The organism is Loktanella gaetbuli (genome assembly GCF_020531945.1).
Lineage (GTDB): Bacteria > Pseudomonadota > Alphaproteobacteria > Rhodobacterales > Rhodobacteraceae > Loktanella > Loktanella gaetbuli.
This window is the reverse complement of the sequence record NZ_JAJATZ010000011.1, coordinates 1-54,957: the sequence shown is the minus strand read 5'-3', so window position 1 is coordinate 54,957 and position 54,957 is coordinate 1. Positions and strand designations below refer to the sequence as shown.

61 protein-coding genes and 1 pseudogene (1 of these 62 only partly in view) are annotated in these 54,957 nt (G+C 63.8%); 34 read left to right on the top strand and 28 right to left on the bottom strand.

Features of this window, described 5'->3' with window-relative positions; genetic code table 11:
* Together treY and glgX are read left to right on the top strand one after the other, a co-directional pair.
* Positions 1-812, top strand: partial view of a malto-oligosyltrehalose synthase gene (treY, locus tag LGQ03_RS16075; protein ID WP_226749225.1) — the end only. It extends 1,417 nt beyond the left edge of the window; 812 of the gene's 2,229 nt are visible here — the last part of the coding sequence; its start codon lies beyond the left edge, outside the window; the stop codon is at positions 810-812.
* A 110-nt stretch (positions 813-922) separates the two neighbouring features.
* Complete coding sequence (gene glgX / locus LGQ03_RS16070) at positions 923-2,983, top strand: glycogen debranching protein GlgX (protein WP_226749224.1); 2,061 nt, start codon at positions 923-925, stop codon at positions 2,981-2,983.
* On the opposite strand, the gene LGQ03_RS16065 is transcribed toward glgX, so the two are convergent.
* Positions 2,980-3,291: a polyhydroxyalkanoic acid system family protein gene (locus tag LGQ03_RS16065; RefSeq protein ID WP_056037791.1), complete on the bottom strand. Its 312-nt coding sequence runs from the start codon at positions 3,289-3,291 to the stop codon at positions 2,980-2,982. The genes glgX and LGQ03_RS16065 overlap by 4 nt on opposite strands.
* Positions 3,292-3,403: 112 nt before the next feature.
* Between LGQ03_RS16065 and LGQ03_RS16060 the strand changes: the two genes are divergently transcribed.
* Positions 3,404-4,141 carry an SDR family oxidoreductase gene (locus tag LGQ03_RS16060; protein ID WP_264195067.1) on the top strand — a complete coding sequence of 246 codons (738 nt, stop codon included), beginning with the start codon at positions 3,404-3,406 and terminating at the stop codon, positions 4,139-4,141.
* Positions 4,142-4,159: 18 nt separating this feature from the next.
* Positions 4,160-5,005: a fumarylacetoacetate hydrolase family protein gene (locus LGQ03_RS16055; RefSeq protein ID WP_226749223.1), complete on the top strand. Its 846-nt coding sequence runs from the start codon at positions 4,160-4,162 to the stop codon at positions 5,003-5,005.
* Positions 5,006-5,052: 47 nt separating this feature from the next.
* On the opposite strand, the gene LGQ03_RS16050 is transcribed toward LGQ03_RS16055, so the two are convergent.
* On the bottom strand, positions 5,053-6,849 hold the full coding sequence (locus tag LGQ03_RS16050; RefSeq protein WP_226749222.1) for an IlvD/Edd family dehydratase: 1,797 nt from the start codon (positions 6,847-6,849) through the stop codon (positions 5,053-5,055).
* 142 nt (positions 6,850-6,991) lie between these two features.
* On the opposite strand from LGQ03_RS16050, the pseudogene LGQ03_RS16045 reads away from it, so the two are divergent.
* Positions 6,992-7,114 (top strand): annotated as a pseudogene (locus LGQ03_RS16045) (IS481 family transposase); the annotation flags it as partial.
* On the opposite strand, the gene LGQ03_RS16040 reads toward LGQ03_RS16045, so the two are convergent.
* Both LGQ03_RS16040 and LGQ03_RS16035 read right to left on the bottom strand, forming a co-directional pair.
* A complete protein-coding gene (locus LGQ03_RS16040) occupies positions 7,073-7,927 on the bottom strand; it encodes a class II fructose-bisphosphate aldolase (protein ID WP_226749221.1) in 855 nt (284 codons plus the stop codon). The pseudogene LGQ03_RS16045 and the gene LGQ03_RS16040 overlap by 42 nt on opposite strands.
* Positions 7,924-8,766: a 5-deoxy-glucuronate isomerase gene (locus LGQ03_RS16035; protein WP_226749220.1), complete on the bottom strand. Its 843-nt coding sequence runs from the start codon at positions 8,764-8,766 to the stop codon at positions 7,924-7,926. Before LGQ03_RS16035 ends, LGQ03_RS16040 begins: the two co-directional genes overlap by 4 nt.
* Before the next feature lie 109 nt (positions 8,767-8,875).
* Between LGQ03_RS16035 and LGQ03_RS16030 the strand changes: the two genes are divergently transcribed.
* From LGQ03_RS16030 to LGQ03_RS16010, 5 genes are read left to right on the top strand one after another with little or no spacing between them, the layout of a single operon-like run.
* Positions 8,876-9,979 (top strand): Gfo/Idh/MocA family protein, encoded by a 1,104-nt coding sequence (locus LGQ03_RS16030; protein WP_226749219.1) that lies wholly within the window; start codon positions 8,876-8,878, stop codon positions 9,977-9,979.
* A gap of 9 nt (positions 9,980-9,988) precedes the next feature.
* Positions 9,989-10,897, top strand: a complete 909-nt coding sequence (locus LGQ03_RS16025; protein ID WP_226749218.1) for a TIM barrel protein — start codon at positions 9,989-9,991, stop codon at positions 10,895-10,897.
* Positions 10,894-12,054: a Gfo/Idh/MocA family protein gene (locus LGQ03_RS16020; protein ID WP_226749217.1), complete on the top strand. Its 1,161-nt coding sequence runs from the start codon at positions 10,894-10,896 to the stop codon at positions 12,052-12,054. The genes LGQ03_RS16025 and LGQ03_RS16020 overlap by 4 nt, the downstream gene beginning before the upstream one ends.
* Before the next feature lie 5 nt (positions 12,055-12,059).
* Positions 12,060-13,223, top strand: coding sequence for a phytanoyl-CoA dioxygenase family protein (locus tag LGQ03_RS16015; RefSeq protein ID WP_226749216.1), 1,164 nt, complete (start codon positions 12,060-12,062; stop codon positions 13,221-13,223).
* A complete protein-coding gene (locus LGQ03_RS16010) occupies positions 13,214-13,435 on the top strand; it encodes a hypothetical protein (protein WP_226749215.1) in 222 nt (73 codons plus the stop codon). The genes LGQ03_RS16015 and LGQ03_RS16010 overlap by 10 nt, the downstream gene beginning before the upstream one ends.
* On the opposite strand, the gene LGQ03_RS16005 is transcribed toward LGQ03_RS16010, so the two are convergent.
* Positions 13,428-14,216, bottom strand: coding sequence for a glutaredoxin family protein (locus LGQ03_RS16005; protein WP_226749214.1), 789 nt, complete (start codon positions 14,214-14,216; stop codon positions 13,428-13,430). The two genes, LGQ03_RS16010 and LGQ03_RS16005, sit on opposite strands and share 8 nt — an antisense overlap.
* 124 nt (positions 14,217-14,340) lie before the next feature.
* Here LGQ03_RS16005 and LGQ03_RS16000 point away from each other — a divergent pair, with 124 nt between their 5' ends.
* The 3 genes from LGQ03_RS16000 (at position 14,341) to LGQ03_RS15990 (ending at position 15,849) form a co-directional block, all read left to right on the top strand.
* Positions 14,341-14,613: a metal-sensitive transcriptional regulator gene (locus LGQ03_RS16000; RefSeq protein ID WP_226749213.1), complete on the top strand. Its 273-nt coding sequence runs from the start codon at positions 14,341-14,343 to the stop codon at positions 14,611-14,613.
* A 373-nt stretch (positions 14,614-14,986) separates the two neighbouring features.
* Positions 14,987-15,337 (top strand): MbcA/ParS/Xre antitoxin family protein, encoded by a 351-nt coding sequence (locus LGQ03_RS15995; protein WP_090161171.1) that lies wholly within the window; start codon positions 14,987-14,989, stop codon positions 15,335-15,337.
* Positions 15,337-15,849 (top strand): RES family NAD+ phosphorylase, encoded by a 513-nt coding sequence (locus tag LGQ03_RS15990; RefSeq protein ID WP_226749212.1) that lies wholly within the window; start codon positions 15,337-15,339, stop codon positions 15,847-15,849. The genes LGQ03_RS15995 and LGQ03_RS15990 overlap by 1 nt, the downstream gene beginning before the upstream one ends.
* A gap of 19 nt (positions 15,850-15,868) precedes the next feature.
* Here the strand turns inward: LGQ03_RS15990 and arsJ are convergent, their stop codons facing one another.
* The 3 genes from arsJ to LGQ03_RS15975 are packed head-to-tail and all read right to left on the bottom strand — an operon-like array spanning position 15,869 to position 18,953.
* On the bottom strand, positions 15,869-17,125 hold the full coding sequence (gene arsJ, locus LGQ03_RS15985; protein WP_226749211.1) for an organoarsenical effux MFS transporter ArsJ: 1,257 nt from the start codon (positions 17,123-17,125) through the stop codon (positions 15,869-15,871).
* Entirely contained in the window at positions 17,122-18,120 is a 999-nt protein-coding gene (locus tag LGQ03_RS15980) for an ArsJ-associated glyceraldehyde-3-phosphate dehydrogenase (RefSeq protein ID WP_226749210.1), read from the bottom strand. Before LGQ03_RS15980 ends, arsJ begins: the two co-directional genes overlap by 4 nt.
* A complete protein-coding gene (locus tag LGQ03_RS15975) occupies positions 18,117-18,953 on the bottom strand; it encodes an arsenate reductase/protein-tyrosine-phosphatase family protein (protein ID WP_226749209.1) in 837 nt (278 codons plus the stop codon). The genes LGQ03_RS15980 and LGQ03_RS15975 overlap by 4 nt, the downstream gene beginning before the upstream one ends.
* Before the next feature lie 177 nt (positions 18,954-19,130).
* Here LGQ03_RS15975 and phnC point away from each other — a divergent pair, with 177 nt between their 5' ends.
* From phnC to LGQ03_RS15940, 7 genes are all read left to right on the top strand, one after another.
* Positions 19,131-19,946: a phosphonate ABC transporter ATP-binding protein gene (phnC, locus tag LGQ03_RS15970; protein ID WP_226749208.1), complete on the top strand. Its 816-nt coding sequence runs from the start codon at positions 19,131-19,133 to the stop codon at positions 19,944-19,946.
* 58 nt (positions 19,947-20,004) lie between these two features.
* Positions 20,005-20,916 carry a phosphonate ABC transporter substrate-binding protein gene (phnD, locus tag LGQ03_RS15965; protein ID WP_226749207.1) on the top strand — a complete coding sequence of 304 codons (912 nt, stop codon included), beginning with the start codon at positions 20,005-20,007 and terminating at the stop codon, positions 20,914-20,916.
* A gap of 65 nt (positions 20,917-20,981) precedes the next feature.
* Entirely contained in the window at positions 20,982-21,857 is an 876-nt protein-coding gene (phnE, locus tag LGQ03_RS15960; protein WP_226749206.1) for a phosphonate ABC transporter, permease protein PhnE, read from the top strand.
* Positions 21,854-23,182, top strand: coding sequence for a phosphonate ABC transporter, permease protein PhnE (gene phnE, locus LGQ03_RS15955; RefSeq protein ID WP_226749205.1), 1,329 nt, complete (start codon positions 21,854-21,856; stop codon positions 23,180-23,182). Before phnE (LGQ03_RS15960) ends, phnE (LGQ03_RS15955) begins: the two co-directional genes overlap by 4 nt.
* Positions 23,182-23,421: a hypothetical protein gene (locus tag LGQ03_RS15950; protein ID WP_226749204.1), complete on the top strand. Its 240-nt coding sequence runs from the start codon at positions 23,182-23,184 to the stop codon at positions 23,419-23,421. The genes phnE (LGQ03_RS15955) and LGQ03_RS15950 overlap by 1 nt, the downstream gene beginning before the upstream one ends.
* 2 nt (positions 23,422-23,423) lie before the next feature.
* Positions 23,424-24,047, top strand: a complete 624-nt coding sequence (locus LGQ03_RS15945; protein WP_226749203.1) for a DapH/DapD/GlmU-related protein — start codon at positions 23,424-23,426, stop codon at positions 24,045-24,047.
* Between the two features lie 68 nt (positions 24,048-24,115).
* Positions 24,116-24,988, top strand: a complete 873-nt coding sequence (locus LGQ03_RS15940) for a lysophospholipid acyltransferase family protein (protein ID WP_226749202.1) — start codon at positions 24,116-24,118, stop codon at positions 24,986-24,988.
* A 5-nt stretch (positions 24,989-24,993) separates the two neighbouring features.
* Here the strand turns inward: LGQ03_RS15940 and phnF are convergent, their stop codons facing one another.
* Complete coding sequence (phnF, locus tag LGQ03_RS15935; protein ID WP_226749201.1) at positions 24,994-25,713, bottom strand: phosphonate metabolism transcriptional regulator PhnF; 720 nt, start codon at positions 25,711-25,713, stop codon at positions 24,994-24,996.
* Between the two features lie 81 nt (positions 25,714-25,794).
* On the opposite strand from phnF, the gene phnG reads away from it, so the two are divergent.
* The 7 genes from phnG (at position 25,795) to phnN (ending at position 30,927) form a co-directional block, all read left to right on the top strand.
* A complete protein-coding gene (gene phnG / locus LGQ03_RS15930) occupies positions 25,795-26,250 on the top strand; it encodes a phosphonate C-P lyase system protein PhnG (protein ID WP_226749200.1) in 456 nt (151 codons plus the stop codon).
* Positions 26,250-26,831: a phosphonate C-P lyase system protein PhnH gene (phnH, locus tag LGQ03_RS15925; RefSeq protein WP_226749199.1), complete on the top strand. Its 582-nt coding sequence runs from the start codon at positions 26,250-26,252 to the stop codon at positions 26,829-26,831. Before phnG ends, phnH begins: the two co-directional genes overlap by 1 nt.
* A complete protein-coding gene (locus LGQ03_RS15920; RefSeq protein WP_226749198.1) occupies positions 26,831-27,919 on the top strand; it encodes a carbon-phosphorus lyase complex subunit PhnI in 1,089 nt (362 codons plus the stop codon). The genes phnH and LGQ03_RS15920 overlap by 1 nt, the downstream gene beginning before the upstream one ends.
* Positions 27,920-28,025: 106 nt before the next feature.
* On the top strand, positions 28,026-28,883 hold the full coding sequence (locus LGQ03_RS15915; protein ID WP_226749197.1) for an alpha-D-ribose 1-methylphosphonate 5-phosphate C-P-lyase PhnJ: 858 nt from the start codon (positions 28,026-28,028) through the stop codon (positions 28,881-28,883).
* Entirely contained in the window at positions 28,880-29,683 is an 804-nt protein-coding gene (phnK, locus tag LGQ03_RS15910; RefSeq protein ID WP_226749196.1) for a phosphonate C-P lyase system protein PhnK, read from the top strand. The genes LGQ03_RS15915 and phnK overlap by 4 nt, the downstream gene beginning before the upstream one ends.
* Positions 29,684-29,686: 3 nt before the next feature.
* On the top strand, positions 29,687-30,370 hold the full coding sequence (gene phnL, locus LGQ03_RS15905; protein WP_226749195.1) for a phosphonate C-P lyase system protein PhnL: 684 nt from the start codon (positions 29,687-29,689) through the stop codon (positions 30,368-30,370).
* A complete protein-coding gene (gene phnN, locus LGQ03_RS15900; protein ID WP_226749194.1) occupies positions 30,367-30,927 on the top strand; it encodes a phosphonate metabolism protein/1,5-bisphosphokinase (PRPP-forming) PhnN in 561 nt (186 codons plus the stop codon). Before phnL ends, phnN begins: the two co-directional genes overlap by 4 nt.
* Here phnN and LGQ03_RS15895 read toward each other — a convergent pair.
* Positions 30,879-31,580, bottom strand: coding sequence for a DUF1045 domain-containing protein (locus tag LGQ03_RS15895; protein WP_226749193.1), 702 nt, complete (start codon positions 31,578-31,580; stop codon positions 30,879-30,881). The two genes, phnN and LGQ03_RS15895, sit on opposite strands and share 49 nt — an antisense overlap.
* A 49-nt stretch (positions 31,581-31,629) precedes the next feature.
* Here LGQ03_RS15895 and LGQ03_RS15890 point away from each other — a divergent pair, with 49 nt between their 5' ends.
* Positions 31,630-32,772: an alpha-D-ribose 1-methylphosphonate 5-triphosphate diphosphatase gene (locus LGQ03_RS15890; protein WP_226749192.1), complete on the top strand. Its 1,143-nt coding sequence runs from the start codon at positions 31,630-31,632 to the stop codon at positions 32,770-32,772.
* Here the strand turns inward: LGQ03_RS15890 and LGQ03_RS15885 are convergent.
* Complete coding sequence (locus LGQ03_RS15885) at positions 32,765-32,962, bottom strand: hypothetical protein (protein ID WP_226749191.1); 198 nt, start codon at positions 32,960-32,962, stop codon at positions 32,765-32,767. The genes LGQ03_RS15890 and LGQ03_RS15885 overlap by 8 nt on opposite strands.
* A gap of 204 nt (positions 32,963-33,166) precedes the next feature.
* Between LGQ03_RS15885 and LGQ03_RS15880 the strand changes: the two genes are divergently transcribed.
* Positions 33,167-33,754 (top strand): YceI family protein, encoded by a 588-nt coding sequence (locus LGQ03_RS15880; protein WP_226749190.1) that lies wholly within the window; start codon positions 33,167-33,169, stop codon positions 33,752-33,754.
* Here the strand turns inward: LGQ03_RS15880 and LGQ03_RS15875 are convergent.
* From LGQ03_RS15875 to LGQ03_RS15845, 7 genes are read right to left on the bottom strand one after another with little or no spacing between them, the layout of a single operon-like run.
* Positions 33,751-34,584, bottom strand: coding sequence for a carbohydrate ABC transporter permease (locus LGQ03_RS15875; protein ID WP_226749189.1), 834 nt, complete (start codon positions 34,582-34,584; stop codon positions 33,751-33,753). The two genes, LGQ03_RS15880 and LGQ03_RS15875, sit on opposite strands and share 4 nt — an antisense overlap.
* Positions 34,581-35,438 carry a carbohydrate ABC transporter permease gene (locus LGQ03_RS15870; protein WP_090161126.1) on the bottom strand — a complete coding sequence of 286 codons (858 nt, stop codon included), beginning with the start codon at positions 35,436-35,438 and terminating at the stop codon, positions 34,581-34,583. Before LGQ03_RS15870 ends, LGQ03_RS15875 begins: the two co-directional genes overlap by 4 nt.
* Before the next feature lie 53 nt (positions 35,439-35,491).
* Positions 35,492-36,781: an extracellular solute-binding protein gene (locus LGQ03_RS15865; protein ID WP_226749188.1), complete on the bottom strand. Its 1,290-nt coding sequence runs from the start codon at positions 36,779-36,781 to the stop codon at positions 35,492-35,494.
* A gap of 19 nt (positions 36,782-36,800) precedes the next feature.
* Positions 36,801-38,369 carry an alkaline phosphatase family protein gene (locus tag LGQ03_RS15860; protein ID WP_226749187.1) on the bottom strand — a complete coding sequence of 523 codons (1,569 nt, stop codon included), beginning with the start codon at positions 38,367-38,369 and terminating at the stop codon, positions 36,801-36,803.
* Complete coding sequence (locus LGQ03_RS15855) at positions 38,366-39,271, bottom strand: lysylphosphatidylglycerol synthase transmembrane domain-containing protein (RefSeq protein ID WP_226749186.1); 906 nt, start codon at positions 39,269-39,271, stop codon at positions 38,366-38,368. Before LGQ03_RS15855 ends, LGQ03_RS15860 begins: the two co-directional genes overlap by 4 nt.
* The gene (locus tag LGQ03_RS15850; protein ID WP_226749185.1) at positions 39,262-39,996 is read right to left on the bottom strand and encodes a CDP-alcohol phosphatidyltransferase family protein; all 735 of its coding nucleotides are present in this window, start codon (positions 39,994-39,996) and stop codon (positions 39,262-39,264) included. The genes LGQ03_RS15855 and LGQ03_RS15850 overlap by 10 nt, the downstream gene beginning before the upstream one ends.
* Positions 39,993-40,739 carry an endonuclease/exonuclease/phosphatase family protein gene (locus tag LGQ03_RS15845; RefSeq protein ID WP_226749184.1) on the bottom strand — a complete coding sequence of 249 codons (747 nt, stop codon included), beginning with the start codon at positions 40,737-40,739 and terminating at the stop codon, positions 39,993-39,995. The genes LGQ03_RS15850 and LGQ03_RS15845 overlap by 4 nt, the downstream gene beginning before the upstream one ends.
* A gap of 347 nt (positions 40,740-41,086) precedes the next feature.
* Here LGQ03_RS15845 and LGQ03_RS15840 point away from each other — a divergent pair, with 347 nt between their 5' ends.
* The 4 genes from LGQ03_RS15840 to LGQ03_RS15825 all read left to right on the top strand — a co-directional run bounded on the left by LGQ03_RS15840 (position 41,087) and on the right by LGQ03_RS15825 (position 45,749).
* On the top strand, positions 41,087-42,610 hold the full coding sequence (locus LGQ03_RS15840) for a glucan biosynthesis protein (protein WP_226749183.1): 1,524 nt from the start codon (positions 41,087-41,089) through the stop codon (positions 42,608-42,610).
* Positions 42,611-42,618: 8 nt separating this feature from the next.
* The gene (locus LGQ03_RS15835; protein ID WP_226749182.1) at positions 42,619-42,765 is read left to right on the top strand and encodes a hypothetical protein; all 147 of its coding nucleotides are present in this window, start codon (positions 42,619-42,621) and stop codon (positions 42,763-42,765) included.
* Positions 42,766-42,838: 73 nt separating this feature from the next.
* Complete coding sequence (mdoH, locus tag LGQ03_RS15830; RefSeq protein ID WP_404807674.1) at positions 42,839-44,536, top strand: glucans biosynthesis glucosyltransferase MdoH; 1,698 nt, start codon at positions 42,839-42,841, stop codon at positions 44,534-44,536.
* A complete protein-coding gene (locus tag LGQ03_RS15825; RefSeq protein WP_226749180.1) occupies positions 44,511-45,749 on the top strand; it encodes an OpgC family protein in 1,239 nt (412 codons plus the stop codon). Before mdoH ends, LGQ03_RS15825 begins: the two co-directional genes overlap by 26 nt.
* Positions 45,750-45,791: 42 nt before the next feature.
* On the opposite strand, the gene LGQ03_RS15820 is transcribed toward LGQ03_RS15825, so the two are convergent.
* The 7 genes from LGQ03_RS15820 to LGQ03_RS15790 form a co-directional block, all read right to left on the bottom strand.
* Positions 45,792-46,310: a CoxG family protein gene (locus tag LGQ03_RS15820; RefSeq protein ID WP_090161110.1), complete on the bottom strand. Its 519-nt coding sequence runs from the start codon at positions 46,308-46,310 to the stop codon at positions 45,792-45,794.
* Between the two features lie 78 nt (positions 46,311-46,388).
* Entirely contained in the window at positions 46,389-47,222 is an 834-nt protein-coding gene (locus tag LGQ03_RS15815; protein ID WP_226749179.1) for a BKACE family enzyme, read from the bottom strand.
* A 9-nt stretch (positions 47,223-47,231) separates the two neighbouring features.
* The gene (pcaG, locus tag LGQ03_RS15810; RefSeq protein WP_090161106.1) at positions 47,232-47,843 is read right to left on the bottom strand and encodes a protocatechuate 3,4-dioxygenase subunit alpha; all 612 of its coding nucleotides are present in this window, start codon (positions 47,841-47,843) and stop codon (positions 47,232-47,234) included.
* Complete coding sequence (gene pcaH, locus LGQ03_RS15805) at positions 47,843-48,568, bottom strand: protocatechuate 3,4-dioxygenase subunit beta (RefSeq protein ID WP_226749178.1); 726 nt, start codon at positions 48,566-48,568, stop codon at positions 47,843-47,845. The genes pcaG and pcaH overlap by 1 nt, the downstream gene beginning before the upstream one ends.
* Positions 48,565-48,942: a 4-carboxymuconolactone decarboxylase gene (gene pcaC, locus LGQ03_RS15800; protein WP_090161102.1), complete on the bottom strand. Its 378-nt coding sequence runs from the start codon at positions 48,940-48,942 to the stop codon at positions 48,565-48,567. The genes pcaH and pcaC overlap by 4 nt, the downstream gene beginning before the upstream one ends.
* A 5-nt stretch (positions 48,943-48,947) precedes the next feature.
* On the bottom strand, positions 48,948-50,126 hold the full coding sequence (locus LGQ03_RS15795; protein WP_226749177.1) for a cytochrome P450: 1,179 nt from the start codon (positions 50,124-50,126) through the stop codon (positions 48,948-48,950).
* Entirely contained in the window at positions 50,119-51,009 is an 891-nt protein-coding gene (locus tag LGQ03_RS15790) for an amidohydrolase family protein (RefSeq protein ID WP_226749176.1), read from the bottom strand. Before LGQ03_RS15790 ends, LGQ03_RS15795 begins: the two co-directional genes overlap by 8 nt.
* Before the next feature lie 100 nt (positions 51,010-51,109).
* Between LGQ03_RS15790 and LGQ03_RS15785 the strand changes: the two genes are divergently transcribed.
* Positions 51,110-51,880 (top strand): crotonase/enoyl-CoA hydratase family protein, encoded by a 771-nt coding sequence (locus LGQ03_RS15785; protein ID WP_226749175.1) that lies wholly within the window; start codon positions 51,110-51,112, stop codon positions 51,878-51,880.
* A 166-nt stretch (positions 51,881-52,046) separates the two neighbouring features.
* On the opposite strand, the gene LGQ03_RS15780 is transcribed toward LGQ03_RS15785, so the two are convergent.
* The 3 genes from LGQ03_RS15780 to LGQ03_RS15770 all read right to left on the bottom strand — a co-directional run.
* Positions 52,047-52,745, bottom strand: a complete 699-nt coding sequence (locus LGQ03_RS15780; protein ID WP_226749174.1) for a hypothetical protein — start codon at positions 52,743-52,745, stop codon at positions 52,047-52,049.
* A 197-nt stretch (positions 52,746-52,942) separates the two neighbouring features.
* Entirely contained in the window at positions 52,943-54,688 is a 1,746-nt protein-coding gene (locus LGQ03_RS15775; RefSeq protein WP_226749173.1) for a feruloyl-CoA synthase, read from the bottom strand.
* Positions 54,685-54,957 (bottom strand): MarR family winged helix-turn-helix transcriptional regulator (locus LGQ03_RS15770; protein ID WP_226749172.1); only part of this gene is annotated, 273 nt, incomplete at its 5' end. The genes LGQ03_RS15775 and LGQ03_RS15770, both read right to left, overlap by 4 nt.

The following is a 54,957-nucleotide window of genomic DNA, read 5'->3' as shown; positions in this document are numbered from 1 at the left end:
ATGGCATGCAGGACTGGTTGGCCACACGGCAGGGCAGCGCATTGACCCTGACCTCCAGCCACGACACCAAACGTTCAGAGGACGCGCGGATGCGGCTGGTGGCGATCAGTCATCTGCCGGATGATTTTGCGGCACTGGTGGACCGGGTCGCGGGGCTGGACGGGGCAGGGGTGGCCTGCGCGAATGACCGCTGGTACCTGACACAGGTGGCCCTTGCGATCTGGGGCGAGGATGATCTCGACCAGCGGCTGCACGACCACGTGGTCAAGGCTCTGCGCGAGGGCAAGACCATCACGAATTGGATCTATCCCGACACCGAGGCCGAAAATCGCGTCCTGTCGCTGATCCCGAAACTGACGGCCGATTGGGCGGCGGCGCGGCCTGCGGCACTGATGCGGCTGATCGCGCGGGGCGAGGTGCTGTCACTGATTCAGACGGCATTGAAACTGACCATGCCCGGTGTGCCCGACATTTACCGTGGCTGCGAGGGGCCGCATTTCGCGCTGACCGATCCCGACAACCGTCTGCCGGTCGATCTGGATGCACTGATGGCTCTGACCGAGGCATCGGGGTTCGCCGGGCAAAAGGCGCGGCTGACCCATGCCATGCTGCGCGCCCGGCGGGACGATCCGGCGTTCTGGGATGGGGCCGCCGTGCAGTTTGCCGCAACCGGGGCGGGGTTCGTGCTGACGCGGGTCGGGGAAGGGGGCCGCGTGACAGTCACCTGCGATCCGAACGGTGCCGATCTGGGGGCAGGAACGCTGATGAAAGAGGCATTGCCCGGTCTGCGCGTCGATTTTTCACCAGAATGATCTGAAACAACCGGTTGCGGTTGGATTGTCGCAGGCGCATGGGCCACTATCTAGGCGACACAGCCAAGCGCGATCTCAGGGCATAGACTGCCCGCTATTGGACAAAACCGATGACACAGCACAGCAGCGCCATTGCGGCGTTTGACCGGTCCCTTGCGCGTCCCGATGCGTTGGGGGCGGACCCTCACAGCGGCGGGACGAATTTCGCGCTGTTTTCCGGCAATGCGACAGCTGTCGAGCTGTGCCTGTTCGACGAAAGCGGTCAGCATGAAACCGCCCGGCTGGAACTGCCCGAAATGGAAGGCGGCATCTATTACGGGTTCTTGCCGGGCATCGGGGCAGGGCAGCGTTATGGCTACCGCGTGCATGGTCCCTATGCGCCGCATGAGGGGCATCGGTTCAACGCAAACAAGCTGCTGCTGGACCCCTATGCCAAGGCGCTGATGGGCAACATCGTCTGGGACGATGCGCTGTTCGGCTACACCATCGGCGAGGATGACCTGAGTTTCGATTCACGTGATTCAGCCGCGTTCATGCCAAAGGGCGTGGTGGTCGAGAACCAGTTCGAATGGTCGGCCAAGGAAACGCTGAACCACAGATTCAAGGACACCGTGATATATGAGGCGCACGTCAAGGGATTGACGATGCGCCACCCCGGCATCGCACAGGCGGACCGGGGCACCTTTGTCGCGCTGTCAGCCGACCCGATTCTGGAGCATCTGACGAAAATCGGCGTCGCCGCGATCGAACTGATGCCGATCCATGCCTTTGCCCAGGATCGGCACCTGCTGGAAAAGGGGCTGTCGAATTACTGGGGCTACAACACGCTGTCGTTTTTCGCCCCGCATCAGGCCTACCTCAAGGGCTATGACATCGCCGAGGTGAAACGCGCCATCGACCGGTTCCATCAGGCGGGCATCGAGGTGATCCTGGACGTGGTGTACAACCACACCGCCGAAGGCAGCGAACTGGGGCCAACGCTGTCGTTCCGCGGCATCGACAATGCCAGCTATTATCTGGGTTCCGATGATCCACGCTATGCCTTTGACACGACCGGCACCGGCAACACGGTGAACGTGGCGCACCCGATGGTGTTGCGTATGGTATTGGATTCATTGCGCTATTGGGTAGAGGTGATGCATGTGGATGGATTCCGGTTCGACCTGGCCAGCACCTTGGGCCGTGAAATCACCGGGTTTGAACGCGAAGGCGCGTTTTTCGCCGCGATCCGGCAGGACCCGACGCTGAGCCGTGTCAAACTGATTGCCGAACCCTGGGATATCGGTGATGGCGGTTATCAGGTCGGCGGGTTTCCCTGGCCGTTTCGCGAATGGAACGACAAGGCCCGCGACGACATCCGGGCCTATTGGCGTGGTGACGACAGCCTGGTGCCCCGGATCAGCGAGCGGCTGTCGGGATCGCCCGTGCAGTTCGACCATGACATGCGGCCTGCGACATCCTCGATCAACTTTGTCGCGGCGCACGACGGGTTCACCCTGTGGGACACGGTCAGCTACAACGACAAGCATAACGCGGCGAATGGCGAGGATGGCCGCGACGGCCACGACCACAACATTTCCGACAACATGGGTGCAGAGGGACCGACCGACGATCCCGCGATCCTGGCTGCGCGCAGACGCCGTGTGCGCGCCATGCTGACCACGCTGGCGGTGTCGCAGGGCGTGCCGATGATTCTGGCCGGGGACGAGATGGGCCAGACCCAACAGGGCAACAACAACGCCTATTGTCAGGATAACGAACTGACCTGGATCGACTGGGAAAATGCGGATGCAACGCTGATTGACGCGACCGCGCGCGCCTTTGCCTGGCGGCGGGCGCTGGACGGTTTCGTCGATCCGAAATTCGGGACTTCCGATCCCAGCAGCGGCAAGCGGACGTTGTGGTATCACCCCGAAGGCCGCGAGATGGCAGAGGACGATTGGTCCGACGGCGGGCTGCGCGCCTTTGCCAAGCGGATCATGGGGCTGGATCATGGTGACGTGTTCATCATCCTCAACGCAGGCGAGGACGTGACCTTTGCCCTGCCAGAGGGCGCATGGACCAAACAGCTGGACAGCAACGACGACATCGTACCCGCGCAGGTGTCGGGCGATATCGTCGTCAATCAACAGACCGTCGTGGTGCTGACCCGTGACGGTGCGGTGGCCTAGGCGGGTTTCGCCAGCATCCGGGTAACGCTGTCCTGCACCATGTCGCGGATCTGGGTCTGCATCATCGCCAGCATCAGCGGTACCTTGACCTGACCGCTGACGGCGCTGTCGGACAGGACGGAATCCACCGTGATGGTCTGACCCATCGCCTTGATCGACAGGATCATGCCGTCATCGCCCACGCGTTCGGCCTGCACGTCGCCGCCGCCGGGAATGGCCTTTTCCAGCTTGGGAATACCGGCAAGCAGGCGTGCGGCCGCGTCTTCCTTGGGCAATGCGTGGGGGACGTTGAAATCGACAGAGGGCATGGGCGATCCTTTCATGGGTGCCGTAGGATCTAGCGTGATTGGCGGGCCGCGTCACGGGTGCTGGACAGGTGACGATGCGTCGGACAGTCTGCACCGGGATGGAGGGACGATCATGGGACGATTGGACGGCAAACGCGTGCTGGTCACGGCGGCGGGGCAGGGCATCGGGCGTGCCTCTGCCATTGCGATGGCGGCCGAAGGGGCCACCGTTTTCGCCAGTGACGTGAATCCTGGCCTGTTGGCGGACCTGGACGGGATCACGGCCCTGGCGCTGGATGTGCGCGATGATGCATCCGTCAGGGCGGGTGTGGCACAGGCCCGGCCCGATGTGTTGTTCAACTGCGCGGGCATCGTCCCGCACGGGTCGGTCTTGACGGCGACCGATGACGACTGGGCCGCAACCTTTGATCTGAACGTGACGTCGATGTTTCGCACGATTCGCGCGGCGCTGCCGGGGATGCTGGACCGGGGTGCAGGCAGCATTGTGAACATGTCGTCGGCCTGTTCGTCGATCATCGGCGCACCTGATCGGTTCATCTATGGCACGACCAAGGCGGCGGTAATCGGGCTGACGAAATCGGTTGCGGTCGATTACATCACCCGCGGAGTCCGTTGCAACTGCATCTGTCCGGGCACCGTTGACAGCCCCAGCTGGCAGGACCGCGTCACGGCGCTGGGGGCGGAACTGGGCAGTCGTGACGCGGCGCTGGACCGTTTCGTCCAGCGTCAGCCGATGGGCCGGGTGGCGACGGCGCAGGAAATCGCGGCCCTTGTGGTCTATCTTGCGAGCGACGAAAGTGCGTTCACCACCGGGCAACCGCATGTCATCGACGGCGGCTGGTCGGGTTGATCGCAAGGGAGGACAGGCGTGAAACTGGTGAGATACGGCGCGGAAGGTGCGGAAAAACCCGGCATGATGGTGGGCGATACGCTGCATGATCTGTCCGGTGTCGTGGATGACATCGCGGGGGACGTGCTGTCGGACGCTGGGTTGGCCCGGCTGCGCGCGCTGGCCCCCTCCGATTTGCCGGTGGTGGCGGGCAACCCGCGTCTGGGGCCATGTGTGGGGTCCATCGGCAAGATGCTGTGCATCGGGTTGAACTATTCCGATCACGCCGCCGAGGCCGGCATGCCGATCCCCGAACATCCCATTTTGTTCATGAAGGCGACATCGGCCATCGTGGGGCCAAATGATGACGTGATGATCCCGCGCGGGTCCACGAACACCGACTGGGAGGTCGAGCTGGGCGTGGTCATCGGCACCCGGGCGAAACACGTCAGTGCCGCACAGGCGCTAGACCATGTCGCGGGCTATTGCATCGTCAACGACGTGTCGGAACGGCATTATCAGACCGGGCTGACGGGACAGTGGACCAAGGGCAAGAGTTGCGACACCTTTGGCCCGACGGGTCCGTGGCTGGTCACGCGCGACGCGGTGCCGGACCCGCAGGCGCTGGACATGTGGTTGGATGTGAACGGTGAACGGCGGCAAACCGGATCGACCGCCACGATGATTTTCACCGTGGCCCAGATCATCGAACATCTGTCCGGGCTGATGACCCTGCACCCCGGTGACGTGATTTCCACCGGCACACCGCCGGGCGTGGGCATGGGGATGAAACCGCATCCCGTCTATCTGCAGGCCGGTGACGTGATGGAACTGGGGATCGCGGGACTGGGCAAACAGCGGCAGGCGCTGGTGCAGGAGGACTGACAGGGCAGGGGGCGCGGCAGGTCAGTCGCGCCCCCTCCTTGGTCGGGTCAGTGGCTGTCGCGCGGCAACCCCATGCGGGCGATGTCGCGGTGATCGGTCGTGCCGCGCAGGGTCATGCCCTCTGACAGCGGTTCGACCAGATCGCGGAAGATGTCCTGCCACGGCGACTGGCTGGCAGGGATCGGATAGCCGCCTTTTGCGATCAGCGCGTCGCGCCGGGCGGTCAGTTCATCTTCTGGCACCAGGATATTGGCCGAGAAGGTGTTTAGGTCGATGCGGATGCGGTCGCCGGTTTGCAGCAGCGCCAAGCCGCCGTTGTCTGCCGCCTCGGGCGAGGCGTTCAGGATCGAGGGACTGCCAGACGTGCCGGACTGGCGTCCGTCACCGATGCAGGGCAGGGCGTGGATGCCCTGTTTTATCAGGTAATTGGGTGGGCGCATGTTCACGACCTCGGCCGCACCGGGATAGCCCTTGGGCCCGGCACCGCGCATCACGAGGATGCAGTCGCGGTCGATGTTTTCTGCCGGATCGTCGACACGGTGGTGAAAATCCTCTGGTCCGTCGAACACCACGGCGCGGCCCTCGAACGCATTGGGGTCATCCGGGTTTTCCAGATAGGCGGCACGGAATGCGGCACCGATCACGGATGTTTTCATGATCGCGCTGTCAAACAGGTTGCCCGACAGGTTGATGAACCCGGCACTGGCCATCAGCGGCAGGCTGGCGGGATGGATCACGTCGTCGTTCACGGTCCGGCGCAGACCGCAGTTGTCCTGCATGGTCCGGCCATTGACCGTCAACGCGTCCGGATGCGGCAGCATGTCGGCGGCGATCAGTTCGCCGATCACGGCAGGCACGCCGCCTGCGCGGTGATAATCTTCGCCCAGGTATGTGCCAGAGGGTTGCAGGTTCACCAGCAGCGGCACGCGGTGGCCGACCTGTTGCCAGTCGTCGTTGGTCAGGGTGATGCCCAGATGTTTTGCAATCGCATTCAGGTGGATCGGCGCGTTGGTCGATCCGCCGATGGCGGAATTCACGACAATCGCGTTTTCGAATGCGGCGCGCGTCATGACGTCGGTGGGGCGCAGGTCGTCCCAGACCATGTCCACGATCCGCAGGCCGGTTTCATAGCTGATCTGCCCGCGTTCGCGGTAGGGCGCGGGGATCGCCGCGGCACCGGGCAGTTGCATCCCCAGAGCCTCGGCCAGTGAATTCATCGTGGTCGCGGTGCCCATCGTGTTGCAATAGCCCACCGAAGGGGCAGAGGCTGCGGCCATGTCCATGAACTGATCGTCGTTGATTTCGCCGGCGGCCAGCATTTCGCGGGCCTTCCAGATGACGGTGCCGGACCCCGCGCGTTCGCCCTCGTGCCAGCCGTTCAGCATCGGGCCGACCGACAGCGCGATAGCGGGGATATTGACGGTGGCGGCGGCCATCAGCAGGGCAGGGGTCGTCTTGTCACAGCCGATGGTCAGCACCACGCCGTCGATGGGATAACCGTAAAGCGCCTCGACCAGACCGAGGTAGGCCAGGTTGCGGTCCAGACTGGCGGTGGGTCGTTTGCCGGTTTCCTGGATCGGATGCACCGGAATTTCGATCGGCACGCCACCGGCGGCGATGATGCCGTCGCGCACCCGTTTGGCCAGTTCGATATGGTGGCGGTTGCACGGCGACAGGTCGCTGCCGGTCTGGGCGATCCCGATGATCGGCTTGCCGCCCTGCAATTCCGCCCGTGTCATGCCGTAGTTGAGATAGCGTTCCAGATAGAGCGCGGTCATCTCCGGGTTGTCAGGATTGTTGAACCATTGCGCAGAGCGGAGGTCCTTTGGGGCGATCTTTGGCACGGGTGGTGTCCTTTGAATTCGGTTCGCGTGTTTTGAACATATCGAAACGCCGCTTTCCAGTGGCAGATGAAACCCGGCGGTCGCGCAGGCACGGTCATCGCCCACCCATTATGCGGTGCAAGACCGCCGGAGCAGCCGCGCACGCAGGCGAAAGACCCCGAGCGGCCTCACCCCCTACGAATACATCTGCAAAATCTGGACCTCAGAGCCAGATCGTTTCATTCTAAATCCCATCCAACACGTGCCGGGACTGAACACCCAGTGACGCGATGATCCGGCGGGCGGCGGCGCAGAGCGAGGCCTCGGTCGCGGACAGGATGTCGATGCGGTCGAAAATCTGGTCGTCGTCGACCAAGGTCTGCCGCAAGGCAGCACCGAATGTCATGCGCAGCTCTGTCCCAATGTTGAACTTGCAGATGTTGGACCCCCGCGCCAATGCGCTGCGCTGCACCGGCGGCACGCCCGACCCGCCGTGGATCACCAGCGGCACATCGGTCAGCGCCGCGATCTCGTGGATGCGCGCCTCGTCCAGCGCGGCCCCGGCCCCCTGTTGCAAATGCACGTTGCCGACTGAGACAGCCAGCGCGTCCACGCCCGTGTCGCGGGCGAATGTCGCGGCCTCTGCCGGGTCGGTGCCGATGGATGCCGCGCCCGCGTCATAGCCCACGAAACCGATCTCGCCTTCGCAGGACACGCCTGCCGCCTGCGCGATCCGCACGACCTGCGCAGTCTGTGCGATGTTGTCCGCCAGCGGAAGGCGCGATCCGTCGAACATCACCGAGGTGAACCCAAGGTCGATGGCGGCCCGGCATTCATCCAGCGAATGGGCGTGATCCAGATGGATGACGACCGGCACGCTGGCCGCATCGGCCAGATGCCGCATCATCCCGGCCAGAACGGGCAGGGGGGTATGCGCGCGACAGCCCGGCCCGGCCTGCAGGATCACGGGCGCGCGTTCAGCCTCGGCGGCGGTCACATAGGCGCGCATGTCTTCCCAGCCCTGACAGACCAGCCCTGCGATGGCATAGCCGCCCGCGCGGGCCGGGATCAGTACATCTGACAGCGTGGCAAGGGTCATTTGAATTTCGCGATCATGTCCTTGATGCCGGGGATGGTTTCGATCTGGTCGGCATGGCTGGGCTGGAAATACTGCACCAGCGGCCGCTGGCTGAGACCGCCGAGGATGGTAAAATAATACATCTCGTAGCCGGGCAGCACGGCGCAGGGATGATAGCCCCGGTCGATGCAGATCGTGGACCCATCGACGATGTGATAGGCGTCGCCCGGTTTGCCGTCCTCGCGTTGCAGCATTTGCAGGCCGGACCCGTGGTTGGGGCGGAACCGGAAATTATAGGTTTCGTCGTGGCGGGTTTCCTGCGGCAGACGGTCGGTGTCATGTTTGTGACTTGGAAAACCGGACCAGCCGCCCTGACCCACGGTATAAAGCTCGCTTACCAATAGGCGGCCCACCCGGTCGGCCTGTCTCTGGCCCAGGATATGCTTGATCTTGCGGTGGGTTTTCGTGTCGTCGCTGCCGTATTGCACAAGGTCGATCTGGTCGCGGCGCACATCGAAGGGGTCCAGCACCTTGTCGTATTTGGCGCCCGCAACGAATGTTTCTGTCGCGTCCGATGTGCAGGTGATCGTGACCTTGGCCCCCGACGGGATATAGGCGCCCTCCGGCTCTCCGTCCCAGACATCGGTGCCGCGTCCGCCCAGCCCGTCAAAGGCCACACCCTCGACCGCGACATCGACCGTGCCGGTGGCGGGCACGATACAGGTTTCGTAGCCGGGCACGCGGTAGTCGAAACTTTGCCCGCGGGTCAATTTGACGATGTTAAAATAGTTCAGCGGCACCGTGTCGTCGTCGATATCGACGATCGGGCGGTTGCTGTTGTCATAGGGGGCGATGTGCATGGGCGGTCCTTTTGTCGGCGCGTTGCACCCGGCTTGTCTGGGCGCAGATGGCAGGCTACTGATTTCGGGGGCGCGCGCAACGGTGCCCACACGAAGGGGAGGTCGTGACATGCGCGAGATCGGCATCGGGATCATCGGTGGCGGCTATATGGGCAAGGCCCACGCGGTGGCCATGTCCGTCGTGGGGGCCGTGTTCGGAACCGCCCTGCGTCCCCGGTTGGAAATGATCGCCGCATCTTCGCCGGACAGTGCGGCGCGCTATGCCCGTGATTTCGGTTTCGCACGCGCCGCCCCCGACTGGCAGACGCTGATTGCCGATCCTGCGGTCGAGGCCGTCATCATCGCCACCCCGCCGGATACGCATCACGCGATGGCACAGGCGGCCTTTGCCGCGGGCAAGCCTGTGTTCTGCGAAAAACCGTTGGCCGATACGCTGGAAAACAGCCGCGCCATGGTCGCCTTGGCCGAGGCATCCGGTGTCGCCCATATGGTCGGGTTCAACTATATCCGCACCCCCGCCAGCCAGTTCGCGCGGCAACTGCTGGCCGATGGGGAAATCGGGCGCGTCACATGGTTTCGCGGCGAACACACCGAGGATTTTCTGGCCGACCCGGATGCGCCGCACAACTGGCGCTGTGACGGGATGGCCAATGGCAACATGGGCGATCTGGCCCCGCATCCGGTTAATGCGGCCTTGGCACTAATGGGGCCCATCACCAGCGTCATGGCCGAGGTCGAAACGCTGCACACCGACCGTCCCGGCGGGCGCGTGACCAACGACGACCACGCCCAGATCATGTGCCGGTTCGCCAGCGGCGTGCTGGGCCACATCTATTCCAGCCGCACCGCCACGGGCCGCAAGATGGGCTATGCCTATGAAATTCATGGCACGCGCGGCGCGATCCGGTTCGACCAAGAGGACCAGAACGCCCTGTGGCTGTACAAGGCCGAAGGCCCCGAGGCGACACGCGGTTTTCGCAAGATCCTGACCGGCCCCGCGCATCCCGATTACGCGCCGTTCTGTCAGGGGCCCGGCCACGGCACAGGCTACCAGGACCAGATCATCATCGAGGCCAAGGATTTCCTGACCGCGATTCATGAACGCAAGTCCGTATTCCCTACCTTTCGCGACGGGCTTGCCGTGGCGCAGGTGATCGACGCGGCACTGACCTCGGCGCGGGAACGGCGCTGGGTCGATGTGCCCCAGACCTGAGGACCGACCATGACGATACGTATTGGCAATGCGCCCTGTTCCTGGGGTGTGGAATTCGCGGATGATCCGCGCAACCCCCATTGGCGCGATGTGCTGCGTGATTGCGCGGCGGCGGGATATGGCGGGATCGAACTGGGGCCCGTGGGCTATATGCCAGAGGACCCCGCGATGCTGCGTGATGCGCTGGATGAACATGCGCTGGACCTGATCGGCGGGGTGGTGTTCCGTCCGTTTCACGACCCTGCGGCCTGGGATGACGTCATGGACGGGGCGGTGCGGACCTGCCGCGCCTTGCAGGCGCATGGGGCCGAACATCTGGTGATCATCGATTCCATCTCGCCGCGCCGTGCGCCGACTGCGGGCCGCGCGGCCGAGGCGGAACAGATGGATGCCGCCGAATGGCAGGCGTTCCGCGACCGGATCATGACCGTCGCGCGCATGGCCGCCGATGACTATGGCCTGACGCCGGAACTGCATCCCCATGCGGGCGGGTTTCTGGATTTCGAGACCGAGGTCGAGCGCATCCTGTTGGAAACTGATCCTGCACAGCTGAAACTGTGCCTTGATACCGGGCATTGCACATATGCCGGGTTCGATCCGCTGGCGTTCATGCAGCGGCATATCGACCGGCTGACCTATGTGCATTTCAAGACGACGGACCCCGTGGTCAAGGCGGATGTGATCGCCAAGCGCACCGGGTTCTACGATGCCTGCGGGCAGGGCATTTTCTGCAACCTGTCGGATGGAGAGGTCGATTTCAAAGCGGTGCGCGCCCTGCTGCTGGATGCGGGCTATGCGGGATGGTGCACGGTCGAACAGGACTGCGACCCGACGCTGGATGTGTCGCCCGTGGCGGATGCGCGGGCCAACCGTGATTATCTGGCCGGGATCGGCTTTGACGAGGGGATTGTGACATGACGAAACTGAGATGGGGCATGATCGGCGGTGGCGAAGGCAGCCAGATCGGGCCGGCGCACCGGCTGGGCGCAGGGCTGGACGGTGCGTTTGAGTTCACCGCCGCCGCACTGGATCACCGCCCCGACGCGGGCCGCGCCTATGGTCAGACGCTGGGTCTGGCCGCCGACCGGTCCTATGGCGACTGGCAAGAGATGCTGGCGGGCGAGCGTGGGCGCCACGACCGTATCGACCTTGTGACGGTGGCCACGCCAAACGCCACCCATTTCGAAATCACCAAGGCCTATCTGGAGGCAGGGTTTCACGTTCTTTGCGAAAAGCCGATGACGATGACCGTCGAAGAGGGCGAAGAGATCGTCAGGATTGCCCGGACCACCGGGCAGATCTGTGCGGTGAATTATGGCTACAGCGGGTATTCACTGGTGCGCCACATGCGGGCGATGGTGGCGCGTGGCGATCTGGGTGCGATCCGTCTGGTCAAGGCAGAGTTCGCCCATGGTCACCACGCCGATGCCGCCGACGCTGACAATCCGCGTGTGCGCTGGCGTTATGATCCCGCACAGGCAGGGGTGTCGGCGCAATTTGCCGATTGCGGCATTCACGCGCTGCACATGGCGTCATTCGTCATCGGGCAAGAAGTGGAAAAACTGTCCGCCGACACCGTGTCCTGCATCCCCAGCCGCGTGCTGGAGGACGATGCAATGGTGAACATGCGCTTTGACGGCGGGGCTGTCGGGCGGTTGTGGACATCCTCGGTCGCGCTGGGACGCCAGCACGGTCTGACCTTGCAGGTCTTTGGTGAAAAGGGCGGATTGCGGTGGTCGCAGGAACAGCCCAACCAGTTGTTCTGGATGCCGCTCGGCGGGCGATTGCAGACCATCGAACGTGGCGAGGCGAAGCTGTCGCCAGAGGCCGACCGCACCAGCCGCGTCACGATCGGTCATGCCGAGGGGATGCCGCTGGCCTTTGCCAATATCTACCTCGATCTGGCTGCCGCGATCCGCGCCCATGCCGCGGGTCATCCTGTCGATCCCGCTGCCGATCTATATCCGCGCGCCGAGGATGGCTTGCGGTCCATGGCCGCCGTTTTCGCCGTGGCCGCCAGCGGGCGTGACGATGGCCGGTGGGTGGATGCGCGACCACCGATGTTCCGGGGGTAAGCGACATGACGCAGGACAGGACAGCAGGCTACTTCGACGCCGACGCAGGCGATCCAGAAACGTTGCGCGCGTTGATCGGGCGGCGGCTTGATCATGCGGATGTGCCCCATGCCGCGACGGTGACGCAACAGGTGCCAATCTACGACATGCACGCCCTGGCCCCGGCGCTGGCCGACCAGGACGCGCGGCGGGCATTGATGGCGGAATGGGCCTGGGTGCTGCGGGAATCCGCAGGGGTGATCGTTCTGCGCGGCAGCTATGGCGACACCGGCGTCATCGACCGGGCGACGGATGTGTTCAACGCCATCATCGCGGCAGAGGCGGCGCAGGGCGCGGGAAAGGGCGACCATTTCGCGGCATCGGGTGCCAATGACCGCATCTGGAACGCCTTGCAGAAACTGTGCCTGCGCGATCCCGCCTGTTTTGCCGGGTATTTTGCCAACGACGCCATTGCCGCTGTTTGCGAGGCCTGGCTGGGCCCGGCCTATCAGATGACCGCCCAGGTCAATCAGGTGCGCCCCGGTGGCAAGGCGCAGCAGGCGCACCGCGATTATCACCTGGGGTTCCAATCCGCTGCAGGGGCCGCGCGTTATCCCGTACACGCCCATGATCTGACCGCTGCGCTGACGCTGCAGGGTGGCATCGCGCATTGCGACATGCCCATTGAAAGCGGGCCTACGAAACTGCTGCCGTTCTCGCAGCTCTATCCGCCGGGCTACGTTGCGTTTCACGATCCCGCCCACCGCGCGCTGTTCGAGGATCACTGCATCCAGCTGCCGCTGGCCAAGGGCGACGTGATCTTTTTCAATCCCGCGCTGTTTCATGCGGCGGGCGAAAATCGCAGCGCCGACATCGCGCGGATGGTGATGCTGTTGCAGGTGTCCTCTGCCTTTGGTCGCGCCATGGAAAGCGTTGACCGCGCGGCGATGGTCCGTGCGCTCTATCCTGTGTTGTCGGGGTCCGCGATGACGGCGGCGCAGGTCGCTGCGGTGATCGCGGCCAGCGCAGAAGGCTATGCCTTTCCGACGAACCTCGACACGGACCCGCCGCTGGACGGCAACGCCCCGGTATCGCAGGCTGACATCCTGCGTCGCGCCCTGACCGAAAACTGGCCCGGCGACCGGCTGGACGCCGCGCTGACAGAAATGGACAACCGCCGATGCCCCTGAGTGACCTGATCAACGTGCGCGCGCCGTTCTTTGCGCCGCGGTCCCGCAGGCTGGTGGTCTGCATGGTGCTGTGGGGCTGGGCGCTGTTTGAGCTGCTGCTGGGCACGCCGCTGTGGACGATGATCGCCTGCGCCGCGGCGGGCTGGTGTACCTACGAATTTTTCGTAGTCTTTGACCCGGACAATTACCGCGACAAGGATGACCTTAGCTAAGGGCCAGCACGATCATGACGATTGCCATGCCCATCATCATCAGGTTTTCGGTCAGGCTGACGAACCCCAGCGGCACGTTGGAATTGCCGCCCACGCAGGCGCATTTCAGCTCTCGCTTGTCGATATAGACCGCCTTGAACACGCTGATGGCACCGACGGTTGAAATGAACAGCGCGGCAGGTGCTGCAAACGGGGTCAGCAGCATCCCCGTCATCAACACGCCCGCGCCGGTTTCGACCCAAGGGTAGACATAGGCATAGGGCACCCATTTGCGCGCCAGCAGGTCATAGTTCAGGAACATGGTGGAAAAGCTTTCGATGTCGCGCAGCTTTTGCATGCCCAGCAGAATCATCGAAACCGAGATGAACCAGCCCAACGTCTGCCATGTGATCGCCCCCAGAAAGCCGATCGACAAGGCCAGTGCCGTCGCGGCTGCCACTGCGAACAGATAGATCACCGGGCGATAGGTCGTGGCCTTTGGATCGTGGTCGGTCAAGGCCACGCGCAGATCGCTGTAACCCCCGATCCGTGTGCCGTCGATCCAGACCTGCGGGGTGGTCGGCACGTCGAACGTTTCCTTGAACGCATCGACCTCGGGGCGGGTGCGGAACAGGCGGTCGTCGATGTCATATCCCTTGGACTGCAACAGCCAGCGCGCCTTTTGCCCGGACGGACACAGGTGGTCGGGCAGGGCCATGCGATACAGAACGGCCGTTTTTCCGGTGGCCGCCGTGGCGGGGTCTGTCGTCACGTCGGACACGTTGCGGGTTTGGATCGACATCGTCTGCCTCCTGACAGGGGTGGTCATGTCGCATGTCGCGCCATGACGTTTTCAGGTGACCTATATACCCTATAGGGGTATATGACCAGAGGGTCACCGGACCCCAAGGAACAGGAGTGACCGGATGAAAGCCAACAAGCAGAAAACCCTCGACCGGCTGTCCCGCGTCGAAGGTCAGGTGCGCGGCGTGGCCCGCATGGTCGAAGAGGACCGATATTGCATGGACGTGCTGGCGCAGACCGCCGCGATCCGGTCAGCGCTGCTGGGTGTCGAACGGCTGGTTCTGGAAAACCACGCCGCCCATTGCGTCGAAACCGCGATCCGAAGCGGCGATCCGACCGAACAGCGCGCCAAGTTCGACGAGTTGATCGGCCTGCTGCAAAAGGCGTCCCGGTGACACGCATCGCCGCGTAACCAACATTATGTCATATAGCGATTGGTTCAGGGCAGTCTGCATGCGTGCGCTGCCAGCTTGTCCGGCGCACCATCGCTGCGCCCCGGTACGCTGGCAACAGAGCGGTCCCAGCCTCTGGCGCCGCTGGGATGCCTGTGGAAACCGGCAGTTGGTTCAGGAATGCAAGACGCGCCTTGGAGTTTTTCGCCAAGATCGCCGCGGTTGAGGGCGACGCACCGGCCCACATCCGACGACCGGATCACGCCAGTCAGTTGCGCCCTTTTGATCGGGGTCTTGCTTGTAGGTTGCGTCCGGGCTACTTGAAATTCGGTAATAGTGACGCCATATAGCGTCATATAAGCTGTTGGAACCCGTCATGCACATCACCCATTTTGCAGAAGCTGGACAATTCGAACCACGCAAGATCGCGGCTGTCCTGCGCACGTCATCCGAGGAAATCGCCCTAACGGTCGGTCTGGGCAAGGATGCCTTGCAGCGGCGTGCCCGCATTGGTTCGGACAAGACACAGCGCCGCCTGCGCGAACTGGTCGAGGTGCTGAACAAGGTTTCGCCACGCTTTGGATCGGAACTGATCGCCTATGCGTGGTATCGGTCCGAACCCCTGCCCGGCTTTGACGGCAGGACCGCCATGCAGCTGGTCCAAGAAGGCAAGGCGCAGCAGGTTCTGGAATATATCGACGCGGTCGATGCCGGTGTCTTTGCCTGATGCGACTCAGGCACGGGCGCTATACCGGGCCGCTTTTTCGGGCCCTGAACCCGGTCTATGCGCGCACCCCCCTGTCGGGGCACGGTGCGGCCCTGTTCGGCGGGCGCTTCAACCCCAAGGGGACACCGGCGCTGTATACCGCGCTCGATCCCGCGACAGCGCTGCGCGAGGCCCATCAGGTCGGCAGTCTGCAGCCCACGATCCTGGTGTCCTACACCGCAGACCTTGGCCCGATTTTCGATACGGGTGATGAACTGGCACTGAAACGATACGGTGTTACGCCAGCGCTGCTTGCCGATGCCGCATGGCGCAGCAGAATGCTGGATCATCAGACGGTGCCGACACAGGATCTTGCGCGCAGACTATCGGCGGACGGTTTTAATGGTCTGCTTGTTCGCAGCTTTGCCAAGGGCGCGGCGGCATCGGACATGAACCTCGTGTTGTGGGCATGGACGGACGGTGCCGGGTCCCTGATCGTTGTGGATGACGAGGACCGGCTGTCACGCATGTGATCGGCAGCGCAGGGCTCCGTCAGGCGGGACGCAGACGCCCTGTGATCACCGCTGACAGCCCCACCATGACCGTGGCCACACCCAGCATCAACGACAGACCGCCCAGCTGATAGGTCAGTCCCGACAGCACCGTGCCCAGCAGCCTGCCCGCCGCATTCGCCATGTAATAGAACCCGACATCCATGGTCACACGCTCGGCCTTGGTAAAGGCGAGGATCAGATAGGAATGCAGCGCCGAATTGATGGCGAACACCCCGCCAAAGGCCAAAAGCCCTGCCACAAGCGTGACGGTCAGCCAGGTCTGCGGGCCGCCCGCCACCAGTGCGGCCACCGTCAGAACCGCAGGCACCACGGCCAATGTCCAGCCCCAGCCGCGCGCCGCAAGGGTCAGATCGCCTTCGCTGCGCTGTGCGGCGCGCAGCAGGCGCGGCGATGCAGCCTGCACCATGCCATAGAGGATCACCCAGACCGCCATGAAGCTGCCGATCATGAAAAAAGCGGCCCGGTTGCCGTCGGTCGTGCCATCCGAAAGGACCGCGTAGAAATAGATCGGGATGCCCACGACGAACCAGACGTCGCGCGCGCCGAACAGAAACACCCGCGCCGCCGACAGCCAGTTGACGTTGGCGGATTTGGAAAACACCTCGCTGAATTTGGTGCCGCGTCGTCCGCGCGGCAGGCCCGGCGGCATCGCGATCAGCACCGCGATCAGGATCACCGCCAGCACGGCAGCCATCCCCAGCACCGCCCCGGTGAAACCGATCGTGGCCAACATGCCCGCCCCGGCGAGAAAGCCCAGCCCCTTGACCGCGTTCTTGGACCCGGTCAGCAAGGCCACCCAGCGGAACAATCCGCCGTCCTGCGCGGGGGCCAGCAGCTTGACCGCGGATTTCGACGACATCTTGGCCAGGTCCTTGGCCACGCCGCTGGCCCCCTGCACCACCATGACATAGGCGACCGACAGGCCCACGGTCCAGGCAGGGTCCAGCTGTGTCAGCGCCAGCAGTGCCAGCACCTGAATGCCCAGACCCGCATAGAGGGTGGCGGTCAGGCCGAACCGCGCCGCGATCCAGCCCGCGCACAGGTTGGTCACCATGCCCGCGATTTCATACAGCACGAACAGATAGGCCAGCTGCACCGGGCTGAACCCCAGCGTATGGAAATGTAGCAGCACCAGCATCCGAAGCGCGCCATCGGTCAGCATGAACGCCCAATAGGCCGCCGTGACGGCGATATAGGCTGACAGCCCCTCGGGGCGCGTGTTTGTCACGGTCACACCGAATTCCCGACCATCAGGGCCACGTCAACCAACCGGTGCGCGTAACCCATTTCGTTGTCATACCAGGCGTAGATTTTGACCTGCGTGCCGTTGATCACCATGGTCGATGGGGCGTCCACGATCCCCGACCGGGTGTCGTTGGTGTAATCCGACGACACCAGCGGGCGTTCCTCGTATCCCAGTATGCCCTGCAATGGTCCCTGGGCGGCCGCCTGGAACAGGGCGTTGACCTCTGCTGCGGTGGTCGGGCGTTCCACCTCGAACACGCAATCGGTCAGGGATGCGTTCAGCAGCGGCACGCGGACCGCGTGACCGTTCAGACGGCCCGTCAGTTCGGGGTAGATCAGCGTGATCGCCGTCGCACTGCCCGTCGTCGTGGGGATAAGCGAATTGAGCGCAGACCGTGCGCGGCGCAGATCCTTGGCCGGGCGATCCACGATGGTCTGGGTGTTGGTCACGTCATGGATCGTGGTGATGGACCCATGTTTGATCCCCAGACTTTCATGCACAACCTTGACCACCGGGGCCAGGCAGTTGGTCGTGCAGCTGGCCGCCGTGACGATCCGGTGGCGGGCGGCATCATAGGTGTCATGGTTCACGCCATAGACGATATTGGCCGCGTCGCCGTCCTTGACCGGGGCCGAGACCACGACCTTTTTCACGCCGGCGGCGAAATAGGGGGCAAGGGCTGCCTCGGATTTGAACACGCCGGTGCAGTCGATCACCACATCCACCCCGTCCAGCGGCAGATCCGCGATGTTGCGCGCGCCCACAAAGGGCAGCCGCACGCCGTCGATGGTCACGCTGTCGGCGTCGTGGCTGAAATCCGCATCCCAGCGACCGTGGACCGAATCGAATTCCAGCAGATGCGCCTGCATCGCGGGATCGCCCACCGCGTCGTTGATCCATGCGATCCTTGCGCCGCGTGCCAGCAGCGGTTTCAGGGCCAGTTTCCCGATGCGGCCAAGGCCGTTGAGGGCATAGGTGGTCATGCGGCAAATCCTTTTTGTGCAGCAATGTCATCGACCGCCCGTTGCAGGGCGATCCGGTCCAGCGATGTGACCGGCAGCGCCGCAAAGGCCCTGATCCTGTGCAGCAACGCGCCATAGGTCTGGTGGAACGCCAGCGCGCGTTCCGCGTCCGTGCCTGTCACGGCGGCCGGATCGGGCAGACCCCAGTGGCCGCTGATCGGTTGCCCCTGCCAGGCGGGGCAATCCTCGTTCGCGGCCTGATCGCAGACGGTGAACACGAAATCGAAATCGGGTGCATCGGGGGTCTGAAACACGGTCACGCTCTTGGCCTCCAGCGTGGCGGTGTCGTGCCCCTTTTGCTGCAGCAGTGCGACGGCATCGGGGTTTAGCGCGGACCGTGGCCGGGTGCCTGCGGACCAGACGTCGAACCTGTCGCCTGCCACGGCCCGTAGGATGGTTTCGGCCATGATCGACCGCGCGGAATTGCCGGTGCACAGGAACAGCACCTTGAACTTGCGACCCGCAGCATCGGCAGCGGGCCTATCCATCGCCAGCGGCGTGCAGATGTCGGGCCGCCCCCGGCAGCAATCGTGCAGCAGGTAGTCGAATGTCTCGCGCGCGCTGTCCAGCCGGATGGCATAGCGCAGGGATGTCCCGGCGCGTTCCTGATCCACCAGTCCGGCCTGCATCAGCGCGCCGATATAAACGGACAACGTATTGGGTTTCAGCCCCAGCGCCCGCGCCAGTTCGCTGGCGGGCACATGATCGGGATAGCGGCGCATCAGCAGCCGAAACAGCGCAAGGCGTTGCGGATGGCCCAGGATGGACAGACGGTGTGCGATCATTGATTCCATATTTCACGAATTACGGAATTAGTATTCTATCGGCAAGTGTTTCCTGACCAGCAGAGCCAGAAAACGCGGCACCCCGCCCGTCACAGAACCGTTTCAAAACCGTAAAGAGCCTGAAACAAAACCGTCACGGTTCTGTCGTCAGACGCCCTTATCCCGCCCTCAAACCAAGGGGGTGACATGCTCAGGATAGACGCACTGACAAAACGGTTTGGGGACAAGACAGCCGTGGACACGGCCAATATCGTCGTCACGAAACCCGCCATGATCGGGATCATCGGCCGTTCCGGTGCCGGCAAGTCGACCATGCTGCGCATGATCAACCGCCTTAGCGACGCAACCAGCGGCACCATCATGTTCGGGGATGAAAACATCACCGCGCTGCGCGGTGCCGCCCGGCGCGATTGGCAATCCCGCTGCGCGATGATCTTTCAGCAGTTCAACCTCGTGCCGCGCATGGACGTGGTGTCCAATGTGCTACACGGCACGCTGAACAAGCGGTCGACCCTTGCCACGCTGTTCAACCTGTATCCGCAGTCCGACATTCATCATGCGATCGAAATCCTCGACCGTCTGGGCATCGCGGAACAGGCCCCCAAACGCGCCGAGGCCCTGTCAGGTGGCCAGCAACAACGCGTGGCCATCGCCCGCGCCCTGATGCAGGACCCTAAGATCATTCTGGCCGACGAACCCATCGCATCGCTTGATCCGATGAACGCGCAAGTGGTGATGCAGGCCCTGCGTGCCATCCACGAAGAGGACGGCCGCATGGTGATCGCCAACCTGCACACGCTGGATACCGCGCGCCGCTACTGCGACCGCGTGATCGGGATGCGCGACGGGCGCATCGTGTTTGACGGCACCCCCGAGGAACTGACCACCGCCACCGCGCGCGACATCTATGGTGCCGGCGCGGATTTTTCCGAGGCCGCCACATCCACCGAAATCGAAACACTGGACAGGCCCGAGGTCCGTTTGGCCGCGGCATACGCCTGAACCAGCACCACCCCGCAGACTTCGCGGGCCACCTTCATCAAACCCAATGGAGAACATGATGAAAAAGACCCTCGCCCTGGCGCTTGCCGCCACCACGACACTGTCATCCGGCGCTTTCGCCCAAGAGATCACGGAATTCCGCATCGGCATCCTGGGCGGCGAAAACGCACAGGACCGCATGAACAGCTACCAGTGCCTGGCCGACTACACGACCGAGGCGCTTGGCGTCGAAACCCGCCTGTTCGCCCCCGCCGACTACAACGGTGTGATCCAGGGCCTGCTGGGCGGCAGCATCGACATGGCGTGGCTGGGCGCATCCGCCTATGCCTCGATCTTTCTTCAGGACCCCGAGGCCGTCGATCCCGTGCTGATCAAGGTGAACCTTGACGGGTCCGTTGGCTATCATTCCATCGGGTTTGCCCGCGCCGACAGCGGCATCACCTCGCTGGACGACATGGAAGGCAAGGTGTTCGGCTTTGGTGATCCGAACTCAACCTCCGGCTACCTGATCCCCTCGATCGAGATTCCGCAGTACAAGGACGGCATCACGATGGAATCGGGTGAATACTTTGGCGAGGTCTCCTTTACCGGCGGTCACGAACAGACCATCGTCGCTGTCGCAAACGGCGATATCGACGGCGGCGTGACCTGGGCCGACGGCCAGGGCAACTGGGAAGACGGCTACAACTCTGGCGCGCTGCGCAAGGCCGTGGATGCCGGTCTGGTCGACATGAACGACCTGGTCGAAATCTGGAAATCCGCCGTCATCCCAGAGGGCCCCGTCGTCCTGCGCAAGGCCCTGCCGGCCGATGTGCGCGAAACCATGACCACACTGGTCGCCAACCTGTATGAAAACGACCCCGATTGCGCCTATGGCGTGGCGGCCGGTGACACGCTGGGTTTCCAGCCCGTCACCCATGACATGTACACAAGCATCGTCGCCGCGCGTCAGGCCGTGATCGGCAACTGAACCAGTTGAACCATTGATCCGGCAGCCCCCCGCGGGCTGCCGGTCTTTCTATGTCCGGGGGCAGGATGTCAGACATATCACTCAGCGGCGGTGAGGTGCGCGTGGACAGCATACAGTCCAGCTATATGGCGCAGGTCCAGCGCCGCAGACTTTATGGCGGGTTGATGCTGCTGCTGTTCGTCGTGCTGATGGTGTCCGGTTTCAACGTTGCCGACGACCGCAACGCAGGCGGGTTCTGGCAAGGCCTGCACCAGATCGGCGACTATCCCGCCGATGTGCTGTCAGAAGCCTGGGAAAAACGCGGCGACCTGCCCGGCCTGATGGCCAAGTATTTTCCGGCCTTGGTGGAAACCATCAACATCGCCGCCGTATCGACCCTGATCGGCGCTGTCGGCGGGTTGTTCCTGTCGCTCTTGGGGACGCGCGGTCTTGCGAAATGGCCACGCCTAATTCCGCTGTTTCGCCGTATCTCGGACATCATGCGCGCGGTGCCCGAAATCGTCATCGCGCTGGTGCTGATCTTTGTGCTGGGCGGTGGTCCGGTGCCTGCGATGATCGCTATCGCGATCCACACGGCAGGCGCACTTGGCAAGATGTTTTCCGAGGTGGCCGAAAACGCTGACCTCAAACCGGTCGAGGGTCTGGCATCGACCGGCGCCACATGGTTCCAGCGGATGCTGCTGGGCGTCCTGCCGCAGGTCGCGCCCAACTATGTCAGCTACACGCTGCTGCGGTTCGAAATCAACATCCGCGCCTCGGCGATCCTGGGTTTCGTCGGCGCAGGCGGTCTGGGCTACGAGCTGCGCAATTCAATGGCCTGGGGGCCGGGCCGGTTCGACGAGGCCGCCGCCATCTTTGTCCTGTTGTTCGGCACCATCGTGTTCTTTGACCAGGTGTCCAGCCGCTATCGCAACCGCCTGACAGAGGGGCAGGGTCAATGACTGCGACCGATATCAACACCGATCTTTCCGTAGCCAAACATCGGGCAGAGGATCTGTTCCGCCGCAAACGGCTGTTCGCGCTGGGGGTTCCTTCGGTGATCGGGGCCTACCTGATCTATATCTTCTTTGCCTTTGACCTGCCGGGGCTCGCGCAGCGTGCCAGCCTCGAAAACGCGATCACGCTGGCTGCCGACAGCTGGTCGCACAAGGTGCACGTCAACCGTGACAACAGGTCCGGCGACATCACCTATGCGATCGAGGGTGAACGCAAGGGCACCTATCCCGACGGCATGCGCCCCGATTGGGTCAGCGGCACCGAAGGCGGGCTGACCATCGACCTGGGCGCGGGCCATATCGTGCGCTACCTGCCCGACCGCGTGACAGAAATCGACGTGCCGGGGTTCCAGCGCATTACCGTGCAGGCCGAAGGCCGCAGCTTGGCCAGCAATCTGCCTGACGACCTGCCCGACTGGATTTCCGCCACCACCCGCCGCATCGGGATCACCACCCCCGAGGGCCGGATCACCCTGACCGGGTCACGCAGCGAGGTATTCAACTATTTCCCCGGCTGGGAATTGTTCTGGTTCACGCTGGACAGCCCCTATTACGGACAGGGCTTGACGGCGATCCTGTTCGGCGACCGCATCGACCCTGCGCGCCCCAATATCGCGGGGGCCGTATCGGACTGGTGGAACAACGCTATGTGGCGGCACAAGGATGTGGCCTGGGCCATCGGCGAGACGATCCTGATGGCCTTTCTGGGGACGATGGGTGCGGCGATGATCGCCCTGCCGCTGGGCTTTCTCGCGGCCAAGCGGTTTTCGCCGATCATGCTGGTGCGCGCGGCGACCCGGCGTCTGTTCGATTTCGTGCGCGGCGTCGATGCGCTGATCTGGACGGTGGTTCTGGCGCGCGCCTTTGGCCCCGGCCCACTGACCGGTGCGCTTGCGATCCTGATCACCGACACCGGCACCTTTGGCAAGATCTTCTCCGAGGCGCTGGAAAACGTCGATCAACGCCAGATCGAGGGCGTCGCATCCACCGGTGCCAAACCGATCCAGCGCTACCGGTTCGGCGTGATCCCGCAGGTGGTGCCGGTGCTGCTGGCGCAGATCCTGTATTTTCTGGAATCCAACACCCGGTCCGCCACGATCATCGGTGCGATCACCGGCGGCGGCATCGGCCTGATGCTGACGCAGGCGATCCAGACCCAAAAGGACTGGGAAGAGGTCGCCTATTACATCGTCCTCATCATCGCGATGGTCATGTTCATGGACTGGTTTTCGGGCTGGCTGCGCGGCAAGCTGATCGGACGCAATGACTGATGGCCCGTGTCCTGATCACCGGGGCCAATCGCGGCATAGGTGCGGCCCTGATGATCGCCGCACGCGCCGCGGGCCACAGCCCCATCGGCACCACGCGCCATGGCGGTGACGGGTTCACGGCATTGACGCTGAACCGGCCCGGCACGGTCGCTGCGGGCATCATCACACTCATCGACCGTCTGACGATGGCCGACACCGGAAGATTTCTGCACTTTACCGGCAAAGAAAGGCCGTTCTGACCATGCCACGCCTGTCCGCCGACAAAGCCTTTGTGCATCCCGACTGCGACATCACCGACAGCCACTTTGGCGCCTATGTCGAAATCGGCCGTGGCAGCCGCATCGGCAACACGACATTCGGCGACTACAGCTATTGCGACCGCTACGCCGATATCGCCAATGCCCGGATCGGCAAATTCGCCAATATCGCGGCCTTTACCCGGATCGGTGCCACCGATCACCCGCTGGACACGGCGGCCTGTCACCATTTCCTCTATCGCTCGGATGACTATTGGGATGATGCCGACCGCGACCCCGCATTCTTTGCCCATCGCGCAAGCCGGCTGGCGCATATCGGGCATGACACCTGGATCGGCGCGGGTGCCATGATCAAGCCGGAGGTGACGCTGGGCCATGGGGCCGTGGTGGCAGCCGGCGCCGTGGTGACCCGAGACGTGGACCCCTATACCATCGTGGCAGGCACGCCCGCGCGCCCACTGCGCCTGCGCCAGCCGCGCGACATCGCGGACCGGCTGATCGCACTGGCGTGGTGGGACTGGCCGCACGACCGCCTGCGCGCGGCACTGTCCGATTTCCGCAACCTGTCTGCCGCGGCCTTTCTGGACCGCTACGAGGACGCGACCTGATCCGGCTGTCACGCGACTGTTGCCTGACGGTCGTAATCAGATGCGACCCAGGCAACATGGTGCAGAACATGGACAGCCCCGCCCGTTCCCACGTCAGCTATGCCACTGCGGCGCAGTCGCGCGCGGGCCGCACCATGATCAAGCTGATCGAGAACGCGACCGGCCGCCTGCACCTGATCCAGCGCGCCCGCGACTATGATCTGGAAATCCGGCAGGGCCGCAATTTCTGGGAGGTCATGGTCGACCGCTACGGGCTCAGCCTTGACGTGATGTCGGGCGCGATCACCGACATTCCCGCCACCGGGCCGCTGGTCGTGGTGGCCAATCATCCGTTCGGCATCCTTGACGGGCTGATCATGGGATACCTGTTGTCGGTGCGGCGGCCTGATTTCCGCATCCTGGCCAACAGCGTGTTTCAGGACGCGCCGGACCTCGACCGGGTGGTGCTGCCGGTCAATTTCGCGCAGACGCGGAACGCTGTGAAACAGAACCTCGAGACCCGCGCGGCGGCCATCGGTTGCCTGCGGGCGGGCGGTGCAATCGGCGTGTTTCCCGGTGGGACTGTCTCGACCGCGGCCAGACCCTTCATGCAGCCGCTGGACCCCGGCTGGCGCAGGTTCACCGCGCGCATGATCGTCAAATCCAGCGCCACTGTCGTGCCCGTCTATTTCGACGGACAAAATTCACGCCTGTTCCAGCTTGCAAGTCATATCCACCCCAACCTGCGGGTCGCGCTCTTGCTCAAGGAATTTCGCAGGCGCACCAACAAACCCGTGCGCATCGCCATCGGCGCGCCCATCGCGCCAGCGCGGATCGCGCGCTATGCCGATGATGCGCAGGGCATGATGGATTTTCTCAGGACCGAAACCTATGCGCTGTCGCCCCGGCAGATCGCACCGCAGGCCTATGGTTTCGAATTCGAGGACCGCTATCGCGCGTGACGCGCTCAGGCGTCGATGGTCAGCGTCACGCGGTCGCCCGCGAACCAAGTGCGGCCGTATTCGACGGGGGAACCGTCTTCGCCCACATTGACCGCCGAGGACCGCAGCAAAGGGTCGCCTTCGGTCAGGTGCAGGTGCAGCGCCTGCGTGGCGGTCGCCCGGACGGCCGTCAGCCGTGTCGTGGCCCGCGTGTAATCGGCGGCCCCCGCCGCCGCCAGCGCGGCCGTCACGCTGCGGGTCTGTTCCAGCGCCTGCACGATTCCCGGCAGGCGCGACAGGGGAAACAGGCTCTCGAACAGGGCGATGGGCTGGCCGTCGGACAGCGACAATCCGTGATAGGCGCAGACGGCATCGCCTTCGGCCAATGCCAGCGCCTGCGCCTCGCCCGCGCTGGCGCTGCGCGTATCCAGATACAGCAGCCGTTTTTCCGGCCTGCGCCCGGCGGCGATCAGGTTGTCGTGGAACCGCACCCTGCGCCCGATGGGATAATCGGTCGGCGTCGCGGTGACAAAGGCCCCTGCCCCGCGCCGCCTGCGCACCAGCCCCTCGGCGACCAGCGCAGACACACCGTGCCGCACTGTATGGCGGTTGACCCCGAACCGTTCGGCCAAGGCAGCCTCGGTCGGCAACCGATCGCCGGGGGCGTGACGCCCCTCGCTCAGGTCCGCGCGCAGGGCATCGGCGATCGCCTGCCACACCGGGGTCTTGGGGGATCTGTCACGCAAACTTCACAAATCTCTTCTGTCTTTTGGCGGGGGTTCGGTTAGAATATGTATAGTTGTATAGTATCTGCAAAAGTTGTCGAGATGAAAGATTCCCCCGACCACGACAATCCGCGCAAGGTCTGGATGGGCCTGATGGCCAAGGCGCCCGAGGGCCGCGTTGCAGCGCTGCTGGATGCGGCCATGACGCGCCCGGCCTACCGTTGGTTGCGGGCCCCCGAAATCGGCACGGCCATGGTGCGCGGACGCGCCGGGGGAAGGGGTGCCGCGTTCAACATGGGCGAGGTGACGGTGACCCGCTGCGCCTTGACGCTGGACGACGGGACCGTCGGTCACGCCTATGTGCAGGGCCGCCGCACCGCCGACGCCACCGCCGCGGCACTGGTCGATGCGCTGATGCAGGGACCGGATGCCGACCGCATCCGTACCGCCGTGCTGGACCCGCTGGCCGACGAACAGACCGACAGGCGCGCCGCGCGCGCCACCCGTGCCGCCGCGACCAAGGTCGAATTTTTCACCATGACAAGAGGAGAGGACTGATGCAGCCCGACACCCTGTCCGGCGGGTTCGATCACCCCGCGATCCAGTCCGCCCACGCCTATCGCAGCATCCTGGATGCGATGGCCCGTCCCGGCAGCCGGCGGGACATCGCGGGTGTGCAGCCACCAGCGCCCCTGTCGCCCGCGGCGGGCGCGGTCCTGCTGACCCTGTGCGATGGCGACACCCGGGTGTATCTGGCAGGTGACGCAGACACCGCCGCCGTGCGCGACTGGCTGGCGTTTCACACCGGCGCACCGCTGACTGGCCCGTCGGACTGCATGTTCGCGGTCGGCATCTGGGACGCGCTGATGCCGCTGGACACCTATCCGACCGGCACAGCCCAATATCCCGACCGTTCGGCGACCCTGATCGTGGACCATGCCGACTTGACCGGGCCCGGCGCCACCCTGACCGGGCCGGGCATTCAGACACAGGCCAACCTGCCGTTGCCCGACATCGCGGCCTTTCGTGCCAACCGGGCGTTGTTTCCGCGCGGTCTGGATTTCATCCTGACCAGCGGCACCCGGCTGGCGGCCCTGCCGCGCTCGACCCGTGTCAGCGCAACCGCCGAGGTGTCGTGATGTATGTCGCAGTCAAAGGCGGCGAACGCGCCATCCAGAACGCCCATGCCTGGCTGGCCGAGGAACGCCGCGGCGACCGGGATGTGCCCGAACTGGGCACCGCACAGATCCGCGAGCAGCTGAAACTGGCCGTCGATCGCGTCATGGCCGAGGGGTCGCTGTATGATCCCGACCTGGCCGCGCTGGCGATCAAACAGGCGCGCGGCGACCTGATCGAGGCGATTTTCCTGATCCGCGCCTATCGCACGACCCTGCCCCGGTTCGGCGCATCGCGCCCCGTCGATACGGCCGCCATGGCCTGTGACAGGCGCATCTCGGCCACGTTCAAGGACCTGCCCGGCGGACAGATCCTGGGGCCGACATTTGACTACACGCACCGGCTGCTGGATTTCAAACTGGCCGCCGATGGCGTGGTGCCGGATGCCCCGCAACAGGACGCCGCGACAGGCCCGGTGCCCCATGTCACCGGGTTCCTCAACCGCGAGGGCCTGATCGAAGAGGCCCCGCACGACGACACAACGCCCCCTGACCTGACCCGCGAACCGCTGGAAATGCCCGCCGACCGGGCGCTGCGCCTGCAGGCGCTGACCCGCGCTGACGAAGGCTTCACCCTCGGCCTCGCCTATTCGACGCAGCGCGGGTACGCCCGCAACCACGCCTTCGTGGGTGAATTGCGGATCGGCACGGTGGCCGTCGAAATGGACATTCCCGAGCTGGGCTTTGCGGTCGAGATCGGCGAGGTCACGCTGACCGAATGCGAGACGGTCAACCAGTTCAAGGGATCGAAAACCGAACCGCCGCAATTCACGCGCGGCTATGGTCTGGTGTTTGGCCAATCCGAACGCAAGGCCATCGCCATGGCGCTGGTGGATCGGGCCCTGCGCTGGCAGGAACTGGGCGAGGACGACGTGGGCGCACCCGCACAGGACGCCGAATTCGTCCTGTATCACGCCGACAACATTCAGGCGACGGGTTTCCTCGAACACATCAAGCTGCCCCATTATGTCGATTTCCAGTCGGAACTGGAGCTGGTGCGCAAACTGCGCCGGACGGCGGGTGCGGCACCGGGGCAGGAGGCCGCAGAATGAACGTGGATACAGTCGTATTCGACATCGGCGGCGTGCTGGTGGACTGGCAACGCCAACCGTCTTGGCCAGAGAACTTGCGGCCGCAACTGCAACACAGGGGGCTCTTGTGACCGATCAGGCCTATAATTTCGCCTATCTGGACGAACAGACCAAACGGATGATTCGCCGCGCCATCCTCAAGGGTGTGGCGATCCCCGGCTATCAGGTGCCCTTTGCCAGCCGCGAAATGCCGATGCCCTATGGCTGGGGCACCGGCGGGGTGCAGGTATCGGCGGCCGTGCTGACCCCTGACGATACACTCAAGGTGATCGATCAGGGCGCCGACGACACCACGAACGCGGTGTCGATCCGCAGCTTCTTTGAACGGACGGCGGGCGTTGCCACGACAACGGCGACCCGCGACGCCACCGTGATCCAGACCCGGCACCGCATCCCCGAGGAACCGCTGACCGAAGGTCAGATCCTTGTCTATCAGGTGCCGATCCCGGAACCGCTGCGGTTCCTTGAACCGCGCGAAAGCGAGACGCGCAAGATGCACAGCCTGGAAGAATACGGGCTTATGCATGTCAAACTCTACGAGGATATCAGCCGCCACGGCCATATCGCCACCTCTTATGCCTACCCGGTCAAGGTCGAGGGACGCTATGTCATGGATCCCTCGCCGATCCCGAAATTCGACAACCCCAAACTGTCTGGCACGCCCGCGATCCAGCTGTTCGGCGCGGGCCGTGAACAGCGGATCTACGCGCTGCCGCCCTATACGCAGGCGGTCAGCCTGGATTTCGACGATCACCCGTTCACCCCGTCCAAGGCAGATCACCCCTGCGGCCTGTGCGCCGCGACCGACAGCTATCTGGACGAGGTGATCACCGACGATCAGGGCGGGCGCATGTTCGTCTGTTCAGACACCGATTACTGCACGGCGCGTCAGTCCGCCGGCCACAAGGGAAAGGACGCGGCATGACCCCGCTGCTGTCGGTGCAGGGCATCACCAAACACTATGGCACCCATATCGGCTGCGCCGACGTTTCCTTTGACCTCTACCCCGGCGAGGTCATGGGGATCGTGGGCGAGAGCGGGTCCGGCAAATCCACCTTGTTGAACTGCATGGCGGGGCATCTGGCACCGGATGCAGGACGGGTCGTGTTCGACACCCGCAAACCGCCACAGGGCGACGCGGCAGATCATGAAAATCACGGGCCGCGCGATACCGTCACCATGTCCGAACCCGAACGCCGGATGCTGTCGCGCACCGATTGGGCGTTTGTTCATCAGCATGCCCGCGACGGGCTGCGCATGGGGGTGTCGGCGGGTGGCAACGTGGGGGAACGGCTGATGGCCGTGGGCGCGCGCAACTACGCATCGATCCGGGATCAGGCCACCGACTGGCTGGGCCGGGTGGAAATCGACGCCGGACGCATCGACGACAGGCCCACCACGTTTTCGGGCGGGATGCAGCAACGGTTGCAAATCGCCCGCAATCTGGTCACCGGGCCGCGGCTGGTGTTCATGGACGAACCAACGGGCGGGCTGGATGTGTCCGTGCAGGCGCGACTGCTGGACCTGTTGCGCGGGCTGGTGCGCGACATGGGGCTGTCCGCGATCATCGTGACCCACGATCTGGCCGTGGTGCGCCTGCTGGCCGACCGCATCATGGTGATGAAATCCGGCCGCGTGGTGGAATCCGGCCTGACCGATCAGGTGCTGGACGACCCGCAGCACGCCTACAGCCAGCTCCTTGTGTCCTCCGTCTTGCAGGTTTGAACGATGATTACGCTGACCGATGTGTCGAAAACCTTTACGCTGCATAACCAGGGCAGCGCCGTGATCGCGGTGATCGACAAGGCGAACCTGACCGTGGCACCTGGCGAATGCGTGGCGCTGACCGGCGCGTCGGGGGCGGGAAAATCGACCCTGATGCGGATGATCTACGGCAACTACCTGACGCAATCGGGGTCCATCCGTATCGGTGATGTCGACCTGGTGCAGGCCCAGCCGCGCGATGTGATCGCCCTGCGCCGGGCAAAACTGGGTTACGTCAGCCAGTTTTTGCGGGTGGTGCCGCGCGTGCCGACGCTGGACGTGGTCGCAGAACCCTTGCGCGTCCTGGGCATCCCCGCGCCAGCCGCACAGGACCGCGCCCGCGCCTTGCTGACCCAGCTCAACATCCCGCAGCGGCTGTGGGGGCTGTCCCCCACCACCTTTTCGGGGGGCGAACAGCAACGGGTCAACATCGCCCGCGGATTTGCCCACCCCTATCCCGCGTTGCTGCTGGACGAACCCACCGCAAGTCTCGATCCCCACAACCGCGAAATTGTGCTGTCCCTGATTGCGGATGCCAAGGCGCGCGGTGCCGCGATCATCGGCATCTTTCATGACGCCGAGGCGCGCGACAGCATATGCGACCGCGAAATCGACGTTGGTGCCTTTACCCCGCAGGCCGTGGCATGACGGCGGGGGGCGCATCCGCAGGCCGCCTGATCGCCGTCGTCGGCCCCTCGGGCGTGGGCAAGGACAGCGTGATGCGCGGCCTCTGCGCGGTCATGCCCGACCTGCATCTGGTGCGCCGCGTCATCACCCGCGCGCCCGATCTGGGCGGCGAGGATTACGACGCCGTCACCCCTGCCGCATTCGACGACATGGCGGAAAACGGCGCCTTTGTCGTGCATTGGTGCGCACACGGCCTGCATTACGGCATCCCACAGACGGTGCGGTATCAACTGGCCAAGGGAACCCATTGCATCGCCAATTTCTCGCGCAAGGCGCTGGCCGCCGGGGCCGATGCCTTTGCCGGCATGCTGGTGCTGCACGTGACGGCGACCCCCGAAACCATCGCAGCGCGTCTGGCCGCGCGCGGACGCGAAACCCGGTCCGAAATCGCAAACCGTCTGGCACAGGCGGACAAACCGCTACCTGCCGGACTGGACGTCCTGCACCTGTCGAACGATGGCCCGCTGGATCAGACCATCGCACGCGCGCTGGCGCTACTTGAACCCGTCAGGGCGTAGCGATGGATCAGCGCAAACCGCCCGTCATCCCCCGCGCCGCACAGCGCAATCTCGTTCAGCGCAAAGGGCGTGGGCAAGGCGGGCAACCGGTCACGCAAGGCGGCCTCCCACTGCGGCAGGGCCTCGGGCGTCAACTGGCCCGACAGGGTCATGTGAAACCGGAAATCATCCATCACGTAGGGATAGCCCCAGGTTGTCAGGTTTGCCTCTTGGCGCGGGGTCAGCCCGGCCTGCCTGCGGCGGTCCAGTTCGGCTGCACTGGCCGGGGCACGGAATCGGTCCAATGCGCGCACGCAGTCGCCTGCCACGCGGGTCAGACCGTCCACCGGGCCTGCGGGCGTCAACGCCAGAAAACGGCCGATGCGCGACAGTTCCAGCCCGTCGCAAATCGCGGGCGCAACCTGCGCCGCCAATGCGGCCACCGCCTGGCCCAGATCGACTTGGGTCAGGCCGTCCCGCAACCTGAGCGGCGGCTTGAGCGTGCCGTGAAACCCGTATTTGCGCGGTGTCATGGTGATGTCATGCAAACCGGGCAGATCGCACTGCGGCACGGCGCAGCCTTTCAGCACGTCCCATCCCAGCCATGCCGCGCCAAAATCGGCCAGCGGCCCGTCCGGCGGGATATAGTAGATCGCAAAGCGAGCGTATGACATGAATTCCCCTATGCTGTCGGCATCCTTGACCAAACCATGTGACACGACGATGTCAAACGACCTGTGCCTGGCCAATGCGCGGCTGGTCCTGGCGGACCGTGTCGTGCTGGGGTCCGTCACCATCGCAGACGGCCAGATCTTCCGGATCACCGACGGCAGCAGCGTCCCCGATGGGGCCATCGACTGCGGCGGTGACCTGTTGCTGCCCGGCTTTGTCGAGTTGCACACCGACAACGTCGAACGCCACATGGAACCGCGCCCCGATGTGGACTGGCCGCATCTGCCCGCACTTTTGGCACATGACGCCGAACTGGCCGCCTGCGGGATCACGACCGTGTTCGATGCGATGCGCGTGGGATCCATCCATTCCGGCAAGGGCCGCTATATCGACTATGCTCGCACCCTTGCGGACGAAATGCTGACAGCCCGCGACCGCGGCATGTTCAAGATCAGCCATTTCCTGCACCTGCGGGCCGAAATCTGTTCAGAAACCCTGCTGGAGGAACTCGCAGCCTTTGACCCCGTCGATCGTGTCGGCATCGTCAGCCTGATGGATCACACCCCCGGTCAGCGCCAATTCCGCGACCTCAGCGCGCTCAAGGCCTATGTGGCGAAAAAGCGGGGCATGAACGACGATGAATTCGCCCAGCATGTGGCGGACCTGCTGGCGCTGCGGGCGCGGCTGGGTGACAAACACGAAAACGGCGCGGTGACCGAGGCCAGACGCCTTGGGGCGGTTCTGGCCAGTCACGACGACACGACGGCGGAACATGTGGCGACATCCGCGGGCCACGGCGTCGGGTTCGCCGAATTTCCCACGACACTGGCTGCGGCGCAGGCCTGCCGCGCGCATGGCATCGCGGTGATGATGGGGGCACCCAACCTGATCCGGGGCGGGTCGCATTCGGGCAATGTCGCTGCGTCTGAACTGGCGCGTCATGACCTGCTGGACATCGTGTCATCCGACTATGTGCCCGCCGCCCTGCTGGGGGCCGCGTTTCAGCTGGCACAGATGTGGGATGACCTGCCGCGCGCGATTGCCACCGTGTCGGCCAATCCCGCACGCGCGGCTGGGCTGACCGACCGTGGCAGGCTGGAAACGGGATTACGCGGCGATGTGTTGCGGGTCAGGATGTTCGACGACACCCCCGTCTTGCGGGGGGTCTGGTCGCGGGGTGTCAGGGTCAGCTGACGGTCTGGTCTGTCAGGTAACGCTTAATCGCCAGTTCGCAGGCCCCGGCAAAGGCTGCGGGTTCCGCCGGATCGAAACGATCCCTGCCTGCATGGAACACGCGCGGACCGCGCCCGTCCTTGCGGTGCACCCAGACCGCGGCAATGGCGTTCCGGTCGTCAGTTTCGGCGATGTAATGTGTGACGGGCATGACAGCGACCTTTGTAATGGTTTTGTGAATGCTAAGGCGATTCGCCAGACCCGCAAACCGTTTCGTGCGCCTGCGCGACTATCCCCGGCCAGACACAAGGACCAGATCCCGTCCGCCCGGTCTGCGACATCTACGCTGCCTTGCCTGTCTTTACGAAGGCCCCAACTGGCCTACCATTGCTATCCCATCGGGATGGAGGATGACATGAAAACGCCGATCGCGACACTCATCGGGCTTTTGGCCCTTGCCGACACGGTGTCTGCCGAACCAGCACGGTTCGAACTGGACCCCGCACACACGACGATTGCCTTTCTGGTGGATCATGTGGGCTATGCTGCAACGCTGGGCCTGTTCGCCGAAGTCAGCGGCGGTTTCACCTACGATACCGAAACGCAGGAGTTGAGCGATCTGGAGGTGACGGTCCGCACGCAAAGCGTCGAGACATTGAACGATGCCCGCGACGAACACGTGCGATCGGGCGATTTTCTGGCCGTGGCCGACCATCCGGACATGGTGTTCACAGCCGATGGCGGCGTGCCGTCCGACGCAACAAGCGGCACCGTCACTGGCGATCTGACCCTGTTGGGCCAGACGCATCCACTGACATTGGACGTCACATTGAACAAGGCCGAGGCCTATCCGTTTGGTCACGGGCGGTTCACGCTGGGCATTTCGGCCCGCGGGTCGCTGCAACGCAGCCAGTGGGGCATGGTTTACGGCGTGGACAACGGCCTTGTGGGTGACACGGTGACATTGATCATCGAAACAGAGGCGATGCGCGAGGCCGACTAACCCTTGACCGCGCCCGCCATCAGCGCCGAGACGATCATCCGCTGCAACGCGACAAAGACCATGACCGCCGGCAGCACAGCGATGATGCAGGCCGCGGCAAGCACCTGTGTCGTCGATGCGTTGGTTGCACCGGCAAAGTTGAAGATCGCGACCGAAATCGGCCAATCGCCGTCACGTTCCAGCAGAATGAACGGGATCAGGAACTGCGACCAGTTCATCACCATCGCAAGGATAAAGGCCGACGCAATGCCCGGCCGTGCCAGCGGCAGCGTGATCCGCCACAGCGTCGTGAACCGTGATGCCCCGTCGATGGCCGCCGCCTCTTCCAACTCGATGGGCACGCCATCAAACGTCACCTTCAACAGCCAGACGGCCAGCGGCATTCCCAGTGCGCCGTAAACGGCGATGACCGCCAGATCACTGTTCAGCAGACCCAGTGCGACCATCCAGCGATACAGCGGCAACAGGATCACCAGTGGCGAAATCATCTGCACCGCGAGGATGCCCACTAGGATCGCCTGTTTGCCCCGGAAATTCAGCCGTGACGCGGCATAGGCCGCCGGAATCGCCAGTGCGACAGCCACCAGGCCACCCGAAGCCGACAGCTTCAGACCGTTCCAGAGGTAGATCAAAAACGCGGGGTCGGACAGGATCAGCCGGAAATTGTCCAACGTCGGCACCTGCGGAATGAACCGCGACGCGCCCAGATAAACCTCTGCCGGTGTGCGGACGGCCAGGCTGATCAGCCAGAGGAACGGCAGTGCAAAAAACGCCCCCAACACGGCCAGCACGGCATAGGTCGCCACATCGCCCCAGCGTGCCACCGTCATGCGGCAGGCCTTTCGCGGCCAATGACGTAATGGACCAGCAGCGCGCAGCCCATGCCGATGGCAAACAAGAGCACGGCCAGAACGCTGCCCCCCGCCAGATCCAGATTGTAGAATACGGTGTTGAAGGTGAACAGAGCCAGCACCTCGGTCGCGCGACCGGGACCACCGCCGGTCAGCGCAAGGATGGAATCGAATGTGTTCAGCGTCTGCACGGTCACCAGCACCGTGTTCACCGCAATCAGCCGCCGCATCAGCGGCAGTGTGATATAGCGGAACATCTGCCACGGGGTCGCGGCGTCCAGTTCCGCGACCTCGTACAGGGTCGGGTCGATGGCACGCCGCGCCGCATAAAAAACGATCATGGAAAAGGCCGTCCCTTGCCACAGGTTCGCGATGACGGCAGAGGCCATGGCCATCTGCGGGTCAGACAGCCAGGCCACGGGGCCAAGCCCCACATACCCCAGCAAACTGTTCAGCGTGCCATAGGGGGCCTCGTCGAACAGCATCTGCCAGACAAGGCCGTTGGCAATGCCCGGCACCACCCAGGCCGCAAGGACCAGCGTCCGGAACGCCGCCATGCCGCGCAAGCCGCGTCGTTCGCCGCGTGCGATCACCAGCGCGATGCACAGACCCGCCAGTTGCAGGGCCGCGACATTGGCCAGCGTGAACACCAGCGTGGTTCCCAGAACGACAGGCAGGGCGGGATCCGCCAGCACGCCGCCAATCGCATCGGTGGAATAGCGGCTGGCCGGTGCCAGCAGGCTGGCGTCACTGAACGCCAGCCGCAGGACATCCAGCACCGGGACGGCATAGAACGCCGCCAGGATCGCGATGGCGGGAACCAGCCAGGGCAACGGATGTCCGTCGCCCGGTGCCGGTCCCCGATCCGTGGTCCGGTTTATGATCGTCACTGACGATCAAACGCGGCCTGAACGGCTGCATCGGCGGTATCCAGCGCCGCCTCTGGCGTGGCCGTGCCGGACAGAACATCGCCCAGCATGATCTGGATCTGGTTGGACAATTCCGGATAGATCGCAGCCCCCGGTCGCGCGACACCGTTTTGCAATGCCGCGCTGAACAGGTCGTATTCGGGGCCGTCATAGGTGTCATACTGGTCATAGATCGCAGCAGAGGTCGGCAGCAGCCCCTGTGCGGCATTGCCGGGACCGGCATAGATTTCCTTTGCGATCTCGCCGCACAGGGATGCCTTTGCCGGGTCATCCGTCAGGGCCGCGATAGTCCAGCCGCCGGTGCCGGTCGCACGCTGGTCCGGCGTGGGTCCGGGAATTTCCGACACCTCCCAGTTGGCGAATGTCTCTGGCGGCAGGGTGTTGCGCAGCTGACCGTATTGCCAGTTGCCACCGATGAACATCGCGGCAGAACCGGCAGCGGCTGCCGCATTGAACGAATCGTAATCCGTGATCGACGTGACCCGCGCGGGGGCCGCACCACTGTCGACCAGATCCTGATAATAGGCGATGGCGGTCAACACCTTTTCACGGTTTTCGCCGCTGGCAAAAACGGGCGCGCCATTGTCGTCGACCAGCGTCGCATCCTGCGCCCAGACGTTCGCCAGCCAGTCAAAGGCAGTGCCTTCCCAGCGGCCGCCGTTGAACAGGATACCTTCGCGGCCCTGTTCCACGGCAGCCAGCGCGGCCGATTTCAGGTCTTCCCATGTTTGCGGCGCGTCGGGCACGACGCTGGTATCGCGGTATAGCACGCGCAGATCCGTGAACCACCACCACGCCAGCACGTTGCCATCCGCATCGGTCACGGCATCGCGGACAAAGGGAAACAGGTCTGCGACTTCTGCGTCGCTGAACACGTCATTCATCGGTTTGAGAACGCCATTGTCCTTGAACAGCGCAAGCTGGCTGGAATCGATCATGGCGCAATCGGGTCCGCGCCCGGCCTGCGTCTGTTGCAGCAGGCGGGCCTGTTCCTGCCCGATGTTTCCGGTCTGCAACTGTGTCTCGATCTTCCAGTCGGGGCGCGCCGTAATGAAATCGGTGAACAGCGCCTCGAACGCGGCCTTGGTTGCGGGATCGGACGAATACAGATCATAGGCCGTCAGGCGAAATGTCAGCGTGTTCGGCGCATCGGCCAGACCGACGCGTGTCCGCGTGACAAGGTCTTGGGCCGTGCCCATGACAGGCAGCGCAGATGCGGCGGCCGCAAGGAAAAGGGTTTTCTTCATGATACTCTCCAATGATTGGTCAAAGTGGCGTTTCAAACAGGGTGGTCAAGAGGACCCGAAGGTCCTGCATGGGCAGAACGGGCGCATCCGGTGCAGGGACGATCCCGCGTGCGAAAACATCGGCGGGCAACCGGTCCAGCAGGCGCGGATCATCCGAAATGAAATGGACCGGCACATCGGGGGGCGCATCCTGACCGGCCAGCAACGGGGCGGGCTGGTGATCGCCCAGCACGACAAAAAACGCGCCGTCGCCGTGGCGCAGGATGTATTGTCCCGCCACCTCCAGCGCATAGTCGAGGGATTTGGCGTATTGCGCACGGATCGTCGCGGGATCCGACCAGACGACACGGGGGCTGTCTCCCTGCCGCCGCGTCCCGTCAAAGACCGACCCGTCGCCCACGGTATCCCACGGCATGATTTCGGGCAGCGGCGTCCAGGGTGCGTGTGACGTGATCAGCGCCACCTCAATCATGGCGGGGGCCATGACCGCCTTACGCAGTTTTTCATGCAGTGCCGTCCAGGTGTATTGGTCGGGCATCGTCACCCATTCAAAGGGTTGGCCGCGGTAGCCCAGTCCTTCGGCGTCCAGTGTGGTGTCGTAGCCGTACCAGCCTGCCTCTGGCCAATCGAGGGTGATGGCAGGCATCGCAGCGCCCGTCTGCCACCCCGCAGCCCCGAACAGCCGGTTCAGCGATGTGCGGTCGGATGTCATCAGCCGATCATAGCGCACCTGACTATCGACCCACAGGCCCGACAGCAAAGTGCCATGGCTCAACCAGCTTTGCCCGCCACGGGTCGGCGCCGCGACCCAGCCGCTGCGCACATGCCAGCCGGCGGCGTCCAGTGCGGTTTCGACCGACGCCAGTCGCGGCGCAGAAGTGGCCGCAAATTCCGGGTCATCCAGAAATGACCGGCCATAGGATTCCACGAATGCAAGGATAACATCCCGCCCCTGCAGGGCCGCGAATGTGGGGGCCGGTCCGACCGGATCAGGCAAACCCGCGGTAAAATCGCGCAAGTCAGCGATGCCCCGGCCCATCCTGTCGACCTGTGCCTTGACCAATGGCGTGACCTGCAACACCTGCCACCCCGGCAGCACCGTCGCCAGAACGGCCAATCCCGCCGGGACTCCAACGGTCAGGCTGCGCAGTCGCCAGCCCAGACGGGACAGCACCGACAGGCCACGCCACAATACCGCGCCGACCGCAAGGACGGCCAACAAGGTTGCGCATACCCCAAACACCGCCTGCCCGTGGCCGATACTGGACGCCAGCAGCGCCCAACCCGACACCAGCAGATGCAGGTCCAGCAATGGATTGAACGCCCTGTTGAACGCAAGGTATGTGCCGATGTCCGCGATCTTGAGCACGGCAAGACCCAGTGCTGCAACGACAACGGGCGCCACGACCCAGACACGCGGCACGATCGCCACGCACAGCAGGATCAGCGGCAGCTCTGGTGTGGGTCGCAACCACCGCGCCACGGTCAGCCCAGCCGGGTGCGACGGCAAGACCAGCACCAGATGCAGCATCACGACCCCGACAAAGAGCCATGCCAGATCCCGGCGTGTCGATACCCGCTGCATCATGGCGACGGGGCCGCGACCGGGCGCCCAGCACCGCGCCAAATCAGTAACGGCAGCGCAGGCAGCAACGACAGGATCATCACAGCGCCGAACAGCACCCCGGCGGCAATTCCGGCCTCTGCCGAGGCGCCGATCAGCGGAAAGACGACCGCAGCCGCCCCTTCTCGCCACCCCCAGCCGCCCACGGACAGCGGGATCAACATGGCCGACAGGATCAACGGCACGAGGACCAGCGCCGAGGGCAGATCAAGCGATGTGCCGGTCGCTTGGGCGCAGGCGGCAAAGGCCGCTATATTCAACAAGGCTGCCGCCACCGACAGACCCGCCTGCACAAGGCCGATCCGCCATGTGGGCAGACAGCGCCGCACCAGCGTGGCAGGGCGTGATCCACGCATCACCACGGCGATCACGGCCCCCAGGATGCAAAGCGCGACAGCCGCCAGCGCAATCCGGACGACAACACCCTGCGCCACCGCCAGCGCGCCCGGCGCGAACAGGGCGAACGTTAGCCCGATCATCGCCACTGCCAGCAAACCCAACTGGCCAGCGGCCCTTTCCAGAATGACAGCCTGCGTGGCAGGCATCCGGTTCCCGGTTCCCGGCGCGGACCGCAGTGCGCGCGCGCCGTCCCCCAACACGCCGCCCGGCAGGCCCTGGTTCAGGGTCTGCGACAGCAGGTATTCACGCAACGCCCAAGGATAGGAAAAAGTCACGCCCAGACAGACTGCCACCAGCCGCCAGCGCTGCGCCATCAGCATCGTCTGCGCAATCAGGCAAAGGGTGGCAGCGACGATCCAACCGGGCTGCACATTGCGCAGGCGGTCCCACAAGGCATCCGTATCGACCACGACAACCAGCAGCAGGCACAGCGCCGCAACACAGATCAGGCGCAGCGTCAGGTGCATCGTCGGCGTGCCAACCAGCGGATATCCACGGCGAATGACCAGACCAGCAGAACAGATGCGGTCAGTGCAATCACACGTCCGGCAGCCTCGGGCAGCACCGGCAGCGCCAGCGCCGCCAGCGCAGCGATCTGGATCACACAGACCAGCTTGCGTCTGAAACTGGCCGGCAATGGCGTATCCAGCCACGGCCAGACATAGCTTGCCAGCACAAAGACATAACGCGCGCCGCCCAGCACCAGCAGTTCTGGCCCGGCCCGCCCGTCCATGAACAGCAGCAGCGCGAGGACAGCCGCCAGCAGCGCATCGACTTCCATGTCAAAGCGTGCGCCAAAGGCGGACACAAGCGCCTGCCTGCGCGCCAGCCAGCCATCGACACCATCCAGCGACAGTGCCACCGCCGCGATCCCGAAGACCGCCCACGACACCTCGGGGGCGAGAGGGACGCTGGCACCAATCCCGGCACACAACACGGCCACCAGCATGAACCGGACAGTTGTGACGATGTTGCAGGCCCCGACCGCGCGATGCGGGTAATGCTGCGCCATGCGCAACACCACGAACGCCAAACCGGCCAGATAGACCAACGAGGTCACAGGCAGGCCTGCGGCAAAGACCTGCCACGCCAGCCACAGCAGCACCGGAAACAGACCCAGCCCCCAGCAGGCCAGTCGATGTGCAGGGGCCGACAATCCAGACCATGCCACGCCAGATGCGGTGTGTTTCATGCGGCCAGCCTCGTGATCCGCGCCAGCAGCGGACGGTGGTCGGACGCCGCCCGGATTCCGGGCGAATCGAGCGCAGCCGCGTGGTCCACGCGCAACGCGGGGCAGGTCAGCACGCGATCGAGCGCAAGAACCGGTGCCTGCACCGGAAAGGTCCGCACACGGGGGCCGGTCAACGGCAGCGACGTGGCCCAGGGGTGTAATGCCAAGCCGCCCCAGGGTCGCCATTCGTTCAGATCACCAAGCAGGATCGTCGGCATCACGGAACGCGGCACCAAGGCGCGCGCAATTGCCCGCATCTGTGCCAAACGCAGAACCTGCAACAGCGCCAGATGACAGGCAATGATCCGCATAACGGCACCGCGATACAGCACTTCGGTCACGACAGCGGCGCGGTGATAGCGACCCGGCAATCGCAGGACGAACTGCGACGTCGGGATCATTTCGGGGTCAAGAAGCAGGATATTGCCGCGACAGCCATGCGCCGTCCCGCCACAACGCATGTTCGGGTTTGCATGCTGGCTGCGCAGGCCGGTCGCGCGGGACACCGCATCCAGATCAAGCAATGCCTGCGGCGGGATATCATCCGAATCCGCCTCTTGCAGCGCGAGGATCTGCGGCTGATGCGCCGCGATATCTGCTGCCATGACACTGACGATACGATCCGCGTCCGCGCGACCATCGCGCCCGACGGTGCGATGCAGGTTCCACGTCACGCATGTCATCGGATGGCGTCTGTCAGTCATCTTTGCCTGTCTGCGAAATCCGCAGGACTGCCACGGACTGTGATACAGGATAGCCCGCCAATGCCTGTGGGCAATGCCCCGGTCCTGCGCAGGCAACCTGTTGCCGGTTCATGGCCAGTGGCGCGCGAAAACCTGACGATTTGGGTCGTTGGCATACGCTGCACTGCAGAAATTCAGTCTATGCAGCTTTCCGCTGCAACCTTATGTCTTGTATTGAAGTTTCGCTGAAAACGAATGTATTCCGCGCTGCAGCACGAATTGGAACCTGATTCATGAGACCCTCCCGCACGTCACAGCCACTTTCACGCCGATCTGTCCTGAAACAAGGGGGATCAGCTATCGCCGCAATGTCCTTGCTGGGGACGCTGGCACAAACTGCAACTGCACAGACGGTCGCGGCCGAACCGGCCACGCCGTTTTCATTTGCAGCGCTGGTGGACCGGGCGCGGCAGACCGCCGCACAGGCCTATGTCCCGCCAGAGGTTCTGAGTGCGGCGTTCACGGACCTGGATTACGACGCCTACCGCACGATCCAGTTCAACGAGGCACGCGCCCGCTGGGCCGGGCCAGAGGCATTTGCCGTGCTGCATGCCTATCATCCGGGCTGGTTGTTCGACAGCACCGTCGATCTGTTCGAAATCGTCGACGGCATGGCTGTTCCGATGGACTTTTCGGCGCGCGATTTCAGATACGGCGGCGACGTCGAACAGCCCTTGATCGATGGCGAAATCTTTCCGGGCGTGGCGGGGTTCCGGCTGAACATGCCGCTCAACGCGCCCGACCGCTTCGACGAGGTCGTGACGTTCCTGGGGGCCAGCTATTTCCGCGCACTGGGCAAGGATAACCGTTACGGGCTCAGTGCACGCGGACTCGCGGTCAACACCGCCACCTCCGAGGCAGAAGAGTTTCCGCGTTTCAGCGCCTTTTGGCTGACGCGCCCGGCACCGGGCGACACGGCCGTTACGTTCTATGCCCTGCTGGAAAGCGAATCCGTGGCGGGGGCATACCAGTTCACGGTGACACCGGGCGAGACGACGACCATCGACGTCACATCCGAACTGTTCTTTCGCCGCGATATCGAACAGCTGGGTATTGCACCGCTGACGTCCATGTTCCTGTTCGGACTGAACGACCAGGGTCCATTCGATGACTACCGCACGCGTGTCCACGACAGCGAGGCGCTGATCATCAACAATGCAGGCGGTGAAACGCTTTACCGTGTGTTGAACAACCCGCAGAAACTGGCCAATTCCTATTTCGGTGCGCAGTCGCCCCGGTCGTTCGGTCTGGTGCAGCGCAACAGGGACTTTGAAAGCTATCTGGATGCCGAAGCTTTCTATGAACGACGTCCCAGCCTGATGATTGAACCCGTGGGCGACTGGGGTGACGGCACGGTGCGCCTGATCGAGATTCCGACGGATCTGGAAACGAACGACAATATTGTCGCCTTCTGGATTCCCCAGAACCCCTATGGCGCGGGCAGCAGTGCAAAGGTGTCCTACAGGCTGCATTGGGGCATGACCCCACCGGGCGCGCAATCCGACCTTGCGCAGATCACGCACACATTGGCGGGCGCCGGCGGTGTCTCGGGTGTCGAACCCAGCGCGGACACGCGAAAGTTCGTGATCGATTTCCAGGGCGGCCTGTTGGCGGAACCGATCGCAGAGTTGTTGGTTGAGGCACGAACCAGCATTTACGGTGGCACCCTTGTTCAAGAGGTGCTGCAACGCGTGGACGGCCAGGATGCGACATGGCGCCTTGTGCTCGAAGTCGCAGCCGATCCCGGTGCAATCGTCGAAATGCGGGCGAATCTGGCCGAAGGCGACCGGCTGCTGACAGAGACGTGGGTATATCAATGGATGAAAAACTGACCGTGACGATGGATAGCACTATGGCACCGACCCATGACCTGACGCCACTGGCACCGCGCCCCGCGCCGCTGGACATGCCGCGTCAGGTGCTGGAACACGCAGCCCGTCCGTCGACATTCGAAATGTTCTCACGCCTGTTCCTGCGGAACGTCTGATTTGCAAAGGCACCTGAGACCGTCCAGCGTGCGGACCAGCCGCATCGTTGGTATCAGCTTTGCGCTGCTGTGCATGGTCGCAGCGGCGGCGACGCTTGCGCAGGCAGGATTGAACACCGGGTTCGACGTCTGGGACGGCGCAAGCGTGCTGCTGATCGCGATCACCACAGGCTGGCTGGCCTGGGGGGCGGCGCAGGCGTTTATCGGGTTACCGGCCCTGGCCCCTGCCCCACGCACGACCCTGATGAACGGCTATTTTCCGGCCACGGCAATCCTCGTGCCGATCTGCAACGAAAACCCGGTCGAGGTCTGCGCCCGCGTTCAGGCCATGCGGCAGTCACTCGCCCGTAGTGGCGTCCCTGCGGATTTCGCCATTCTGTCGGACACGTCAGACCCCGACGCCCTGCGGACCGAACGCGCCGCACTGGCATCGCTGTTTGACCAAAACGACGGCCTGAACACCGTCTACTACCGCGTCCGCGAGGATCGCCGTGGCCGCAAGGCGGGCAACGTCGAGGATTTCATCCGCAGGTCTGGCGGGAACTATACCTATGTCGTGCTGCTGGACGCCGACAGTCTGATGGAAGGCGAGGCAATCCGGCATCTGGTCGCCCGGATGGAGGCAAATCCCGGTCTGGGATTGCTTCAGACGCTGCCGCGGATCGTCGGTGCCGAAACCGCGTTCGGCCGTGCAATGCAGTTTTCAGCGAGCTTTCATTCCCCCGTCTTTGCGCGCGGGCTGGCGCGGATGCAGGGCCCGGCGGGGCCGTTCTGGGGCCATAACGCAATCGCGCGCGTCCGCGCGCTGGCACAATGCTGCGGCCTACCTGAACTGACAGGCCCGCCGCCCTTTGGCGGCACCATCCTCAGCCATGACTACGTCGAGGCCGCATTGCTGGTGCGCGGTGGCTGGCAGGTCGAAATGGACCCCCGGATCGACGGTTCCTTCGAGGAGGGGCCCGAAAACCTGCTGGCCTTCGCGCGGCGTGACAGACGCTGGTGTCAGGGCAATTTGCAGCATATCCGATTGCTGAACGCACCCGGCCTGCGCAAGTGGAGCAGATTCGTCTTTTTCCAGGGGATCGTATCCTACTTGGTGTCCCTGGCCTGGGGTGCGTTTCTGATCGTCTCCCTGTTGGCGGCCGCGACGGCCGGGGCACCGAATTATTTCCCCGATGCCTACCAGCTGTTCCCGGTTTTTCCCGATGATCGCACGTTCCAGATCGTGGCACTGGCCTGCGGGGTCGGCGGGCTCTTGCTGCTGCCAAAGCTGGCGATTTATGCCGAATCCGTTTTGACGGGCCGGGCATACCAGTTCGGCGGCACGCTGCGCGCGCTGGGGTCGGTCTTGGCCGAAACCCTGCTGACAGCCCTGATTGCCCCCCTGATGCTGATGTATCAGTCCCGCGCCGCCGCAGAGGTGCTGTCGGGTCGAGATGGCGGCTGGCCTGCCACCGCCCGCGGCGAAGGTCGCCTGGGCTGGGTCGAGGGTTGGCGCGCAGGGCGCTGGATCACGCTGTTCGGCGTCGCCGTATCAATCTTTGTGCTGCGCGCGGCCCCTGATCTGGTGGTCTGGCTGCTGCCGGTCACGGTGCCGATGGTCTTTGCGCCACTGTTGATCACCGTGACGTCATGGCCTGTGCTGGGTGGCGTCTTCGGCGTGCCCCAAGAAACATCCCTGCCGCCGGTCGTTGCGGATTACCGCCGCAATCTGGCGCGGGACACCGATCCAAAAGGAACAGTCGATGGCGCAATCGCCCGCACGGCCTGATCGCCCGCCCGTATCGCGTCCCACAGGTGTGGTCGCCCCACCGGTGTCGCGCGATCCCCGGATCGACGCGTTTCGCGGTCTGGCACTGGTCATGATCCTGATCGACCACATGCCCGGCAACCCATGGGAGGCGGTGACCGTCCGTAACATCGGTTTTTCCGACGCAGCCGAGGCGTTTTTCGTCATGTCGGGCATCGCCGCGGGCATCGCCTATTCCCCGGCGGTCGACCGTTGGCTCCACGGCGAGGCGCGCCTGTGGGACGGGATGGCCCCGATGTGGCGCAGGGCCTGGACATTGTATTGTGTGCAGCTCGTGCTGACCATCGTAGCGATCGGGATGTTCAGCTGGTCGGCGGGCGTGTTTTTTCGCGGGGAATTCCGCGAAATGCATAACCTTGCTGCAATCTACGAAAATACTGGCGCGGCCCTGATCGGACTGCCGATCATGACCTATCAGATCGGCTACGTGAACATCCTGCCCAGCTACATCGTACTGATGATCGCCGCCCCGTTCATCCTGATGGCCGGTTTGCGAAAACCCTGGTGGACGCTGGCTGCGGCGATCCTGTTGTGGGGCTTTGCCGGGGCGAACGGCTGGAACATCCCCAATTATCCCGGCAACGGTGTCTGGTTTCTGGGACCGCTGACCTGGCAGCTGATCTTTACCATCGGGCTGCTGATCGGCATCCGGCACCGGCAGGGCAAACGCCTTGTCCCGGTGTCGCGCGGCTTGTTCGCGGTGACGCTGGCCTTTGTGCTCTTTGCCTTTGCGTGGCGACACATTCCCGACCTTGCCGCCTTCATGAACCACAAGATGGCGCAGCTGCGCGATCTGGGTGCGCCCGCGAACTTTACCTCTCACAACAAACCGATGCTGGCGGCACCGCGTTTGCTGCACATTCTGGCCTTGGCCTATGTGTTGTCCTGCCTGCCTGTCGTCACCCGGTTGTGCGCGCACCCCGTCGCGGATCCGCTGCGCCTGCTGGGACGGCACGGGCTTTTGGTGTTCGGGCTGGGGACGGTTCTGTCGCTGGCTGGCCAGATCCTGCTGCGGGTCGAGGCCGATGTGGCCTGGCTGCCGTGGCTATTGCCAGTGGTTGGTGTGCTGATCAGCTATGCCTCGGCGCGGCTGGCCGACGCCCTCGCTGGCCGCAAACAACCGCAGAGGGCGATCGCCGTGGCCCAGCAAATGCAGCCGCCGCGGGCGGCCTGAACTACTGCAACCGCATCACCGGGCACGGCCCGGCGGTGAAAATCACTTGCCGATCAGGCGTTTGACCCAGCCCTTCTTGACCTCTTCGGGGGCGTCGGGGGCGGGGGCATCGTCACCGTCCACGCCTTCGACCACCGCGCGAAAGTTCTCAAAGAACTGGTCCGCCATCTTGCGCGCGAAACCGTCCACGATCCGGCTGCCCAATTGCGCCAGCTTGCCACCCACCTTGGCGTTGACCTTGTATTCCAGCCGCGTGCCTTCGGGGATTTCGGTCAGCGTCACATCCGCCCCGCCAGAGGCGTGGCCCGCCGCACCGCCCTTGCCCGATCCGGTGATCGTCAGGCTACGCGGCGGCTGCATGTCCGACAATGCGACCTCACCCTTGAACGTCGCTTTGACCGGACCGACCTTTTGCGTGACCGTCGCGGTGAACCCGTCCTGCGGGTTACCCGCCATTTCCGAACACCCCGGCACGCACTGGCGCAATACATCTGCATCCAGGAGGGCTGCCCAAACGGCCGCGGGCGGAGCTGCGATATCCTTGCTGTCGTTCATGTCCATGGCGTGTCTCCTCCCGGTGTTGCGACTGTCCTCCCGTGCAACATGCCCGCGATCCGGCGCGCCGTCAAAGCGGGATCATCAGACCCCGCGCAATCCCAGCATCTGCCGCGCCTGTTGCCACGTCGCGACGGGTCGCTCGTATTTTTCGCAGATCGCGACAGTGCGCGCCACCAGCGCCGCATTCGACGGGGCGAGCGTGTCGCGGTCCAGCCTGATGTTGTCCTCCAGCCCGGTGCGCGCGTGGCCACCGCTGGAAATCGCCCAATCGTTCAGCACCGCCTGTTGCGCACCAATGCCAGCGGCACACCACGGTGCGTCCTCTCCGAACAGGCGCTTGACCGTCTTGATGTAGAAATCGAACACCTCGCGGTCGGCGGGCATCGCGTTTTTGACCCCCATGACGAACTGCACATAGGGCAGGTCCTTGATCTGGCCTGCGTCGTACATCGCCTTGGCGCGCAGGATATGGCTCAGGTCGAATGCCTCGATTTCCGGTTTGACATCATGGGCCAGCATTTCGGATGCCAGCCAATCCACGAGGTCCGGCGGATTCTCATAAACCCGCGTGGGAAAGTTGTTCGACCCCACCGACAGCGATGCCATGTCTGGGCGCAGCGGCAGCATGCCCCCACGCGTCTGGCCTGCACCGGAACGCCCACCGGTGGACATCTGGATGATCATGCCGGGGCAGTGTTTTTCCAGACCTTCCTTCAGCGCCGCGAACTTGTCAGGGTCGCTGCTGGGGGTTTCGTCATCGTTGCGCACATGGGCGTGGCAGATCGTGGCCCCGGCCTCGAACGCGGCTTGGGTCGATTCCACCTGTTCGGAGACGGTGACAGGAACGGCCGGGTTGTCGGCCTTTCGCGGCAACGACCCGGTGATCGCGACACAGATGATGCAGGGTGTGGTCATGGTCGTCCCTCAAATATCGAAAAAGATGGTTTCGGCGTCGCCTTGCAGCCGGATATCGAAACGATAAACGCCCGTACCGTCGGGCTGCGCCAGCAAGGTCGGCACGCGGTTCTGATGTTCAATCCGGCTCAGGATCGGATCGGCGGCATTGGCCTCCACCTCGTCAGCGAAATACATCCGCGTTTGCAGACCCAGGTTGATGCCGCGTGCGACGATCCAGAACGTGATATGCGGTGCCTGCAACTGGCCATTGCGCCAGGGCACCTGCCCCGGTTTGACCGTCTGGAACGTGAATTCGCCTGTTTCCATATCCCCCGGCGACCGGCCCCAGCCGGTAAAGTGCGGGTCGGCGGCGCCGCGCGGGTCATTGCCGGGATAGATACCATTTGCATCCGCCTGCCAGATTTCCACCATCGCGTCGCGCAGCGGCGTGCCAGTGCCATCGAACACGGCCCCCCGCAGGGTGATTTCCGTACCCTGCACCGGGCCGGTTTTCATCGTCGTGCCCAGATCGCCGCCATAGATGTCGATGCCGGAAAAATTCGGTGTGCAGCCGATGTGAACGTACGGCCCAGCCGTCTGCGACGGACTTTCCTTGAGCAGGTTCAACGATTGCACCATCACAGCCCCTCCGCCCGGTTTTCAAAGAACGTCTGACGCCGCCCGCGCAGCACGATGTCGAATTTGTAGGCGCGGGCATCCATCGGGATCGTGCGCGTCATATCGAGTGCGGCAACCAGCGATTCCACCGCCCTAGGATCATCGATGGTGCCGACGATCGGACACAGCCAGATCATCGGATCGCCCTCGAAATACATCTGGGTGATCATCCGTTGGGCAAAGCCCTGACCAAAGACACTGAAATGAATATGCGCGGGCCGCCAGTCGTTCGGACCATTGGGCCAGGGATAGGGTCCCGGCTGGATCGTGCGGAATTCATAACAGCCGTTTTCGTCTGTGATCACCCGCCCGCAGCCGCCAAAGTTCGGGTCCAGCGGGGCGAGGTAGGACTCTTTCTTATGCCGATACCGCCCGCCTGCGTTGGCCTGCCAGACCTCGACCAGTGCACCCGGCACGGGGCGGCCGGTTTCGTCCAGCACGCGACCGTAAACGACGATGCGCGGGCCAATCGCGCTTTGATCAGCGGCGGCAAAGTTGTGGATCAGGTCGTTGTCCAAGGGGCCGAGGATGTTGTGGCCGAACACCGGACCGGTTTCCTCTGACAGGGACGTCGGAAACGACAGCTTGGCACGGGTCGGACTGCGCGCGACGCTCGTTTTATAGCCCGGCGTCAGCGCGGGGGGATGCCACTGCGTGTCACGCGCGAAATAACCGTTCTGCGTCATAGAACCCCCATTTCCCGAAGTGTTTGCTTCGCCAGCTTGATCGCGTGGTTCGCCTTTGGCACGCCGGCATAGACGCCCACGTGCAAAAACGCCTGCATGATGTCGTCGGGGCTGGCCCCGGTGTTCGCCGTGGCACGCACATGCATCGGGATTTCGTCGAAATTGCCTGTCGCGGCCAGCAGCGCCAGCGTCAGCATCGACCGCTCTCGGCGGGTGATCGTGTCGTCCGCCCAGACAGTACCCCAGGCACCTTCGGTAATCATCCGCTGGAACGGCGCGTCGAACGGTTCCTTGGCCGCCTCTGCCCGGTCCACGTGGGCGTCGCCCAGCACCGCGCGGCGGGTCGCCATGCCTGCATCATATCGGTCGGTCATCTGCGTTACTCCAACAAGACGGGAATCTGGATCGGCCCCCGGAAACCGAAACCACGCCAGATCACGGCATCGGTGTCGGGGATCGACATATTCGGAAAACGATCGAACAGGATCGGCAGCATCACCTGCCCCACCGCGCGCCGGGCGACATGGGTGCCCTGACAAAAGTGCGGGCCGTTGCCGAACGATTGGTGCGGGGCCTTGTCGCGGTAAACATCGAACACCTCGCCATTCTCCAGCACGTCCTCGTCGCGGTTGGCGCTGGCCTGTATCGTCATGACCGTGTCCCCCTTGGGGATCAGGTGGCCGCGAATTTCCGTGTCTTCTGTGACCAGCCGGGACGATGCAGAAATCGGCGCAACCCAGCGCACGCCTTCTTCGAACGCGCGGTCCCAGTCGCCGTTTGCGACGACCTGCGCGCATTGGTCAGGGTTGGTCAGCAAACCGTACAGGGTCGTATTCAGCGCATCGCGCGGTTCGTTGATGCCGCCGCCGATCGCGATCTTGATATTGGCGTAGATCTGGCTGTCGGGGATCGGATCATCCGCGTTCAGCATCACGGAATAGGCCGATGGGTTGGGGTCCGCCAGGTGGCGCGCGCGGGCGGCGTCCAGCACGGCGTTGATGCCCGCATTCGCGCGGTCGGACCTTTCGAACGGCGCATCGCGCCAGCCGAAGTTGCCCGCCCCCTCGATCAAGGCCTGCGACCATTCCATCATATCCTCGTCCGACGCCTCTGGCATCCCCAGCAGGATCGCAAGACCCCGTGCGGCAAAGGCACCGGACAGCACGTTGAACAGATCGACCACCTCACCGCGCGGCAGTCGGGCGACATAGTCCTGCGCGATCTGGTTATATTGCGGCATCCATTCGCCCATGATGACCTTGGGGTTGAACGCAGGCGCCATGGCCGTGCGTTCGCGCAGGTGGTCCGCCCCGTCCTTGCGCATCAGCGTATGCGCCTGAAACGCGCGTTTCATCGGCGTATTGGGATCGTCGGAACTGAACAGATCGGGGTTGTCCTTGACGTATTTGGTATCCGCCGCCTTGGTCAGCAGGGTCCGCCCCACCGATTTGACGCGCAGCACCGGGGCCTCGGCCCGCAGGCGGCGGTAGATCGGGAACGGATCGCGGTCCAGCTGATCCAGCGTGATCGTGTCATCCAGCGGGGCAAGGTCAGGCATCGGTCACCCCCAGCAGACGCAGTGCATTTTCTTTCAGGATCAGCGGGCGCACCTCGTCCTTGAACGGGGCTGCCTCAAAATCCGCCAGCCAGCGGTCGGGCGTGATCGCAGGCCAGTCGGACCCGAACAGCATCTTCTTTTTCAGGATCGAATTGGCGTATTTGACGAATATCTCGGGGAAATACTTCGGCGACCAGCCGGACATGTCGTAGTAGACATTCGGTTTGTGCTGGGCCACGGCCAGCCCTTCTTCGGTCCAGGGGAAACTGGGGTGCGCCAGCACGATTTTCATGTCGGGGAAATCGACGGCCACGTCATCCAGATGCATCGGGTTGGAATATTTCAGCCGCATCCCCATGCCGCCGCGCATCCCCGACCCGACGCCGGTCTGGCCGGTGTGAAACAGCGTGATCACGCCTTCCTCTGCGCAGGCCTCCAGCACGGCATAGCAGGCCTCGCGGTCGTTGGGGAAAAACCCCTGCATCGTGGGATGAAACTTGAACCCGCGCACACCGAAATCACGCACCAGCCGCCGCACCTCGCGCGCGCCCGCGCGGCCCTTGTGCGGATCGACAGAGGCAAAGGGGATCAGGATATCGTCGTTGTCGGCGCAGATGGTGGCGACCTCTTCGTTGGAATAGCGCCTGAACCCTGTCTCGCGCTCTGCATCCACCGGGAAAATAACGGCAGCGATATTGCGTTCGCGGTAGTAGGCGGCGGTGTCCTGCACGGTGGGCAGCATGCCATCGACACCGGCGGGATTCTTGAAATAGGCGGCCATGCCGGCCTGAAATTCGGTATAGCCATCGTCGCGCGGGGCGCAGCAGGGTTCCTCTGCGTGCGTGTGGAAATCAATGGCGCGGACTGCGCTGAAATCGACCATGACGACCCTCCCCGATCTGGCTGTCACCATGATAGCATAATTGTTTTGTATGTTAACAGTTATCTTATATAACACTTTCACCAAAATCAGAGGGCCAACCATGACCGATCCCGTCACCCGTCTGTCGATCGACGGCGATATCGCCACGCTGACATTTGCGCGCCCTGACAAGCGTAATGCGATGAATGATGCGCTGGTGGCGGACCTCGATGCGTTCTTTTCCAACCCGCCAGAGGGTGTGCGCGTGGCAATCCTGCACGGCGAGGGTGGCCATTTCTGTTCCGGCCTGGATCTGTCGGAACACAAACAACGCAGTCCAGAGGATACGATGCGCCACTCGCGTAACTGGCACCGCGTCGCGGATGCCATCGAATTTGGCGGCCTGCCCGTGGTCAGCGCCCTGACCGGTGCCGTGATTGGCGGCGGTCTGGAAATCGCCACCGCTACGCATGTGCGCATCGCGGAACCCAGCGTGCGGTTTCAACTGCCAGAGGGACGGCGCGGCATTTTCGTGGGTGGCGGGGCCACCGTGCGCGTGGGCCGGATCATCGGCGCGGACCGGATGCGTGAAATGATGCTGACGGGCCGCAACTATGGGGCCGAGGACGGCCTGCGGCTGGGCCTGTGCCACTATGCCGTGGACGAGGGCGAAGCCCTGCCCATGGCGCGCGACCTGGCACGGAAAATCGCCGACAACGCGCCGTTCTCGAACTACCTGATGATTCAGGCACTGTCGCGGATCGACGACATGTCCCGCAGCGACGGCCTGTTCACCGAGAGCCTCTCTGCCGCCATGGCCCAAACCACCGACGCCGCCCGCGAGGGGCTGGCTGCATTCCTGGAAAAACGTGCGCCGAATTTTCGGGAATAGACAGGACCGATCACGATCTGCGAACGTTTCTACGCTTGCAAAAAGGCGCCCAGCAGCGAATGGTCGGCCCTCCAGAGATCTCTGCGGCGAACGGCAGGTTTGAGCCCTTTTTTTCCGATCTGCTGCAAAGCGGCGAATGGCTGCAAATGTGTGGCGATCTTCAGAGCTACGCCGGCGTATTCTTTGTTGCTTCTAATCTGTCGGTGTTCTCAGCGATCCAATTTTCAAACTTATCCATCAGATTTGGCCATACATCGTTATATTCGTGATGAAAGGTCATCATGCATAGTTCAATAGAATCAAGATGCGACGCTCCATTAATCTCCATCCAACGATTTGAAAAGCACGTTTCATACTCGTCATGATTGACCTCTGAATAACCAGCCACTAGGCCATAATAGTTTGGGTGAGCGCTTTCTGACAGGATGCCATACAGATTTTCGATGCCAGGATACCGCTTGTTACATTTTTTCAGGATGGTGACGATGTTGCGGGATTGGTGCTTGGTCGAACCGTCGCGCGAGCCTAATGAAAGGATTTTGGTCATCTGTCCGAACTCATGAAAGTCGAGTTTGCTGACCAAGACTTGTTCAATTAGTTGGTTAAGGTAGATGAGCGAAGCGAGCGTCTCGATCCCGCTACGCAACAGGATCCGTGCACCCAGTCCGTGGCCCTGCTGATGTAGCGCATAAGACTGAGTGAGAAGATCCGTCACCCGCCAGAACGCGGCCTCGCGCAAAAGCCAGCAGCGGAAAGGAGCCTTCCACTTGTAGACTATGGGGTTGCGTGAAAGGAGACCTGCGATCGGAATGCTCGGCATGAGAGATGCGCGCCAACTGGAGAGATTCTGAGCGATAGTATCCATTGGGTAAGCCTAACAGTTTCATAGGACTTGGAAACGTCCGCAATTATATTCGCGTGGATCTTCACCGCACTTGCAAAAGTCAATCAAATTGACTGTTTGTTGTAAGGCTCCCCCGAAGCCGTCATTGGAGCAGTCGCATTGAACGGGAGCAAAGTCCCGCACTCCAGCTTCCCGTGCCTTTCCCCTCAAGGTTCGATTTAGACGATCATCGCGCCCTCACCCCCAGCATAAAGGGTGGCAATCAGCTCTGCCTTGTTCGCCCGTAATTGCCGTTGGTTCAGCGACCCTTTTTCGGTGATTTCGCCTGCATCCAGTGACGGGTCACGATCCAGCGGAATCGCGCGTTTGACCCGGCTGGCCGATCCCGTCGCCGCCTGTGCTGCCTGCGCCAGTGCCGCCTGCACCGCACCTGGGTCCGCACCGGGCGTCAGCCACAGCAATGCGCCCAGTTCCGCTTGATCCTCGCCCACGATCACCGCGTCGCGGATCAGCCCGCCCATGGCATCGACCAGCCGCGCGCGCACCGCGCCCACCGCCACCCAGGTCCCGGTCGTCAGCTTGAAATTCTCGGCCAGCCGCCCGTCGAAATAGAACCCTTTGGACAGATCATCCGGGTCGGCGGGCCGCAGCGCATCGCCCAGCCGGTAAAAACCTTCGTCATCGAATGCCTCTGCGGTGCGGACGGGATCGCCCAGATAGCCGGGCGTCACGTTCGGCCCCTTGATCCGGGCTTCCAGCTTGTCACCGACGGGCACCAGTTTCAGCGTGACGCCGCGCGCGGGCACGCCCACGTTGCCGGATTGGTCCTGAACATCGGTGCAGGCCAACGTAAAGGGTGCGGTTTCCGTGGCCCCTAGGCCAGTGGCCAGCAACACCCGCCGCCCCGTGATCCGCAGGCCCACGGCCGACAGCCGGTCCCAGGTCTGTTGCGCCATCCCGGCACCCGCGTAGAACAACATGCCGAGTTTTGCGAAAAACCGCTGCGCAAGTGCTGCGTCCTGCTCCAGCGCGGCGACAAGCTGGTCGTAGCCGACGGGCACGTTGAAATACCAGGAGCAGGACACGTCGGACAGGTTGCGCAGGGTTTCTTGCATTTTGCCCGGTGTGGGGCGACCGTCGTCGATGTAGTAGGTGCCGCCGTTGGTCAGGATCAGGTAAAACACCTTGTTGCCTGCCGCCGTATGGTTCCACGGGGCCCAGTCCAGCGTGACGGGCGGATCGTCCGAGAGATAGCGGTAGCAGTCACGCACCATGGCCTGACTGGCACAAACCATCCCGTTGGTGTTGATCACCGCCTTTGGCGTGCCGGTGGACCCCGACGTGAACAGATATTTCAGCACCGTGTCCGCCGTCACCCCTGCCCGCGCGGCATCCGCCGGGGCGGGATCACTGGTCATCAGATCATCATAGGCGATGTCACCGGGTCGCGCGTTCCTGCACGTGATGACCGCGCGCCCGTCTGCCGAAATGGCACCCAGTGCGGCGGCAAAGGTCGCGGCGTCATCGGCAAAAACCGCACCGGGGTTCAAGGTCGCTGCGATGTCGCGCAGCTTGCCGTGGTCCTGACTGACCAAGGAATAGGGCACGGCCACAGGCGCGAACGGCACACCGACATAGGCCGCAGCCAGACCCAAAAGCGCATGTTCGAGACTGTTTTCCGACAGGATCAACAGCGGTCTGTCCGCCGTCAGCCCAAGGTCCAGCAACCCCGCACCCAGCCTGCGCGCGGCATCCAGCGCCTGCGCGTAGCTGACGGTGATCCAGTTGCCATCCGGCCCGCGCCGCGCGATCCATGTCCTGTCGGGGGCGGTCTGCGCCCAATGATCCAGATAGGCGGCCATGACCTGCGGATGATCTGGCAGCGGATCGGTCTGCCGCATCAGGATCGTGCCGTCAGCGCGGCGGTCATAGCCGAAACGCGGCGTCCAGAATCGGTCGGTCATGTGCTGTTGCCCCCCGTGCGGACCTTGTGCAGCAGATGCAGCAACGTGTCCTTTTCCGTGTCGTCCAGCCCGGCAAAACACCGCGCCTCATGCGCGCGCACCAGCGCCACCAAGGCGTCGAACCGGGCGATCCCGCGGTCGGTCGGTTGCAGCGCCTGCACCCGCCTGTCGCCCGGCACGGGATCGCGCCGGATCAGATCCGCGCTCTCCAGCTCGTCGATCAGCGCGACCATGCCGGACCGTTCCACACCCAGCGCACGGGCCAATTC

Bases quoted from the DNA above. Each gene is read 5' to 3' on its own strand.
- glgX (WP_226749224.1), top strand. From the start codon at position 923: ATGACACAGCACAGCAGCGCCATTGCGGCGTTTGACCGGTCCCTTGCG.
- LGQ03_RS16065 (WP_056037791.1), bottom strand. From the start codon at position 3,291: ATGCCCTCTGTCGATTTCAACGTCCCCCACGCATTGCCCAAGGAAGAC.
- LGQ03_RS16060 (WP_264195067.1), top strand. From the start codon at position 3,404: ATGGGACGATTGGACGGCAAACGCGTGCTGGTCACGGCGGCGGGGCAG.
- LGQ03_RS16040 (WP_226749221.1), bottom strand. From the start codon at position 7,927: ATGACCCTTGCCACGCTGTCAGATGTACTGATCCCGGCCCGCGCGGGC.
- LGQ03_RS16035 (WP_226749220.1), bottom strand. From the start codon at position 8,766: ATGCACATCGCCCCCTATGACAACAGCAACCGCCCGATCGTCGATATC.
- LGQ03_RS16030 (WP_226749219.1), top strand. From the start codon at position 8,876: ATGCGCGAGATCGGCATCGGGATCATCGGTGGCGGCTATATGGGCAAG.
- LGQ03_RS16025 (WP_226749218.1), top strand. From the start codon at position 9,989: ATGACGATACGTATTGGCAATGCGCCCTGTTCCTGGGGTGTGGAATTC.
- LGQ03_RS16020 (WP_226749217.1), top strand. From the start codon at position 10,894: ATGACGAAACTGAGATGGGGCATGATCGGCGGTGGCGAAGGCAGCCAG.
- LGQ03_RS16015 (WP_226749216.1), top strand. From the start codon at position 12,060: ATGACGCAGGACAGGACAGCAGGCTACTTCGACGCCGACGCAGGCGAT.
- LGQ03_RS16010 (WP_226749215.1), top strand. From the start codon at position 13,214: ATGCCCCTGAGTGACCTGATCAACGTGCGCGCGCCGTTCTTTGCGCCG.
- LGQ03_RS16005 (WP_226749214.1), bottom strand. From the start codon at position 14,216: ATGTCGATCCAAACCCGCAACGTGTCCGACGTGACGACAGACCCCGCC.
- LGQ03_RS16000 (WP_226749213.1), top strand. From the start codon at position 14,341: ATGAAAGCCAACAAGCAGAAAACCCTCGACCGGCTGTCCCGCGTCGAA.
- LGQ03_RS15995 (WP_090161171.1), top strand. From the start codon at position 14,987: ATGCACATCACCCATTTTGCAGAAGCTGGACAATTCGAACCACGCAAG.
- LGQ03_RS15990 (WP_226749212.1), top strand. From the start codon at position 15,337: ATGCGACTCAGGCACGGGCGCTATACCGGGCCGCTTTTTCGGGCCCTG.
- LGQ03_RS15980 (WP_226749210.1), bottom strand. From the start codon at position 18,120: ATGACCACCTATGCCCTCAACGGCCTTGGCCGCATCGGGAAACTGGCC.
- LGQ03_RS15975 (WP_226749209.1), bottom strand. From the start codon at position 18,953: ATGGAATCAATGATCGCACACCGTCTGTCCATCCTGGGCCATCCGCAA.
- phnC (WP_226749208.1), top strand. From the start codon at position 19,131: ATGCTCAGGATAGACGCACTGACAAAACGGTTTGGGGACAAGACAGCC.
- phnD (WP_226749207.1), top strand. From the start codon at position 20,005: ATGAAAAAGACCCTCGCCCTGGCGCTTGCCGCCACCACGACACTGTCA.
- phnE (WP_226749206.1), top strand. From the start codon at position 20,982: ATGTCAGACATATCACTCAGCGGCGGTGAGGTGCGCGTGGACAGCATA.
- phnE (WP_226749205.1), top strand. From the start codon at position 21,854: ATGACTGCGACCGATATCAACACCGATCTTTCCGTAGCCAAACATCGG.
- LGQ03_RS15950 (WP_226749204.1), top strand. From the start codon at position 23,182: ATGGCCCGTGTCCTGATCACCGGGGCCAATCGCGGCATAGGTGCGGCC.
- LGQ03_RS15945 (WP_226749203.1), top strand. From the start codon at position 23,424: ATGCCACGCCTGTCCGCCGACAAAGCCTTTGTGCATCCCGACTGCGAC.
- LGQ03_RS15940 (WP_226749202.1), top strand. From the start codon at position 24,116: ATGGACAGCCCCGCCCGTTCCCACGTCAGCTATGCCACTGCGGCGCAG.
- phnG (WP_226749200.1), top strand. From the start codon at position 25,795: ATGAAAGATTCCCCCGACCACGACAATCCGCGCAAGGTCTGGATGGGC.
- phnH (WP_226749199.1), top strand. From the start codon at position 26,250: ATGCAGCCCGACACCCTGTCCGGCGGGTTCGATCACCCCGCGATCCAG.
- LGQ03_RS15920 (WP_226749198.1), top strand. From the start codon at position 26,831: ATGTATGTCGCAGTCAAAGGCGGCGAACGCGCCATCCAGAACGCCCAT.
- phnK (WP_226749196.1), top strand. From the start codon at position 28,880: ATGACCCCGCTGCTGTCGGTGCAGGGCATCACCAAACACTATGGCACC.
- phnL (WP_226749195.1), top strand. From the start codon at position 29,687: ATGATTACGCTGACCGATGTGTCGAAAACCTTTACGCTGCATAACCAG.
- phnN (WP_226749194.1), top strand. From the start codon at position 30,367: ATGACGGCGGGGGGCGCATCCGCAGGCCGCCTGATCGCCGTCGTCGGC.
- LGQ03_RS15895 (WP_226749193.1), bottom strand. From the start codon at position 31,580: ATGTCATACGCTCGCTTTGCGATCTACTATATCCCGCCGGACGGGCCG.
- LGQ03_RS15890 (WP_226749192.1), top strand. From the start codon at position 31,630: ATGTCAAACGACCTGTGCCTGGCCAATGCGCGGCTGGTCCTGGCGGAC.
- LGQ03_RS15885 (WP_226749191.1), bottom strand. From the start codon at position 32,962: ATGCCCGTCACACATTACATCGCCGAAACTGACGACCGGAACGCCATT.
- LGQ03_RS15880 (WP_226749190.1), top strand. From the start codon at position 33,167: ATGAAAACGCCGATCGCGACACTCATCGGGCTTTTGGCCCTTGCCGAC.
- LGQ03_RS15875 (WP_226749189.1), bottom strand. From the start codon at position 34,584: ATGACGGTGGCACGCTGGGGCGATGTGGCGACCTATGCCGTGCTGGCC.
- LGQ03_RS15865 (WP_226749188.1), bottom strand. From the start codon at position 36,781: ATGAAGAAAACCCTTTTCCTTGCGGCCGCCGCATCTGCGCTGCCTGTC.
- LGQ03_RS15860 (WP_226749187.1), bottom strand. From the start codon at position 38,369: ATGATGCAGCGGGTATCGACACGCCGGGATCTGGCATGGCTCTTTGTC.
- LGQ03_RS15855 (WP_226749186.1), bottom strand. From the start codon at position 39,271: ATGCACCTGACGCTGCGCCTGATCTGTGTTGCGGCGCTGTGCCTGCTG.
- LGQ03_RS15850 (WP_226749185.1), bottom strand. From the start codon at position 39,996: ATGAAACACACCGCATCTGGCGTGGCATGGTCTGGATTGTCGGCCCCT.
- LGQ03_RS15845 (WP_226749184.1), bottom strand. From the start codon at position 40,739: ATGACTGACAGACGCCATCCGATGACATGCGTGACGTGGAACCTGCAT.
- LGQ03_RS15840 (WP_226749183.1), top strand. From the start codon at position 41,087: ATGTCCTTGCTGGGGACGCTGGCACAAACTGCAACTGCACAGACGGTC.
- LGQ03_RS15835 (WP_226749182.1), top strand. From the start codon at position 42,619: ATGGATAGCACTATGGCACCGACCCATGACCTGACGCCACTGGCACCG.
- mdoH (WP_404807674.1), top strand. From the start codon at position 42,839: ATGGTCGCAGCGGCGGCGACGCTTGCGCAGGCAGGATTGAACACCGGG.
- LGQ03_RS15825 (WP_226749180.1), top strand. From the start codon at position 44,511: ATGGCGCAATCGCCCGCACGGCCTGATCGCCCGCCCGTATCGCGTCCC.
- LGQ03_RS15820 (WP_090161110.1), bottom strand. From the start codon at position 46,310: ATGGACATGAACGACAGCAAGGATATCGCAGCTCCGCCCGCGGCCGTT.
- LGQ03_RS15815 (WP_226749179.1), bottom strand. From the start codon at position 47,222: ATGACCACACCCTGCATCATCTGTGTCGCGATCACCGGGTCGTTGCCG.
- pcaG (WP_090161106.1), bottom strand. From the start codon at position 47,843: ATGGTGCAATCGTTGAACCTGCTCAAGGAAAGTCCGTCGCAGACGGCT.
- pcaH (WP_226749178.1), bottom strand. From the start codon at position 48,568: ATGACGCAGAACGGTTATTTCGCGCGTGACACGCAGTGGCATCCCCCC.
- pcaC (WP_090161102.1), bottom strand. From the start codon at position 48,942: ATGACCGACCGATATGATGCAGGCATGGCGACCCGCCGCGCGGTGCTG.
- LGQ03_RS15795 (WP_226749177.1), bottom strand. From the start codon at position 50,126: ATGCCTGACCTTGCCCCGCTGGATGACACGATCACGCTGGATCAGCTG.
- LGQ03_RS15790 (WP_226749176.1), bottom strand. From the start codon at position 51,009: ATGGTCGATTTCAGCGCAGTCCGCGCCATTGATTTCCACACGCACGCA.
- LGQ03_RS15785 (WP_226749175.1), top strand. From the start codon at position 51,110: ATGACCGATCCCGTCACCCGTCTGTCGATCGACGGCGATATCGCCACG.
- LGQ03_RS15780 (WP_226749174.1), bottom strand. From the start codon at position 52,745: ATGGATACTATCGCTCAGAATCTCTCCAGTTGGCGCGCATCTCTCATG.
- LGQ03_RS15775 (WP_226749173.1), bottom strand. From the start codon at position 54,688: ATGACCGACCGATTCTGGACGCCGCGTTTCGGCTATGACCGCCGCGCT.